Source organism: uncultured Dokdonia sp., from assembly GCF_947492815.1.
Classification (GTDB): Bacteria; Bacteroidota; Bacteroidia; order Flavobacteriales; family Flavobacteriaceae; genus Dokdonia.
In genome coordinates this window covers 1-57,671 of the sequence record NZ_CANLOB010000030.1, presented here as the reverse complement: position 1 = coordinate 57,671, position 57,671 = coordinate 1, and the positions used below count along the sequence as shown (strand labels likewise).

Annotated in this window: 52 protein-coding genes (1 of these 52 running past the window's edge); 24 read left to right on the top strand and 28 right to left on the bottom strand. The window is 33.0% G+C overall.

From position 1 onward, the window contains the following. Positions 1-2,334 carry the 5' portion of an AHH domain-containing protein gene (locus Q1A01_RS20435; protein ID WP_299684589.1) on the bottom strand. It extends 1,686 nt beyond the left edge of the window, so the window shows 2,334 of its 4,020 coding nt (coding positions 1-2,334); its start codon is at positions 2,332-2,334; the stop codon falls past the left edge of the window. Positions 2,335-2,811: 477 nt separating this feature from the next. Beyond that, on the bottom strand, positions 2,812-3,366 hold the full coding sequence (locus tag Q1A01_RS20430) for a hypothetical protein (RefSeq protein WP_299684587.1): 555 nt from the start codon (positions 3,364-3,366) through the stop codon (positions 2,812-2,814). Between the two features lie 272 nt (positions 3,367-3,638). Between Q1A01_RS20430 and Q1A01_RS20425 the strand changes: the two genes are divergently transcribed. Then, entirely contained in the window at positions 3,639-3,830 is a 192-nt protein-coding gene (locus Q1A01_RS20425; RefSeq protein WP_299684585.1) for a hypothetical protein, read from the top strand. 75 nt (positions 3,831-3,905) lie between these two features. Here the strand turns inward: Q1A01_RS20425 and Q1A01_RS20420 are convergent, their stop codons facing one another. The 6 genes from Q1A01_RS20420 to Q1A01_RS20395 all read right to left on the bottom strand — a co-directional run bounded on the left by Q1A01_RS20420 (position 3,906) and on the right by Q1A01_RS20395 (position 11,333). Next, a complete protein-coding gene (locus Q1A01_RS20420; protein ID WP_299684583.1) occupies positions 3,906-5,861 on the bottom strand; it encodes a mucoidy inhibitor MuiA family protein in 1,956 nt (651 codons plus the stop codon). Between the two features lie 155 nt (positions 5,862-6,016). Continuing rightward, positions 6,017-6,427, bottom strand: coding sequence for a thiol-disulfide oxidoreductase DCC family protein (locus Q1A01_RS20415; RefSeq protein WP_299684581.1), 411 nt, complete (start codon positions 6,425-6,427; stop codon positions 6,017-6,019). A gap of 177 nt (positions 6,428-6,604) precedes the next feature. Next, the gene (locus Q1A01_RS20410; protein ID WP_299684579.1) at positions 6,605-7,000 is read right to left on the bottom strand and encodes a hypothetical protein; all 396 of its coding nucleotides are present in this window, start codon (positions 6,998-7,000) and stop codon (positions 6,605-6,607) included. 24 nt (positions 7,001-7,024) lie between these two features. Continuing rightward, positions 7,025-9,196 (bottom strand): DNA mismatch repair protein MutS, encoded by a 2,172-nt coding sequence (locus tag Q1A01_RS20405; protein WP_299684577.1) that lies wholly within the window; start codon positions 9,194-9,196, stop codon positions 7,025-7,027. 204 nt (positions 9,197-9,400) lie between these two features. Next, positions 9,401-9,583, bottom strand: coding sequence for a class I lanthipeptide (locus Q1A01_RS20400; RefSeq protein WP_299684576.1), 183 nt, complete (start codon positions 9,581-9,583; stop codon positions 9,401-9,403). A 106-nt stretch (positions 9,584-9,689) separates the two neighbouring features. Further along, on the bottom strand, positions 9,690-11,333 hold the full coding sequence (locus Q1A01_RS20395; protein WP_299684574.1) for a helix-turn-helix transcriptional regulator: 1,644 nt from the start codon (positions 11,331-11,333) through the stop codon (positions 9,690-9,692). 480 nt (positions 11,334-11,813) lie between these two features. On the opposite strand from Q1A01_RS20395, the gene Q1A01_RS20390 reads away from it, so the two are divergent. The 4 genes from Q1A01_RS20390 to Q1A01_RS20375 all read left to right on the top strand — a co-directional run bounded on the left by Q1A01_RS20390 (position 11,814) and on the right by Q1A01_RS20375 (position 15,056). Further along, complete coding sequence (locus Q1A01_RS20390; protein WP_299684572.1) at positions 11,814-12,632, top strand: hypothetical protein; 819 nt, start codon at positions 11,814-11,816, stop codon at positions 12,630-12,632. Positions 12,633-12,714: 82 nt separating this feature from the next. Further along, positions 12,715-13,155: a hypothetical protein gene (locus Q1A01_RS20385; protein ID WP_299684570.1), complete on the top strand. Its 441-nt coding sequence runs from the start codon at positions 12,715-12,717 to the stop codon at positions 13,153-13,155. Positions 13,156-13,159: 4 nt separating this feature from the next. Continuing rightward, entirely contained in the window at positions 13,160-14,314 is a 1,155-nt protein-coding gene (locus Q1A01_RS20380) for a hypothetical protein (protein ID WP_299684568.1), read from the top strand. Positions 14,315-14,390: 76 nt separating this feature from the next. After that, positions 14,391-15,056 (top strand): uracil-DNA glycosylase, encoded by a 666-nt coding sequence (locus Q1A01_RS20375; protein WP_299684566.1) that lies wholly within the window; start codon positions 14,391-14,393, stop codon positions 15,054-15,056. Positions 15,057-15,060: 4 nt separating this feature from the next. On the opposite strand, the gene Q1A01_RS20370 is transcribed toward Q1A01_RS20375, so the two are convergent. The 8 genes from Q1A01_RS20370 to Q1A01_RS20335 all read right to left on the bottom strand — a co-directional run bounded on the left by Q1A01_RS20370 (position 15,061) and on the right by Q1A01_RS20335 (position 21,966). Beyond that, positions 15,061-15,402 (bottom strand): phosphotyrosine protein phosphatase, encoded by a 342-nt coding sequence (locus Q1A01_RS20370; RefSeq protein ID WP_299684564.1) that lies wholly within the window; start codon positions 15,400-15,402, stop codon positions 15,061-15,063. Positions 15,403-15,681: 279 nt separating this feature from the next. Next, positions 15,682-16,533 (bottom strand): substrate-binding domain-containing protein, encoded by an 852-nt coding sequence (locus tag Q1A01_RS20365; protein WP_299684562.1) that lies wholly within the window; start codon positions 16,531-16,533, stop codon positions 15,682-15,684. A gap of 38 nt (positions 16,534-16,571) precedes the next feature. Then, positions 16,572-17,444: a nucleoside phosphorylase gene (locus Q1A01_RS20360; protein WP_299684560.1), complete on the bottom strand. Its 873-nt coding sequence runs from the start codon at positions 17,442-17,444 to the stop codon at positions 16,572-16,574. 6 nt (positions 17,445-17,450) lie between these two features. Next, positions 17,451-18,383, bottom strand: coding sequence for a DUF1835 domain-containing protein (locus tag Q1A01_RS20355; protein WP_299684558.1), 933 nt, complete (start codon positions 18,381-18,383; stop codon positions 17,451-17,453). Between the two features lie 13 nt (positions 18,384-18,396). Further along, positions 18,397-18,942, bottom strand: coding sequence for a hypothetical protein (locus tag Q1A01_RS20350; RefSeq protein WP_299684556.1), 546 nt, complete (start codon positions 18,940-18,942; stop codon positions 18,397-18,399). A 24-nt stretch (positions 18,943-18,966) separates the two neighbouring features. Continuing rightward, positions 18,967-19,296, bottom strand: coding sequence for a translation initiation factor (locus Q1A01_RS20345; RefSeq protein WP_299684554.1), 330 nt, complete (start codon positions 19,294-19,296; stop codon positions 18,967-18,969). A 4-nt stretch (positions 19,297-19,300) separates the two neighbouring features. After that, positions 19,301-20,251: a 2-oxoglutarate and iron-dependent oxygenase domain-containing protein gene (locus Q1A01_RS20340; RefSeq protein WP_299684552.1), complete on the bottom strand. Its 951-nt coding sequence runs from the start codon at positions 20,249-20,251 to the stop codon at positions 19,301-19,303. A 98-nt stretch (positions 20,252-20,349) separates the two neighbouring features. After that, the gene (locus Q1A01_RS20335; RefSeq protein WP_299684550.1) at positions 20,350-21,966 is read right to left on the bottom strand and encodes a carboxypeptidase-like regulatory domain-containing protein; all 1,617 of its coding nucleotides are present in this window, start codon (positions 21,964-21,966) and stop codon (positions 20,350-20,352) included. A gap of 153 nt (positions 21,967-22,119) precedes the next feature. Here Q1A01_RS20335 and Q1A01_RS20330 point away from each other — a divergent pair, with 153 nt between their 5' ends. Continuing rightward, a complete protein-coding gene (locus tag Q1A01_RS20330) occupies positions 22,120-24,123 on the top strand; it encodes a dehydrogenase E1 component subunit alpha/beta (RefSeq protein WP_299684549.1) in 2,004 nt (667 codons plus the stop codon). Positions 24,124-24,167: 44 nt separating this feature from the next. On the opposite strand, the gene Q1A01_RS20325 is transcribed toward Q1A01_RS20330, so the two are convergent. The 5 genes from Q1A01_RS20325 to Q1A01_RS20305 all read right to left on the bottom strand — a co-directional run bounded on the left by Q1A01_RS20325 (position 24,168) and on the right by Q1A01_RS20305 (position 27,726). Next, entirely contained in the window at positions 24,168-24,356 is a 189-nt protein-coding gene (locus Q1A01_RS20325) for a hypothetical protein (RefSeq protein WP_299684547.1), read from the bottom strand. Between the two features lie 288 nt (positions 24,357-24,644). Then, the gene (locus Q1A01_RS20320; RefSeq protein ID WP_299684545.1) at positions 24,645-24,848 is read right to left on the bottom strand and encodes a hypothetical protein; all 204 of its coding nucleotides are present in this window, start codon (positions 24,846-24,848) and stop codon (positions 24,645-24,647) included. Positions 24,849-25,118: 270 nt separating this feature from the next. Further along, positions 25,119-25,304 carry a hypothetical protein gene (locus tag Q1A01_RS20315; protein ID WP_299684543.1) on the bottom strand — a complete coding sequence of 62 codons (186 nt, stop codon included), beginning with the start codon at positions 25,302-25,304 and terminating at the stop codon, positions 25,119-25,121. Positions 25,305-25,449: 145 nt separating this feature from the next. After that, positions 25,450-25,635, bottom strand: coding sequence for a hypothetical protein (locus Q1A01_RS20310; RefSeq protein WP_299684541.1), 186 nt, complete (start codon positions 25,633-25,635; stop codon positions 25,450-25,452). 468 nt (positions 25,636-26,103) lie between these two features. Next, positions 26,104-27,726, bottom strand: a complete 1,623-nt coding sequence (locus tag Q1A01_RS20305) for a vitamin K epoxide reductase family protein (protein WP_299684539.1) — start codon at positions 27,724-27,726, stop codon at positions 26,104-26,106. 315 nt (positions 27,727-28,041) lie between these two features. On the opposite strand from Q1A01_RS20305, the gene Q1A01_RS20300 reads away from it, so the two are divergent. The 8 genes from Q1A01_RS20300 (at position 28,042) to Q1A01_RS20265 (ending at position 35,438) form a co-directional block, all read left to right on the top strand. Next, positions 28,042-29,166, top strand: coding sequence for an NAD(P)/FAD-dependent oxidoreductase (locus Q1A01_RS20300; protein WP_299684537.1), 1,125 nt, complete (start codon positions 28,042-28,044; stop codon positions 29,164-29,166). Further along, on the top strand, positions 29,163-29,873 hold the full coding sequence (locus Q1A01_RS20295) for a methyltransferase domain-containing protein (RefSeq protein ID WP_299684535.1): 711 nt from the start codon (positions 29,163-29,165) through the stop codon (positions 29,871-29,873). Before Q1A01_RS20300 ends, Q1A01_RS20295 begins: the two co-directional genes overlap by 4 nt. Beyond that, positions 29,870-30,922: a type III polyketide synthase gene (locus tag Q1A01_RS20290; protein WP_299684533.1), complete on the top strand. Its 1,053-nt coding sequence runs from the start codon at positions 29,870-29,872 to the stop codon at positions 30,920-30,922. The genes Q1A01_RS20295 and Q1A01_RS20290 overlap by 4 nt, the downstream gene beginning before the upstream one ends. A 7-nt stretch (positions 30,923-30,929) precedes the next feature. After that, positions 30,930-31,724: an SDR family oxidoreductase gene (locus Q1A01_RS20285; protein WP_299684531.1), complete on the top strand. Its 795-nt coding sequence runs from the start codon at positions 30,930-30,932 to the stop codon at positions 31,722-31,724. Then, complete coding sequence (locus Q1A01_RS20280; RefSeq protein WP_299684529.1) at positions 31,721-32,155, top strand: hydroxymyristoyl-ACP dehydratase; 435 nt, start codon at positions 31,721-31,723, stop codon at positions 32,153-32,155. The genes Q1A01_RS20285 and Q1A01_RS20280 overlap by 4 nt, the downstream gene beginning before the upstream one ends. Continuing rightward, positions 32,152-33,429, top strand: a complete 1,278-nt coding sequence (locus Q1A01_RS20275) for a beta-ketoacyl-[acyl-carrier-protein] synthase family protein (RefSeq protein ID WP_299684527.1) — start codon at positions 32,152-32,154, stop codon at positions 33,427-33,429. The genes Q1A01_RS20280 and Q1A01_RS20275 overlap by 4 nt, the downstream gene beginning before the upstream one ends. An 18-nt stretch (positions 33,430-33,447) precedes the next feature. Then, positions 33,448-33,696, top strand: a complete 249-nt coding sequence (locus Q1A01_RS20270; RefSeq protein ID WP_299684525.1) for a phosphopantetheine-binding protein — start codon at positions 33,448-33,450, stop codon at positions 33,694-33,696. 299 nt (positions 33,697-33,995) lie between these two features. After that, positions 33,996-35,438, top strand: a complete 1,443-nt coding sequence (locus tag Q1A01_RS20265; RefSeq protein ID WP_299684523.1) for a helix-turn-helix domain-containing protein — start codon at positions 33,996-33,998, stop codon at positions 35,436-35,438. A 2-nt stretch (positions 35,439-35,440) separates the two neighbouring features. On the opposite strand, the gene Q1A01_RS20260 is transcribed toward Q1A01_RS20265, so the two are convergent. Beyond that, positions 35,441-36,202, bottom strand: coding sequence for a hypothetical protein (locus Q1A01_RS20260; RefSeq protein ID WP_299684521.1), 762 nt, complete (start codon positions 36,200-36,202; stop codon positions 35,441-35,443). A gap of 123 nt (positions 36,203-36,325) precedes the next feature. Between Q1A01_RS20260 and Q1A01_RS20255 the strand changes: the two genes are divergently transcribed. The 5 genes from Q1A01_RS20255 to Q1A01_RS20235 all read left to right on the top strand — a co-directional run bounded on the left by Q1A01_RS20255 (position 36,326) and on the right by Q1A01_RS20235 (position 45,785). Continuing rightward, positions 36,326-38,146, top strand: a complete 1,821-nt coding sequence (locus tag Q1A01_RS20255) for a tetratricopeptide repeat protein (protein ID WP_299684519.1) — start codon at positions 36,326-36,328, stop codon at positions 38,144-38,146. A 510-nt stretch (positions 38,147-38,656) separates the two neighbouring features. Next, the gene (locus Q1A01_RS20250; protein WP_299684517.1) at positions 38,657-40,513 is read left to right on the top strand and encodes a DNA topoisomerase IV subunit B; all 1,857 of its coding nucleotides are present in this window, start codon (positions 38,657-38,659) and stop codon (positions 40,511-40,513) included. Positions 40,514-40,572: 59 nt separating this feature from the next. Beyond that, complete coding sequence (locus Q1A01_RS20245) at positions 40,573-43,305, top strand: DNA gyrase/topoisomerase IV subunit A (RefSeq protein ID WP_299684514.1); 2,733 nt, start codon at positions 40,573-40,575, stop codon at positions 43,303-43,305. A 23-nt stretch (positions 43,306-43,328) separates the two neighbouring features. Continuing rightward, positions 43,329-43,835 carry a hypothetical protein gene (locus Q1A01_RS20240; RefSeq protein WP_299684512.1) on the top strand — a complete coding sequence of 169 codons (507 nt, stop codon included), beginning with the start codon at positions 43,329-43,331 and terminating at the stop codon, positions 43,833-43,835. Between the two features lie 210 nt (positions 43,836-44,045). Beyond that, positions 44,046-45,785 (top strand): T9SS type B sorting domain-containing protein, encoded by a 1,740-nt coding sequence (locus tag Q1A01_RS20235; RefSeq protein WP_299684510.1) that lies wholly within the window; start codon positions 44,046-44,048, stop codon positions 45,783-45,785. Between the two features lie 4 nt (positions 45,786-45,789). Here Q1A01_RS20235 and Q1A01_RS20230 read toward each other — a convergent pair whose 3' ends face one another. From Q1A01_RS20230 to Q1A01_RS20220, 3 genes are all read right to left on the bottom strand, one after another. After that, positions 45,790-45,987, bottom strand: coding sequence for a hypothetical protein (locus Q1A01_RS20230; RefSeq protein ID WP_299684508.1), 198 nt, complete (start codon positions 45,985-45,987; stop codon positions 45,790-45,792). 288 nt (positions 45,988-46,275) lie between these two features. Then, positions 46,276-46,410 (bottom strand): hypothetical protein, encoded by a 135-nt coding sequence (locus Q1A01_RS20225; protein ID WP_299684506.1) that lies wholly within the window; start codon positions 46,408-46,410, stop codon positions 46,276-46,278. 126 nt (positions 46,411-46,536) lie between these two features. Further along, complete coding sequence (locus tag Q1A01_RS20220; protein ID WP_299684504.1) at positions 46,537-46,704, bottom strand: hypothetical protein; 168 nt, start codon at positions 46,702-46,704, stop codon at positions 46,537-46,539. Positions 46,705-46,881: 177 nt separating this feature from the next. On the opposite strand from Q1A01_RS20220, the gene Q1A01_RS20215 reads away from it, so the two are divergent. From Q1A01_RS20215 to Q1A01_RS20195, 5 genes are read left to right on the top strand one after another with little or no spacing between them, the layout of a single operon-like run. Then, positions 46,882-48,009, top strand: coding sequence for a MotA/TolQ/ExbB proton channel family protein (locus Q1A01_RS20215; protein WP_299684502.1), 1,128 nt, complete (start codon positions 46,882-46,884; stop codon positions 48,007-48,009). Next, on the top strand, positions 48,009-48,656 hold the full coding sequence (locus tag Q1A01_RS20210; protein WP_299684500.1) for a hypothetical protein: 648 nt from the start codon (positions 48,009-48,011) through the stop codon (positions 48,654-48,656). Before Q1A01_RS20215 ends, Q1A01_RS20210 begins: the two co-directional genes overlap by 1 nt. Further along, on the top strand, positions 48,657-49,283 hold the full coding sequence (locus Q1A01_RS20205; protein WP_299684498.1) for a hypothetical protein: 627 nt from the start codon (positions 48,657-48,659) through the stop codon (positions 49,281-49,283). After that, on the top strand, positions 49,273-55,236 hold the full coding sequence (locus tag Q1A01_RS20200) for a hypothetical protein (protein WP_299684496.1): 5,964 nt from the start codon (positions 49,273-49,275) through the stop codon (positions 55,234-55,236). Before Q1A01_RS20205 ends, Q1A01_RS20200 begins: the two co-directional genes overlap by 11 nt. A 17-nt stretch (positions 55,237-55,253) precedes the next feature. Next, positions 55,254-55,661 (top strand): hypothetical protein, encoded by a 408-nt coding sequence (locus Q1A01_RS20195; protein WP_299684494.1) that lies wholly within the window; start codon positions 55,254-55,256, stop codon positions 55,659-55,661. 258 nt (positions 55,662-55,919) lie between these two features. On the opposite strand, the gene Q1A01_RS20190 is transcribed toward Q1A01_RS20195, so the two are convergent. From Q1A01_RS20190 to Q1A01_RS20180, 3 genes are read right to left on the bottom strand one after another with little or no spacing between them, the layout of a single operon-like run. Next, entirely contained in the window at positions 55,920-56,378 is a 459-nt protein-coding gene (locus tag Q1A01_RS20190; RefSeq protein WP_299684492.1) for a hypothetical protein, read from the bottom strand. After that, on the bottom strand, positions 56,278-56,703 hold the full coding sequence (locus tag Q1A01_RS20185; protein WP_299684490.1) for a hypothetical protein: 426 nt from the start codon (positions 56,701-56,703) through the stop codon (positions 56,278-56,280). Before Q1A01_RS20185 ends, Q1A01_RS20190 begins: the two co-directional genes overlap by 101 nt. Then, positions 56,696-57,226, bottom strand: a complete 531-nt coding sequence (locus Q1A01_RS20180; RefSeq protein ID WP_299684488.1) for an N-acetylmuramoyl-L-alanine amidase — start codon at positions 57,224-57,226, stop codon at positions 56,696-56,698. Before Q1A01_RS20180 ends, Q1A01_RS20185 begins: the two co-directional genes overlap by 8 nt. Positions 57,227-57,671 lie beyond the last annotated feature (445 nt).

Sequence of the window (57,671 nt, the reverse complement as noted above, 5' to 3'; positions counted from 1 at the left end):
TAATAAAGCATCATTTAACTGTAAATCGTCTTGTACAGGCACATCAAAATCTGATGCTACATAACTTTCTTTATCAAAGATGCTATCATCTATATCATTGGTTGTTGGAATAGTGGTTTCTATACCACCACCTTGTGCAGCAAGAAGATCATTCTTCTTCACATCATCCATTGTTAATCCAAAGACTTTTGGAATTTCATTTTCTAATGGCTCTTCTACATCTTGTCCTAATAATTCACTTGCCATTTGTGGGAAGAAATGATCTGGTGATTCTTTGGCAGCACTTCCTAACCAACCTATTTTCTGAATAAGTTTTAGAGCACCCACCGTAATGGCTTCTAGTACATCTAATACAGCATTCATTACCTTTTGATATACTGCGAGTACAGCGTCTATTACTCTTCCTACCGCATCTAATAATGCATGTACCGTTTTCTCAAGGGCATCTGCTACTTTATTGATGACCTCTATCGTTTGAGCTACTTTTTTATCAATAAAGGCATTGAATTTCTTGGCTGTTTCTGGGAACATAAAGAGAGCTGCACTTACCACAGATTTTGCAATTTCTCCAAAGGCTTTTACGGCTTTGATCGCAAAGTCTCTTACGGCATTGATAATACCAGAGGCTTTTTCTTTTGCCCAGTTGACAAGACTCTTAATAGCCGCTCGTAGCTTATCAAAAATGAAGTTGACAGCTTTTTTGATTTTATCAAATTGGTCACTTACCCAATCGATTGCGCTATCAAACCATCCTTTTTCTTCTTTTTCTACCCCTTCTTTCTCTTGTTGAGCAACCTCTTCATCTGCTTTTTTGGTTTTAGCTGCAATATCTTTATCGGCTTTTGCATAGGTATCTGCTATTTGTTTATTCCCTTCAGCTTGTTTTTTAGTGATGCTTGCTTCATTCTTAGTTTGCTCTTTAGCTAGTTGTATCGAAGCATCTTCTTTGATCTTCTGATTTTCGGCTTGCCAGTTTTCTTTTTGGTTGACAACTTCTTTTTGGCCTTTATTACGTTCTAAACGTTGTGTTGCTTTGGCTTCTTCGGTAGCAGCCATCATATCTTGATGATGCTTATTCTTTTCTGTCGCAATATTCTGGTCTTTATCAGTGCCAGCCATTTGCATATCTTGTTCAGCAGCAGCAATCTCACCTTGATAACGTGCTTGTAATTCTTGATTGATATTTGCTGTTTCTGCATCATCAAAACTTGGCATCTCTGTATGCTCTGAAAGTAAGCTTTGACGTTGCTCTGTAAGTGCTGTTTTAATGGTAATCTTCGCTTTCTTACTAGCTTTTTTAGGAAACATACCACTTTCTCCAAAGTCTTGTGTTGTGGCTTTTTGCGCGTTTCCTAATTCATTGCCTACACTTTGTTGTGCTTTAGCATTATTTGCTTGGATTTGTGCTGGATTTGACGCTTCATCAAAATTTGTAATAGGTTGTACGCCAAGATCTGATTGGGCAGCTGTATGTACATTCCCAAGGTTTTTTCTAGACTTTTGAATATCTTTTATAAAGGCACCTCTCTTGGTTGTTACTTTTCCAAGAGGTGCTTTTTTCGTTGCCTTATCAAGGCTTTTTGTTTCTTTACTAGCGGCTACTTTTTTAGCAGTAGTAGGTGTCTTAATCGTAGGTGTTTTTCCTTTTGCAACTACTTTTGGTGTTGGTTGGTTGGCTTCAGAGGTAGCATCTATGCCGGTTGGGATGGTGATTTCTTCCATTCCGTCTTGCACTTTGTTTAATTGATTTTTTTGTGCTTGTGCAGCTACGGCACTTGCTTCATTCATAGCATTAAACATCTGTAAAGGTGGTAACTTAGTTACACTTCCTATGGCAGCTTCTGGCGATGCACTCTCAATCTTTAGTTTTGGTTTATCTTGAGCTGATTTTTTCTCTTTTAGTTCTTGTGCCTTTTCTATAGCTGGAACTTCTTCTTCTTTTATTTTGTTTGCTTCGGTCGTAGCTTTTGTTTTTTCTGCTAACTTATTCTTTGGTGCATTGGTGGTATTTACCAATTGTATAAATGGATCATTATCTAATAATTGGGTAATAGGATCGTTTTCTAAGATTTGTGTAATAGGATCTTTTGCAATGAGTTGTTGGAAAGCATCTCCACCAGTTTCTGAACTAGTTGTAGTATCTTGAATTCCATTGGTAGTATCTAAATTTCCAACACTATTGATACCATCTGTTTTTTCTGGAGTTTGTATATCAGACTGAACGCTACTTTCTTTTTTCTCCTTTTCTATTTCAGCATCTGGTTTTATTTTAGATGTTGGTTTTACAGCTTTTAATTGTGGTACTACTTTAGATCTTGGCTTAAATTCGTACATAGATGATCTTTTTATTACACTTTAATGGATCATTAGATGAAAATAGACGCTTTTTAGAAAGCGCCTATTTTGCATGTAAACAACCCCAATATTTACATATACTTCGCTACAAATATGGGGTCTTATATGCTGAATTTAAAGTTTTCAGAAGGGTATAATCCGTAGTTTCAGTGGTTTGTGTTTTTTAATGAAAGGACTGTTTTTTTAATAGTTCTTTATAGGCTTCGATGTAGTCGTAAACCTGCCTGCTGGCGTTCAGGTCTCATAAATTCGCTTTACTGTTTCACTCTCCTTGCAGTCGTGAACCTGCCTGCCGACAGGCAGGTCTCACAAGTTCGATTTCGCGAAATCCCTCTCTGCCCTTTGGGCATCTCTCCCAGAGGGAGAGAAATTAGTGTCTATGTTTTAACTAAAGAGAAAAACCCCGTAAAACAAATGCTTTACGAGGTTTCCCAAAACTAACCAACCAAAAATCTATTATCTTTTACCGCTTCTAGCGCCTGCGCTGTTACGGTTTCTTTTTCTTCCATTATACGGATCATCATTATAGTAATCATTGGTACCATAATGGTCATTATAAATTACATGTCCTTCAGTGTGTGCAATTTCTCCATAACGGTTATAGAATATTCTTAAATTCCCTACACGTACCAATCTACCATTTCTATATCTTAATGTGACATTTCCAATCTGATTTACATCACAGTTACGGTTGTAATAAATATAATTACGTCCTACTTTAGTGACATTTCCATAATAATCATAAGAAACATAGCCTCTTCTACGATTGTTATAGGTTGTGCCTGGAGCGTTATATCCGCGTCTTCCGTGATGTTGAGGATTTAAAAACTTAAAATCAAACTCTCCATTTGGAAAAACAATAAACTTCACACCACGTTGTACAAATTTGATTTTTTGTGGCACATTGTAACGTATCCCTGTTGTGTTTGCGTGATCGAGATTCGTCACTTCATTTGCTTGAGCAGTCATTCCTCCTAGGAATAAAACTACTAATACGACTAACTTTTTCATATATAAAAATATTTAGGGTTATTACGTTACCGACTCTCGGCGTACGTTTCTTGGGTAGTATAAACCAAGGAACGTGCCAAAGTTTTAAGTGTTTGATAATTAATATTTTACATAATATTTTCACAAGGGCTTAAAAGTTATTCCTAATCTAAATTCAATTATTTCTTCTAAAAACATTCCTTTTACTATCAAACTACGGTTTTTCCGTAATTATTTGATAATCAGTTGTTTTTGTTATCTTAGTGTTATTATTAACCATAAAAACTTATAGTATGTTAAAGAAAATTTCAAGTTTAGGTACTTCCCTAAACAAAACGGAACAACAGCGTATAGAAGGAGGAATAAGACTTATAAGTACCTTAGTTTGCACAGCAAACACTATGGGTTGGGATTGCGGACCACCACATTGCCCTGGCGTATGTACAACAAATTATAATGGTGACCCTTATTGTCTTCCTTACTAGTATATATTGTACGTAGTAAAGTAAAAAGGAGAAGTTCTCATGGGATTTCTCCTTTTTGCTTTATAATATTCTGTTTTATAAATTAATGCGTCTTGCTTTTGGATATCGTATTTCATATGAAAATTCCTTTTCGGCGTTACTATTTGAATCAATATCGAGTATCCATTTTAAGATGCCCGTTTCTTTCTCATAAGCGGCATCACCAGTTTCGATATCATCTACTTTGATTTCTTTATGTTGTGATTTTGGAATTCTATCTACTAGTTTTAGATGGATAGGTGTGGCTTTGTTGTTTTTGATTTTAATCTCATAGGTATTGTCTACAATGCGTTGCGAACCTATAAAAGAAGTAGCTTTAAAATTGTCTACTTGTTTACGTGTGACCGCAACATTAGGATCTACACCTAATGAAACGGTAAGTTCTTCTGTAGTAGCCAATGGATCAATAAATGTTTTCCCAGAGAAGCTTCCTTCAAAGTATACATTGGCTTCTCCAGGTAATAAACTGTAACGCGCCCAATCTTTAAAACTTGCAGTTAAGAATACATTTTCATTAATGATTGGAGCGGCAAAGTATTCATAGGTTGCAGGAATTTCAAACGTATCTACTTCAATAACGGTCACATCACCATCTGAAGGAATAGAATAGTTCTTTTTAATTTCAAATCGAGTAGCGGTAAGTCCTTCTAATTTGATATCTCCCGTTGCTGTTTGATTGATAGCAACGCCAGAAGCATTGCCTGATAAATACCTTTCTATATCTTCTGATGCGACTTCACTTACAGCATATCCTAATGCTTTCGCTTCTTTTTTCACTCCTTGAGCCGTTACGATAACTTCATCCAGATTATTAGTGCCATCCAATGTTACATTCATCGTACTTGCATATATAGGAAGCTCTTGCGTTTGATAACCTACATAAGAAAATACGAGTTCTTTTCCGTTAGGAACCTCTATAGTATAACGTCCATCAAAATCAGTTTGTGTGACTATACTTGTTCCTTTTATAATGACTTCAGCCCCTGGTAGTGGACCATTTTCTTCCATGATAATACCAGTAACACGCTTTACATTAGCATTGTATTTGTAATTATGAGTTTTTGTTCTTCTATTCATATTTTTATAATAATTAGACACAAACTGTAAATACTTAGTGTTGACTTTGGGTTTGATATTATTAGTGCTTGGATCTCCTGTAGAAATAACCAGAGATACATCATCCCATGCAGCGCCTGTATTTTGATATACATGTGCTTTATAAGAAAGATCTAATGGAGTGTTTATAGTTTTTGCTTTTAGATCATAGATAGGATACCAGCCAGCATTTGCAACATTGTATGTTAGTTTTAACGATAGCGAGGTTTGTTGTTCACTGTTTATTTTTAAGGTGATTTTACCTGTGCTTTTTTGCTCTGTAATATTCAATTCATTGTATTGCTTTAAAATATCTTGTAGCTGTATATTAAGTTCTTGTCTCTTTTGTTCGGCATCTAAGATTTCATTTTTAATCGCTGTTATACGTTGTCTGTAATAGGTAGCGAGTGCTTTGATTTTTTCTAAATTGATTTCTTGTGTCGTACTTCCTAACTTTTGATTCAAATTAATAACCTCTTCTTCTTTTTGAAGTCCTAAAATCTGATTATTGATTTTTTTGATACGAACTGTGATGTCTTTTTTATCTTTTTGAAGTGCTTCTACTTCTTCCGTATTTTTTTGTTTAGTGAGGTAGTCTATTCCATAGTTTATAGAAAGAATAGAAGCTTCGCCAAGTCCAGCGACTTGAATACTGTTTTCATCTATCGTATTGGAGAGGTTTTCAAAAGTCAAAATAGTAGTTCCTTGTTTTATAAAGGTATTACTGATACGTTCTACTTCTGCGCCATTCAAGTATACCGTTACTTGAGAGACATCTGATGTGATTGATTTTTCTGAGGTTGTTTCTTCTATGCATACCAATTTGTTGGGTTGATTATACGCTTTCGCGAAAGCGTATATAAAAAGCATAAAAACTAGGAGTGTTATTTTTTGCATGGTTTCTTGATTTGATATCAAAACTAGGTACTTGATACCTTTTACAAAACCAATAATGAGGGAAGTAGCTCTTTTAGTTCGTAAAGTAGCTTATTGAGATAGGGATGAGATTTCCGTCTCTGTCTGTAGAAAGGCAGGTTAGTAGAAATACCATATTACCCTAAAAACTTAGCTTTTAATTCTGGCGTAGGAATCATACAGGATTCTTTTTTTCCATACCACTTATAGCGATTGCGAGCAATAAAATCGTACACTAGATTTCTAAGAAAAGGAGGGATGATTAAAAATACAGCAAGTAGTGGGTATCCACCAGAAAGCGAACGTGCAATATGCAATGCCGCCGAGGATTTCGTATATGCTTTGTCTTGATCTACAAGAATAATAGAGTCTGTTTTACTAGGATCAATTTGATGTTTATCCATTAATAATTTCCCTAAATCACTTTGTAAAGGCGCATATCTAAAAAGGTCATTTGGATCATGTTTGATAACAAAAGTAATAGAGCTATTGCAGAGGTTACAAACGCCATCAAATAGAATTATTTTTTTGTCTTTAGGTACTTCCATTTCATTACTGCGAAGGCGGGAATTTTATCCCAATACTTCACTTGTTATTAATTACTTTTACAAAGATACTACCCGTATCATAGAGTTATTGTAAAATCTTGTTAAGCTTCTTTGTGCGTTTACGTACTTCGACTACGCTCAGTATAAACTTCTGCGTCTCTGCGTTTCTTGAAAGTATTATTCTTTCTTTTTAAATTTTTGTCTAAAAGTAGATAGACTTATTTGTTTAGTGTCGTACTCTCTTATGATAAGCTCAGTGTTGGTTAATTTTTCAATGATATATTGTCGATTTCCTAATGTAAGAATAGAATCATTTCTTTTGTATTTAAAATTCAATCCATTAAGAGATTCTGATCCTGTAAAATCAGATCTAAGTATAAAGGTTAATCTGTCACAAGAAAATTCAAATTCTTCACCATTAAATAGGTCTGTACTTTTTGTAGTGCCATCTTCAAGTTCTTTATGATAACATTGCCATTTTCCAAAGAGATCGTGAGAATTATTTTGTGAATTCTGACAAGAGGTTACATCTGTTATTATACATAAAAGCAATACTATTACTAAGACTTTCATTTGTTTTAAATGTATAATTACTGATTACTTTTTCTTTTTGGCTTGTACTAATTCTAGTTGATCTACAGATACCTTTGTGGTAAACATTCCATAATCTACGGTCGCTTTTCCTTTTTCTATGAGGTCTATGATGCCCACAGCTTTTCCGTCATACATGCGCACACGATCGCCTACTTTTAAGATAGGTTTTGGTTTTTCTACTTTAGGGGCTTCTTTTTTGGCTTCTACTTTCTTTTTTCGAATAACGGCTACCTTTTTCTCAACCTCTTGTTTAATTTGATTTTCTTTTTGTTTCTGAGCTTTTGCTGCTTTTGCTGACTGTTTCTTACGTTTAGAATTTTCTATCTGAACAATTTTCATAAGCTCTGCAACGAGTTCGCGTTTCTTTTTATCGCGATAAAACTTCTCACTCACTGTATCTAGTTTTTGACCTAGATAAATAAGACGCTGATTGCTATCATAGAGTTCTTGATAGTTCTCTAATTTTGCCTGCACTTTTGCATTGATCTCTTGTAATTTTTGATCTTGTTGTATCGCTTTTTGTTCTTTTTCTTTAAGTGTAGAGGTTGTTTTAGCGAGTTTACTACGTTCTTTTTGAAGATTGGCAATACTCTTATCAAAACGTATTTTGCCACGCTCTACTTTCTTTTTAGAGCGGTTAATAAGCGAGTAAGGGATGCCATTCTTCTGAGCAACTTCAAAAGTAAATGAGCTTCCTGCTTCTCCTAAGTGTAATTTGAATAAAGGCTCTAATGTTCTTGCATCAAAAAGCATATTGGCATTGACGATCTCCTTGGTCTCATTGGCCATCATTTTAAGATTGGCATAATGGGTTGTAATGATACCATAGCTTTCACGCTCATGAAATACTTCTAAGAAGGTTTCGGCGAGAGCGCCTCCTAATTCAGGGTCTGATCCTGTACCAAATTCATCGATGAGGAATAGGGTATATTTATCACATTTCTTAAGAAAGTAATTCATATTCTTAAGACGATAACTATAGGTACTTAGGTGGTTTTCGATACTTTGGTTATCTCCTATGTCTGTAAGGACTCTATTAAAAAGACAAACTCTAGAATACTCATGTACGGGTATGAGCATGCCGCTTTGAAGCATAATCTGTAATAATCCTACTGTTTTGAGGGTAATACTTTTTCCTCCTGCATTGGGGCCAGAAATCACAATAATGCGACTATTTGCATCTAGCTTAATGTCTTGTGGGAAGGTTTTTTCTCCTTTGGCTGTATTGCTTAGATATAGTAGTGGGTGGTAAGCATCTTTAAGTGTGAGTTCTCTATCTTTTGTAATGGTTGGCAAAATTGCTTTTAGGGTTGAAGCATATTTTGCTTTAGCAGCAATAACATCTATAGTACTTAATAGCTCTTGGTATTCAATAAATAAAGAAATGAAAGGACGTACGGTATTGGTAAGTGCTTTTAAGATACGTTTGATTTCTTCATCTTCCTCAAAAAGCAAATTATTGAGTTCTCTCTGTGCTTGTAAGGTAGCTTCTGGTTGTATATATACAATACTTCCTGTTTTAGAGCTTCCCATAATGGCTCCTTTTACCTTACGTCTATGCATCGCTGTCACAGCGAGTACACGTACATTTTCAACTACAGATTCTCTGATATCATCTAGATATCCATACCCTTGATATTGTCCTAATGCCGATGCAAAACTAGAATTAATTCTTCCTTTTACTTGATTGATACTTCTACGGGTTGTTTGTAAAAGGGGAGATGCATCATCACGTAATTCACCATAGCGATCAAAAACCGCATTAACGGCATCTATAATAATAGTGGTATACTCTGTTGCTACTACTGTTTGATGGAGTGTAGGGTATTTTTCTTGGTATTTTTTGAAAAATTTTAGATGAATATTGACCGTTTCAGAAATACTAGAAAGTTTCTTAAAACTTCCTCTTTCTAAAACACTGTCTTCTATATCTAGAAATTTAATTTCACGATCTATAGGATCATATCCATGATTAGGAATGACTGTTTCATGAAATTTAGAGGAGACATATTCATTGGTTTGATGCAAACCAAAGAGTACTTCTTTGGAAGATGCATACGGAACAATGGCCAATGCTTTTTCTTTTCCATGATCTGTTACACAACGTTCTGAGACATGTTCGCAAACCGTATGGAATTCAAGATCTTTAAGTGTTTTTTGATGTATGTTTATCATCGTATTGATGCAGTGATGATGAGATGCTTACTCAATCATCACAGGATATTTTTTCTTTATAAATTATAGTTCATAGCCATTATAGCGCGACAAAAGTACAGAATAAATAATCTCAATACTATAATTTATTAGAAGAAGGGAGGTCTTAGATGTTTTGTTAGAAACATCTAAGACCATTTATATATTAGTATTGCTTTGAAATTGTTATCCAGAAGTGGTTAAAGACAATTCATCACATTTGAAGCCAGACCTTATTACAGTCCAAGAAACAGAATCTGAAGGTTCTTGTGATTCCCCTCCTTTTATTTTGTATAAATTAGGATTATTCAAATTTGCAATATTTGCTTTTTGAAACTGTAATTTTGAATCTTGGTTACTTTTTTTCATAATTCTAGTTTTTGGTTTAATTACACCTAAAGTTAAGAGAAATAACTTATTAATGATATTTTATGAAAGGTTTTGGTCATCTTGATTCATAAATAAAGACCTTTAATTACTTTAAAGTATTTAGTTTTTTTATAAAATAAGAAGGATAAATACCATATGCTTTATAGAAGGTTTTAGAAAAAGATTCAGCGCTTTTAAAACCACATTCTTCAGCAATTGCTTTAATCGTAAAACGGCGTAATTTAGGCTGTGTTTTTAGTTGATTAAAAGCATATTCAATACGTAATTCTTTTATATAAGAGACAAAACTTTTTTGTTTATAGTGATTAATAACTTTAGACAAATAATTGCTGTTAGTTTGCATTTTTAGTGCAAGACTATTCAGTGTGATTTTAGAATTAGTATAAGAATTTGAAGCTTCAAATTTTGATAATTTCATTAACAATGGTTCTAGTATTTCTTTAGGAATATCTGGTGGTGAAGTTTCAGAGATTTTACTTGTTATAGTCTCTTTAGGTTTATCAGTATGAATTAATTCTTCAAATCTTTTTTTATAGAATATTTTCTTTTTGTATTGGAATATTGTAACTCCAATAATTCCAGATAACATAAGGATTAAGATAGCAGATGAAGTATTTGATTTTTTCTTGTCAAGTTGTAATTGATGTATAAGTTGTTCTTTGCTGTTAATTAGATTAGGAATTGCAAATTTGTCTATGATTTCTTGGTTTACATATTTATAACGGTTATCTAAAATACTATCTACCTTAATAAGTTTTACTGTATATTTTAATTGTTGTTCTAGATTTACTTTTTTTTCATAATACTTTATGATTTGTTGATAGGCATTAGTGAATTCTGGTGCAATATTGTTGGTTTTTTGAACAATACTATCTACTTTTTTATAATTTAAAATAGATTTTTCTTCGTTTTTTAAATACGAATACGTCTTTCCTAAATAAAAATATCCCTTTGCGATAGTTGTTTGATCTTTAACTTTTTCTATATGAGGTAATGCTCTTGAGATATTAATCTCTGCTTCAACATATTGTTTGTCTTCTAATTTTAAAATACCATCTAGTAATAAAAAATGATAATAGTTTATGGATGTCTCTGATTCATTTTTATCCAATAATCCCAATCGATTATAGACTCTAGCTGAATCCAAATAATTCATTTTCCTATATGCATCTGCAAGGGAGAATAGTACATTATAATATAAAGGGGAGTTCTCATCTCTATAATTTTTCTCAATAACATACTTATAGCATTTTTTTGTGATTGTAAGGGCTTCTTGATTTTTCCCAATAGTAGACTTAAGTTGTCCTAGACTTTGATCAATTAAAAAATTTAAATGTTCTTTTCTACTTCCATGATTATATTGTGCCGCTTTTATATAATTGTTTAAGGCATTTTTATACAAATATTTTCTATGATAATAGACTCCTTTATCAAAGTATGCCGCTGCAGGAAAATTCTGTTTTTCAATTTTTTTTGATATTTCTATAATTGTATCATAAAGGTGAAAAAACTTTTCATCTTCTTTTGTAGAAATTATTTTGAAATAATATCCTCTAGCTATTTCTAAAGAATCATTTTCTTTTTTGGCTTTATTTAAATACGCTTGAATGTAAGTTTGACAAATAAGAGAGTCATTTTCTGATTTATAGATTAGCTTCTTTATGTCTTTATAATCAAGTGTAGCGAGAGAATCTAATGTTCGTTCTTGAGAAAAAAGTATTGAAGACATTAAAACAGTAAAAATAAAGATACAGGTATACTTCCTTATTTGCATTTGATGTTGGTTAAAGTCTTTTGCTAATGGCTTATAGTAAAGGATTTTAAAGATAGAACATTCATCCTTCTTTAACAAAATCACTTAAAAAATAGTTTGCATGACATGCATCGTTTATAAAATCTTCATTCTTAAATGAAGACTCTTGATTCTTAAATTACCGAGTATATCTCCTTGTTTTTTCTGACAGTTTACTAAACATTTGTATCAGAAATCAACACATATTTTTCTTGTTAGTTGTTTGATTTTTAAAATATTAAAAACGAATAATAATTAAAACCAAATGTATTTATGAATTGATTTTTTAAGAGAAAATAGAGACTTTTTCTACAAGGTAGATTGTCTTACAGAAAACACAATATGTTAGATAAAAACATTAAAAATCGCGGAAACCGAAAAGCGTATGAGTAGGTAAACTAATAATACAACCATATTATGAAAACTTTTATACATAGAATGACCATACTTTCGACAGTACTAATTTTCTTTTTAACAGTAGGCGTAAATGCCCAACCCGCACAGGTGCCAGGATCTACAGGAGGAGGTAAACCATGGTGGAAAAAAGCATTGGTAGATGCAGGAGGTGCTTTAGGAGGTGCAGGATCTGTAGGATCTTTAATTAATGTAGGTTCTATTACACCTGCTGGTTGGGTAGCTATAGGTGGAGGGGCTATATTAGGAGGCGGTAGTGCTTCTGTGGCTTACTCTAGTGAATCTTCTGCTGTAGAGCATGCAGAAGCAGCAGCGGTCGAATCAGGAAAGTCAGCCATGAATTCAGGAAATTCTAGAATGTCTAATAAATCAAGAACTTCAGATAATCAAAATGATCATATAGGGCAACTACATAATCAAATTATTGCTGATTATTTTGATAAACATTCCACCTATAATCGTAATACTTTTTATGATTTCGTAATAAGTGATGGACGTGTATACCCAAAAGGTATCACCCCAATACTTACAAAAAAAGATTATAATCAAATTGTTCAAGAGAGCATATATTTAAGAATTCCTAATGATAATGATAAAATCATCGAATTCATTTTAAAATATTTACCTGATAATGTAAATACACAAAAGTTTCGCGATTATTTGATTTTACTTTTAAATAGCAATACACAAGATTCATTTAATGCAAATCTTGATTATGCAGAAGGAAAAGTACGATCTGAAAATGATCTTTCTGACTACGACTCTTTTTTGATGGATTGTTTCTTTAGTACAGCAAGAAATTCTGCTGATTTTTGGGATTAAATAATTTAATAGGCTAGTATTTTGAACAACAAAACACTAGCCTATCTAAATAGTAATAATGTCACCCTTTAGGTTTGAAATTATGATAAAAGTAATAGTAATATTCTTGTGTATATGGTATACCAATCCTGGCATATCACAAATGGGAGCAGGTAGAAATGAAACTTCAGGCAATACAAATTTTAGTGGTAGGCATTGTAGAGGGACTAATGGATTATGTAGTATAAACAATGATAAAAATAGAGACAGTACCAATACCATTATTACATATCATACAAATACCATCACGTTTACTATAGATAGAAGCCTTATCAGTTCAATAGAAGAAACTCAAATTGTAGGAAGACCGATACTAGATTCCGATATTAAAACAATACTATTCTTTACAATGGGCGATGATTTTACATTTAGTAACACCTTAGTTAGTCATTTAAAAATACCATCACAAACTATTGTTATTAAAAAAGGATACTACCCAGTATACGTTACAAAAGAAAACTTGATAATAACCTTTAAACTCTAATATTATGAAATATGTTGCTTTTTTATTATTCGTGTTGTTTACAGGTCAGTTCTGTTATAGCATGACTACTTCTGATGCCGATGAATTAGAAGTTCTTCTTATGGATTTAATGGAAGAAACAGCATCTATCTCTCAAAAATATCGAAACCTTAATAAACCATTAGAAACTCAATTACATGTTACTAATTTAAAATTAAAAAACACAATTATATTAGAACAACAAGTTGCATTGCTTATTCAGAAAGATCAACTTCAAGATCAATTAGTGCTTAATGCACTTTCTGAAGTTTCAGATTTGAGTAAAATACGATATCTAAAAGGACTACAGATTATCAAAATACTATATGAAAAAACATTATCCTTAGATCATCATTTTACATCGGTAGCCACGTTTAATGAAATTAATAATCTGAGTAACCCTAATCAGTATCCCGAATTTAAAAAACTAAAAGATGACCTTTCTAATAATCAATATAAAAAAATGGGGTTCTCACTTCCCTCTATTTTAGGGGATAATATTTATACATCTATACTGCATTCTTTTGTTTCCCTATTTACAAGTAGTAATGGATCTAAACAAGAAAAAGAAAATGAATTGAAAGAAGTAGCATGTATTTTAGACTTCACATTACGTATGCATAATGACCTTAATACCATCTATTTTGAAACAGCTTTTCTTCAGAAAAGTAATGATAATATTATTAAAGAACTTGAAAAACTCTTTGTGGATTTTACAAAACCTATTAAGTATCAAACTGCTTTAAAAGAATGTAGAGGTAGTGATGATTGGGATGAGGTAAGAGAGCATTTATATCAGTATTTAGAGACATTGAATAGCATTATTCAAGATGAAAATCAGCGTTATCGTGCTCACAAAATGCAAATTAATTTAGAATTTCCTATAGATAGACTATTACAGTTTATCATACAATACAACTCTCACATAGACCAAGGAGGGAAGTTTTATGAGAAATTTGGAATCATGTTGAGCAGTTATGAAAATGAAGAACAATGTGCTACAAAAATTCCTGCAGAGTATACAAAGCTTAAAAATAATATTACCATTGCGATAGACAAATTTAATACAGCCTATAAACCTGTTGAAATTAATGGTAGTAAAATGAAAGAAGTATTATACGGTATTAATGAATATGATTAAAATAGATAATATTCTAGAATGTCTTGATAATTTTTAAGAAGAAGCATGTACCTTTACCATAGTAAGGTATAAGAAGATGAATGTAAATATACACGCTAGTTGGAAGGAACAACTTGTAGAAGAGTTTGAGAAAGATTATTTTAAAAATTTAATCACATTTGTAAAAGAAGAATATTCTTCACATACTTGTTTTCCTAAAGGGGATCAGATATTTAACGCTTTTGATCATTGTCCATTTGAAGATGTAAAAGTGGTTGTTTTAGGACAAGATCCCTATCATGGAGTAGGACAAGCTAACGGATTGTGTTTTTCTGTAAATGACCATATTGCGATGCCCCCATCACTGATCAATATTTTTAAAGAAATAGAAACCGATCTAGGAATTCCGTTTCCACAAACGGGTAATTTAGAACGTTGGGCTTCGCAAGGAATTTTACTGCTTAATGCCACCTTGACGGTACGAGCTCATGAAGCAGGATCTCATCAACGTAAGGGATGGGAAACATTTACGGATGCTGTCATTCATACGCTTTCGCGAAAGCGTACAAATATCATTTTCCTTCTTTGGGGCGGATATGCTAAAAAGAAAGGCGCTAAGATCGATACCTCTAAACATCACGTGCTCACCTCAGGACATCCGTCGCCATTAAGTGCAAATAGGGGGTATTGGTTCGGGAATAAACATTTTAGTAAAACAAATGAATTGCTAGAATCTTTTGGAGAGAAAGAAATAGCTTGGTAAGTGATTAGTTGGTAATTAAAGGAGTCACTTTTTGTTCTAAAATAGATATAAGTTCTTTTTGATAATAAGTAAAATCATCTGGAATTGATACTACCTGTATTTTTTCTTGATATTTAATATCACCTATTTCTATAATAATAGTTTTATGTTTTTCCTCCATTGTGATAACTACATCAGCCCAATTCATAAGTTCATGAGTTAATGGTTGTGTTCCTTCCTTTATACAGACTTTGTGATTTGTTCCAGCCGAATCAAATTGAACAGAAGGATATTTTTTTGAAAAATAATCAGCAGCAGTTTTTGATCGTTGTTTATTTGCAGAACAAACAAATAAAATTTTTCTCATTGCATTTTAAAGTAAAGACATAAAAAAATGACGCCGAAAATTTGAATTAAGCTTCAGCGCCATTTAGTATTGTGTTATATATAGAAATCTAAACTTATTCTTCGTCGGGCTCGGTTTCAATGCCTTTATTACAACTGAATTGAAGCAGTAAAAAATTTACTACTACTAAAATACCGATTACAATAAAAAATGTACTCATAGCCCCAAATTAATAATTATACTCTATAGATGCTTCAACTAGTAAAAGGTTGCGTCTAAAGTTAAAAAAAATACAAATTATTATAAATTAACGTAAAAATTATCTGTATCTAATTCTTTTTCAATCATTTGTAATTCTAATAATTTTGATTGTACTTCGCTTATTTCTTCAGAAGTGATTTGTTCTTGTGACCAAACGGTACCAGATAACCACTTTTGAATATCTTCCAGTTTTTGTTCATAGCGATGTGCAAGCATATGATCTATAGACGGAATATTTTTAAAATCATACGTTATGGTATTAATTATTTTTAATACACTTTTTATAGCATCATTTTTAGATGCGATTGCCTCAGGAGTTCCAGCAATGACAAAACAACTCCAAGGTGTAGGAAAATCACCTACTCTTCTAAAAATACCTGCATCTACGATAGGTTTTGTTGTAAAATGCTCCCACATAAAATAATCTGCTTCTCCATTAGTAAGTGCGTCAACGGCATTTTCTAAAGTATTTACAACTTCAAATGCCAATTTTGAGGTATCCCAACCCCTTTGTTTCGCCTGTACATGCGCCATTACATGTGATCCAGATCCATAACGACTTATCGCTGCTTTGGCATGTTCTAGCTCATCTATAGTTGTAAACGCGCTATCATGTGGTACATGCACTCCCCATAATAATGGAGAAGAAACATATAATTGTAAAATTTTTGAAGGGTTTCCGTTTGCAATATCTTTAATGACACCACCCGTAAGAATCACCGCTAGATCTATTTCTTTTGCTCGTAATGCTTTATTCATAGCTCCAGTACCTTCAGGAAATTCAATCCATTCTACAGATACTCCAGCTTTTTCAAATAATCCTTCTTCTAAGGCCAGATGCCATGGAAGGTTAAAATGTTCAGGAACGCCGCCTATTTTTATCTTCTTCATGTATGAGTGTAATCTAGTGTAAAATTAAGGAAATCTACTTACATAGTCGCGATACGGTCTAAGGTATATATAATGAGCTCATTTATCGTTTTACTAGGTTGCTTACTAAAAACACCTGTAGCTCGATTTGCTAAAATGGCATTTAATGATAGTGCTCTATGACCTAATAATTTACAAAGACCATAAATACCTGCTGTTTCCATTTCTAGGTTGGTAATTTTGCTTTCGCGAAAGCGGAATTCCCCCAACTTCTCATTCATACTAGGATCAGAAGTTTGTAATCGAAGAACTCTGCCTTGTGGACCATAAAAACCAATATTGGTCGCAGTAATTCCTTTTATAATTTGATCTGACATGAAATGAGTGGCAAGATCACGATCACACGTAACTACATAAGGTTCGCTTTTTTGAGGAGACCAATTCATGTGATTTACAAATGCTTTTTGCATATCATAGTGTTGTATGGCCGTACTGTCATAAAAATGTAATAAGGCGTCAAGACCTATAGCCATGTCACTCACTAAAAATGAATCTGTAGGAATGTTATCTTGAATAGCACCACTAGTCCCAATGCGTATGACATCTAATTTTGTATGTGTATCTTTTACTACTCTTGTCTCCAAATCAATGTTTACAAGGGCATCTAATTCGTTAAGAACAATATCAATATTATCGGTTCCAATCCCCGTAGAAATCACGGTAATTGCTTTCCCTTTATAGGTGCCTACGGTTGTTTTAAACTCTCTACGTTGTACCGTATGTGTAATGGTATCAAAATATGAAGTTACCGTATCTACACGGTCAGGATCACCTACGGTAATAATTGTGGGTGACATATGTTCTGGACGCAAATGTAAATGGTAGATACTACCATCTGGATTTAAGATAAGTTCAGAAGATGGGATTGCCATATAGTGTTAGACTTTAGTAATTTGATGTGAATCCTTATTGTAGGTATACGCATATTTTGAAACGCCTCCAAAATAACATGACGTATGTAGACCAGGTGCTTGTATGTACTCACCGTTTAAGGCACTCTCTCCTTTTTGATTGACTACCAAAATATCGTCCTGATTTTCATAATACGAATGTAGTCTTTTAATCATTTTGGATATCTGCATATCTCCATACCCATAATATCCTTGGTAATTAAGAACATACCCGCATAATTGATGTTCTGATGTAATTTGATGTTTTTTGATGAGTTTTAAAATATGTGACTCTAAGGTGTTTAATCCTGAATGTTCTTCTGGGAACCGTTTTTTATGAGCACTAATACAGTTTGATAAATAGATAAAATTACTATCCTTTGCAAGGTTAGGTTGTAATTGAGAATGATCGTCACTACAGTATAATCTCCAGATTTTATCAGATAGTATCTGATCATCTCCCGTTAGTGCTATTTTGTTTTTGTAATGGTTTAGTAATTGTTGTTCCGTAAGCTCAGATAATCCTTTTAATTCTTTTTCACCTGTAATACGACCGCTACAAACAAGGTATATAGGTTTCCTACAATCTATTTGTGCTAAATAACTTATACATGCCATCATATTGATATGACAAAAGAGGTCATATTCAAACCATAAAACAAGTTCATCATATGCTTGGAAATTACGAATGATTTCAAGCTGACTCATGAACTTTTCTTCATAATCATTTGTAGTAATGCTATAGTCTGTCTCTAAAAATGTTTTCCGAGCATTTATAAACTGATCATCTCCTATTTTATAGGTAGTTTTTCCTTCGCATAGCATCTCTCTCCAAACAGCAAAATCACCTTCAATTTGAAGTTTTAATAACCAGTCATTAAGACTATCTCCGTTTGTAATATGAAGTGTTTTTTGAGACATAACAATGGCGTTTTTATTTAAAGACTATATAAGCTACTGTAAAAACAATAAGTGGAGCTAATAAGATAAATTGGCTTACAATACTCCAAAATAAGAATTGTGTCCATTGCCATATGCCAAAACTTGTTTTATTTTCTTTAGTAACGAGGACTTCTAATTGTGATAGTTCCATAGTTAAAAAATCAGATTTTGATATTTCTAAATCAATGATTCCTATGTTATTGAGACCTTTTTTAAACCCCTTAAATACAGCTGTAGGATATAACCATAAACTATAAGCCATAGCAAAAAGACTTAAAAAAGAAAGAGGAAAATGTTTCCACATGCCTGTAGCAATTTCCCAACCAGAAATATAACCTTCTCCTTTCCAAGAAGTATCACAGTCATTTAAAACATGTTGGATATCATGTATATGAATAACATTTCTTCTGAATTTTGGATTAGGCAATGTCAAATTTAATCCTAACATTTTCATGGTAAAAGTTTTTTTATCAACCCCTCCATTTTCAGGAATCCCATTAGATTTATAAAAATCGTTTAATAAATGTTCTATCGTCATTTTGTGTATCAGTAATGTTAGAAATTATCCACCCACACGTTTTACTTTAAAACCTTTGTCTTTGAGGAAGTTCATAATTTTATCGCGATAATCTCCTTGTATAATGATTTGGTCATTTTTAAAACTACCACCTACACTCAGCATTTTTTTAATCTCTTTGGCTAGCATTTTAAAATCACTATCGGCGCCGGTATATCCTTCTATAATGGTGATAGGTTTTCCTTTGCGCTTTTCATATTTACAGATAAGCGGATCTTCCTGGATCCATAATGTATCTTCTTTGTCTTCTTGAACCTCAGGTTCGGAAGGTGTATGATCTGGAAAAAGATTTTTAAGTTGATCTTGTAAATCCATTGTTCTATTCTTTAATCAACCCTATCTCTACAAGGCGTTGGTGTAAAAATTCTCCAGCAGTAATGTCATCAAATGCTTTTGGATGCTCTTCAGATACACAAGCATCTAAACAGTTTAGTTTCATATCACTACGTGGATGCATAAAAAACGGAATAGAATATCTAGGTGTATCCCATTGCTCTTTTGGAGGATTTACCACTCTGTGTATGGTAGAACGTAGCTTGTTATTGGTATGACGTTCTAGCATATCGCCTACATTAATCACTAGTTCATCTTCATTAGGAATGGCATCAATCCATTCTCCATCTTTACGCAATACTTGCAATCCTCCAGCAGAAGCTCCCATAAGAAGCGTGATTAAATTGATATCACCATGTGCTCCTGCGCGTACGGCTCCTTTTGGCTCTTCGGTAATAGGAGGGTAGTGTATTGGGCGTAAAATACTATTTCCATTACTCGCCCAATGATCAAAATAATGTTCGTCTAATCCTATGTAAAGCGATAAAGCTCTTAGTACGTAGATACCTGTTTTTTCAAGCATACGATAGGCCTCCATGCCTGTTGGGTTAAAATTAGGAAGCTCATTTACAATGACATTATCTGGATATTCTTCGGCAAGATTGGCATCGGCAGATGGCTCTTGTCCAAAATGCCAGAATTCTTTTAAATCTCCTTCTTTCTTGCCTTTTGCATGTTCTTTTCCAAACGAAATATAGCCTCTTTGCCCTGCAAGTCCTTCAATTTCGTACTTTAATTTTTCATCTACAGGAAGAGCGAAAAAGTTTTTTACTTCTTTATATAAGCTATCTACCAGCGTATCGTCCAAAAAATGATTCTTTAAAGAAACAAAGCCTATTTCTTCATAAGCGGTTCCTATTTCCTGAACAAATTTTTGCTTTCTATTTGGATCGTCACTTAAGAAATCTGCGAGATCTACACTTGGGATATTATTCATTTTATAGTCTTAATAGGTGTTAGGCAAAGATACAAATTTTAGTGAGCGTGTATACGCTTTCGCGAAAGCGTACTGAAAAACATTAGCACTGCTAATTTTTAATTTTTCAAAGGAGTATTCATCCAATAATCATCTATGTTTTTAAGAATTGTTATAGGTTGATTTAGATAGATAGGTTTGTTTTTTGACATATATGTAGCACCAATGATTGGAAGACTATTCAATTTGAGTTCTTGAACAAAGAATTCTCTATACTGATAATAAGTGGACGATTCTTGTTTGTTTACTACTGAGCCAAACGTATCTTTAATATTTTTCAGTTCTATATATGCTTCGGGATTTTCTTCTTCTTTTTTATTTGTTACAAATGTGGTAAGCATATCTGATTCAAATATGGATTCTTGATTTTTAGGATATAAGAGTGCTGTTTTATCTTTTACAGCGATGCTATCAATCGTTATTTTTTGATTTTTATAGAATAATTTATAGTTATTTTTCCTTGTTGTACTTTTTATTTCGAGAGCGTTATTAAAGGTTAGTTCAAACCTTTTTTTCTGATGATTAATGACCAAATCGGTGGGTTTGAATTTTGGTGGCTGTAGTACTTTAAAAGAGTTATTGAAAGAGATATAACTAGGATACATTTTTGCACCTTCTAATTGATAGGCTACAATAATTTCATAAAGAAGATTACTAAATTTAGTGTTTTTTATTGAAGCAGTTTTCTTTTTTTTAGGAGTTCTTTTGTCAAATACGGCATATTCTAATTTATAAATCTTGAAATCATTTTTACTTACATAAACTTTCCCTTCGGCTTTATAGTTTTCTTGAGTTTTTACTATGTTGACTACATAGAGTTCAATATTATCTATAGAAGTTTCAGGGAGTAGTTTTAATCTATGATTTTTTATGAGATCTTCATCAAAACGGTTCATAAAATCATAACTATCTATATTGTAATTACGTATTGCATCATGCAACCTAAGTATTGTATATTCATTACCTCCTTGACCATCTAAGGTAGCGTTTGGAATTACTTTGTTTTTGTTTACATAATCATAAGGTTTTGAAGAAATGGTGTCTATAGGGAAATTAGTATTTCTTTTGTAGGTATGTAATTGTACTCTGGTATGCTTTTTATCTTGATATCCAAAACCAGGATCTGACACATTCATAATGGCTTCGTTGAGGTTTACATACGTTTTTTCTTTTATTTGATAATCCCTATAATAGCCTACATATGAAAACGGGTCAAATGGATAATTATCGGGTATTTGTTCTATTGCTGTTTTAATAATAGTTCGTGCGCTAAGTTTCTTACCTTCATACCTTTTATCTCTTTCATTTTTTTTAGAACCTATTATGATAACAGTACTTAGTGTCTCTACTTTTGGAATAAGTCTGATAGTATTGAGTTCATTTTTTTTGAGCCTTGACAAGAGAACTTCTTGAGATGTATATCCAATAGATGAGATTACTAATGTATCACCTAATGTCTTTAATTTTTCTGGAATTTTAAACCCTCCATCCATGTTTGAGATTAAACCTTTCGATTTGTTTTTTACTTTGATAGTAGCAAAAGGAATAGGAGTTTCATCGGTTGCATCTAGTAATTTCCCTTCTATGAAATTATTTTCTTGAGCGTATGCGATCGAAGTTAGAAACCATATAACTATGATGGCTAAAACCCGTTTTGTAAGCACAAGCAACCTCATAGATTTTTATTTATAAAGTTAATCAACTTTTTAAATTATAAATTTATTTAGTTCTTAATTTAATATTAAAAATCATGATAGATTAATTTTTAAATAAATCGTTTCTATTGTTACTTATTTTTCTACATTTGGTTTGATCTTACATATCTAAAAATGGCAACAAAAACTACAACTAAAGTTCATTTTGATTACGACCGTACATCTCTTACGGATGAAATGCTTTTACAATTATATAAAGCAATGCTTACTCCACGCTTGATAGAGGAGAAGATGCTTATTTTACTGAGACAAGGTAAAATTTCTAAATGGTTTGCTGGTATTGGTCAAGAGGCAATCTCTGTAGGGGTTACTACAGCAATGCGACCTGAAGAATATATTCTTCCTATGCATCGTAATCTTGGAGTTTTTACAACGCGTGATATTCCTTTGTATCGCTTATTTGCACAATGGCAAGGAAAAGCAAGTGGTTTTACAAAAGGACGAGATCGTAGTTTTCATTTTGGAACACAGGAATATAATATTGTAGGAATGATTTCTCATTTAGGACCACAGTTAGGGGTTGCAGATGGGATTGCACTAGCACATAAGTTACGTAATGAAAAAGCAGTAACAGCTGTTTTTACGGGAGAAGGAGGTACGAGTGAAGGTGATTTTCACGAAGCATTAAATGTAGCTTCCGTATGGCAATTGCCTGTACTATTTTGTATAGAAAATAATGGATATGGGCTTTCGACACCTACAAGTGAACAATATAACTGTGAAAACTTAGCCGATAGAGCTTTGGGATATGGTATGGAGAGTCATATCATAGATGGAAATAATATCTTAGAAGTATATACGACCGTACAAAAACTTGCAGATGATATTCGTGAAAATCCAAGACCGGTATTATTAGAATTTAAAACATTCAGAATGCGAGGTCATGAAGAGGCTAGTGGTACAAAGTATGTTCCTAAAGATTTGATGGAAACTTGGGCTCAAAAAGACCCTATAGAGAATTATAAAACGTATTTACTAGAATTAGAAGTGCTTACCGAAGCGATGCATGACGAGATGGCTTCTCAAATAAAAGAAGAAATCATTAAAAACCTTGATATAGCCTATAGTGAGGAGGCAATTGTTCCTGATTTAGAAACAGAACTTACAGATGTTTATGCGCCTTTTACATACACAGAAACCAAACCTAGTACATCGACAGAAGAACAACGTTTGATAGATGCCATTTCTCTTGGTTTGAAACAATCTATGGAGCGCAATGAGGATACTGTCATTATGGGACAAGATATTGCTGAGTATGGAGGTGTCTTTAAAATTACAGATGGATTTGTAGAGGCGTTTGGAAAGGAACGTGTACGTAATACGCCTATCTGTGAAAGTGCTATTGTAGAAGCAGCGATGGGACTTGCCATTAATGGAAAGAAAGCTATTATGGAAATGCAGTTTGCAGATTTTGCGACCTCTGGTTTTAATCCTATTGTAAATTACTTAGCAAAATCTCATTACCGTTGGTCACAAGCAGCCGATGTCGTAGTACGTATGCCTTGTGGAGCAGGAGTAGGAGCAGGACCTTATCACTCACAAACTAATGAAGCTTGGTTTACACACACACCAGGGCTTAAAGTGGTGTATCCAGCATTTCCATATGATGCAAAAGGATTATTAGCTACAGCAATAGAAGATCCAAACCCTGTATTGTTTTTTGAACATAAGGCCTTGTATAGAAGCATTCGTCAAGAAGTACCTACGGAATATTATACATTACCAATAGGAAAAGCAGCTACATTAAAAGAAGGAAATGATGTTACGATTGTTACTTATGGAGCTGGAGTACATTGGGCGTTAGAAACACTTGAACATATCTCTATTTCTGCCGATCTTATTGATTTAAGAACTTTACAGCCACTAGATACAGAGACAATTTTTGCATCGGTCAAAAAAACAGGTAAAGTTTTATTACTTACAGAAGATTCAGGCTTTGGAAGTGTGATGTCTGATATTTCGGCGATGATTTCTGAGGATTGCTTTGAATTTTTAGATGCTCCTATACGTCGCGTGACAAGTTTAGATACACCCGTGCCTTTTGCAGGCCAATTAGAAGAACAATATCTTTCGCGAAAGCGTTTAGAAACTACTTTAAAAGATTTACTAGATTATTAATAAAAGTCACGCACATTATATATAATGTGCGTGATTATTATTTCCTACCAAGGAATGCATCCATTACTATTGCATTGTCCTGGACAACTGCAATTTGGAGAAGCATAACAATTATCTCCATAACTTTTTCCAGCACATCCCATTGAGCATCCTGGCATTCTTCCACCATTTACTTCTTTTTGTGCACTAGTGCTTACTACTTGAGCACCTTTAAGGTTCATTAGTTTTTTCATAATAAAAAAATATTAAGTTAGTAATCCTGATTATTTAGAGACAGTCAGGTGTATGTCTGTATGTGTATTTCTTAAAAGAGTAAAAAAAAAAGTTTTGTTACCCATTTGCAGGTTATGATGTAAGTAGTAGTGATCTTAAAGCATTCTTTTAAGAATAATAAAAGGAAGCGACAAAATATCTAGTAAAACTGAAATGAAAGATGCTGTCTATATTAGCTTGTGTGATATAAAAAACAACATACAAGACTTATTATAATTAACTAGTCTTGTATGTTATTAGTAAATGTTCTAGTAAGGAATGCATCCTCCTTCAAAGCCATGGGAGTTAGCAGAACATTCTCCAGGACAACTGCAATGACCTTGGTAGTAGCAACGAGCTCCATCGGGTCTTCCAGCACAGTTTCCGTTACATCGTTTTGCGGCTCCATTGATTTCTTTTTGTTGGGCTTTGTCTAATGACATAACGCCTTTAAGGTTCATTAGTTTTTTCATGAGATAAAAAAATTAAGTTAGTTACTCCTGAAATATTTATAGACACTCAGGTGTATGTCTATTTTTATAATCCTTTAACCTGCTGTACCTTTCTAAGTAATCTCATTGATTTTTCCCTAATCCCTAAAAATTTCATTAGAAGATTTGAGTAATGAATATCTAAGTACAGAACGGTTTTTTATATATAAAATGATTTGAGAGTCTTATGTGTAGTCCTAAAAAAACATTCAGAACTAAGTAGTATAGTTCTGAATGTTTTTACATCTTATTCTATAGAGGGATACATCCTCCACCTAGGCATACTCCTGGGCATAAACAGTGACCTCCAGCATAACAACGTGATCCTTGTGGTCTTCCATTACAATTACTAGAACAACCTATTCTAGCTCCGTTTACTTCTTTTTGTTGTGCTTTGTTTAATTCTTGAACTCCTTTTAGGTTTTTTAAACTTTTCATGATTCTAACTTTTTTATTTGTTAATGTTTCCTATTATTTTAAGACATCTGGAATCGTAATGTCTGTCTCTTCAAGTTGAATATATCCTGAAGTAATAGATCAAAAAAATATTGATATGCCATCTTTAAAATGGCAAGAAATTAAATTACCAAAGGTTACATTCATTGCCACTACCACATTGTCCTATACAATGGCAATTAGGACCTCCATAGCATTTAGATCCGTAAGGCCTTCCTGCACAACCGCAAGATGGTCCTGCTCCTCCATTAATAGATTTTAGTGCAACAATAGTTAATACGGAAGCTCCTTTGAGATTGATTAAGTTTTTCATAATTAATAGAATATTTAGTTAATAATTCTGAACATTTAGAGATATTCAGGTATTTGTCTATTCCTCTGTCTTATAGGAATTAACAAAATAGTCTATGCGAGAATACAAGAATTGTATCCTTAAATTATATGTAAGGTTGTAATTATAAAAAGAAGATATAACGTACTTTCCTAGAACGTGTAGTTACGTCTGTTTATACTTCAGTTTGAGTCTGAAAAATGTTCTTTCTTTCTTTTTTAGTGTACATAAAGAGTGTACCCTATGATGGTTTTTTAACTTCTTCACAATAATAAAAATATTTAGTTAATAATCCTGAACATTTTAAAGACACTCAGGAACATGTCTATACGTTTGTATTATAGGGATTAACAAAATATATTTTATTCAATATCAAGTAATTATATGTTAAAATTAATAAATGATTGAACATTTGAAGACACTCAATCGTGTGTCTTTATTTATATACGCTTAAGAAGTCATTATTGGACTATCTATCACCTGGTTTTCTTGTTGTTGTAATTCTATAAGGTCTTCTATAAATAATGGTAAATCATTTCTATCATATTCTCTAGGGAATTGATTTCCTTGTATATAAAGTGCAGGAGTAAAGTTAATGTTATTCTGAGTACACCATTCTTTTTGAGCACTTAAAACATCACTATAGTCACTATCTAATGCTTGTTGCTTTTTTAACCATTGTTTTAGATCCACGTCACTTTCATATACTTCATGCATCATTTTTATGCAGGCGAGTTCTCCTTTGGTATTGTAAGCATGTAGTAAGCGAGAAGTTACTTGGAATCCTTCTCCTTCAGTATCTTCTACATTGACGTTAAAACGGACAATAACTTTAATCTCATTACTTACCTGTTTTAAGATATTCTCTATATCTGTATGCGCTTGCTTACAGTAATAACATAAAGGACTTGTTACTAGTACAACTTCTAATGATGCATCTCTATTACCTAGTACAATTTCTTTAGGAGATTTGAGATCATTAGTAATGTTATCATTTTCTTTAAGTAATGTATTGAATATGGAAAAATTTCTTTTGAACTTGTTGCTTTCTATCTTCAATTTATCTAGTGCTACTTTCTTGTGTAATAATGGTTTTATCATAAACCACAAGCTTGCTATGATAACAATGCTTACTACATATACTACAATTTCTTCTAGTGTTATTGACAAGAAAGCCGTGCTATTTCCAGTTACAATTGCAACTACAGCTTGAAGTATGATTACGGAAGCAATTCCGAGGCATAACGGACACCACTTTTTTAAGACACTTCCTTGGTAATAGATAGAATATAAAACAAAAGGAATGGCTAAAAATGATAAGGAAACCATAATTCCATTAACGGCGATTCCGCCAAGTAAAGAAAAACAATATGCAAGTGTGTAACTAGCAAACGCGATGATACTGGCATCACTTAAGGTTAGTAGACCTCCTAGTTTTGCTCCTTTAGAATTCAAAACAGCATCACAACTTGTTTTTTCAGAAAGATTACAAATACTAGCTGTACTACTAGATTCTAGCCCCAATGAATGCCCTACAATTAGTACACCCAAAATGAGTCCAATAGCACTTAAAAAATAATGAATGCTTTCAAAAATGAATGTTTTATTTATGAGAGCAATACCAACACCTAATACTATAAGTATAAATGCCCATTGCCATATTTTAGAAGTATTGGCACCTTTTTCTTCTTTGATTGTTTCATCTTTCTCTACAGCAACGATAATACCGTCCCATATTTCAAAAAAAGCATTATTTGCTATAGTTTTGATTTGTTTATGATCTGTAAAGACATTAACCGAAGTATCTTTTTTCTCAATAAGTGCTAAGTGCATTCCTTTATCACCATTTACATTTGCAATAAAAGAAGAAGGTAATTGATCAAAAGTATCTTGATCAGTAGGCACTTGTAAAGCAAGATTAGGAACTCCAAAATGTTTCAGCACACCAGTTAGAGCATGTAAACTTGGATATGATGGATGACTCAGTAACTGAAGCTTTAATTCTTCCTTATTGAGTTTTATCTTATTTGTAACTAATAGCTTGTCAAGAATATTAAATAACTGATCCTGCATGTATGGTTAATTGTATGTTTAATCTTAATAATGAATCTCTAATTTACATTTTATTTTGTAAAAAAAAGTCGATTTTTTTATTTTATGTATTAAAAAGCTTCATTTTAAAGTGTTATTTATCATATAATTAACAAAAACACCTTAAAATTAGGAATCAACTATTTAGTATTGATTGCTAAATAGTTATACTTTTTTAGAATTTTGTTGTTTTCTAAAAGATGTATGGATAACATCTTAAAAAGAGTAGTTGTATTTCATTTTTGTTGTAATTCATTAGTATATTAACGACTATTAGTATGCTGTATAATAGCGTGTATGAATCATAAACAAATTACGGTTTTAATTGTTGGTGGAGGCCTTGCAGGTCTTACGAGTGCTATTCATATGGCAAAAGAAAATATCAAGGTTATTTTAATAGAGAAAAACACCTACCCAAAACATAAAGTATGTGGCGAATATGTCTCTAATGAAGTCCTTTTTTATTTAGAATCATTAGGAATCTATCCCTACAAGTATCAAGCAAGAAAGATTGAGAAGTTCCAATTTTCAAGTCTCTCTGGTAATACACTTGATATTACATTGCCTTTAGGAGGATTTGGTATAAGCAGATTTGCCTTAGATGCTTTAATGATGCAAAGAGCTTTAGAACTAGGCGTCGAGGTAGTGCAAGCAACCGTTACAGCTATCCAGTTTGAAAGTAATCTATTTCAAGTCAGAACAAACAAACAGCAAGAATATATCGTAGATTATGTACTCGGAGCACACGGAAAACGTAGTAATTTGGATAATACGCTTTCGCGAAAATTTATAAAGAAAAAATCTGCTTGGCTAGGTGTAAAAGCACATTATAAATCAGATTTTCCAGACGATGTAGTAGCACTTCATAACTTTAATGGCGGATACTGTGGTTTGTCAAAAGTGGAGACAGGTGATGTGAATGCATGCTATTTAGCCGACTATGCATCTTTTAAAAAATATAAGAATATCACACAATACCAAGAAACCGTACTTTATAAAAATAAAGCATTAAAAACCTTCTTTGAAAATAGCCAAATGACCTTTGAAGCACCTATTGCTATAAGTCAAATCTCATTTGATAAAAAAGAACCCGTTTATAACCATATATTTATGGTAGGAGATAGCGCAGGCTTAATTCATCCATTATGTGGTAATGGAATGGCCATGGCAATTCATAGTGCTAAGATTATTGCTAGTTTACTTACAGCACAAAAAACTAGTACCTATGATAGATTAGAATTAGAACAACAATATACTTTACAGTGGAATCGCGCTTTTCAAAAACGACTTAGAGTAGGAAGATTTATACAAAATACACTTCAAAATAAAAAGATCACTCGTATGGGTGTTTCCATTGTAAGTACCTCACCTTACCTTTTAAAAACAATCATTAAAGCTACACACGGTACATCACTAGTATGAGAGACTTGACTTATAGAGCTACTGAAAGAGAACTCATGGACGATCCTGAGATAGCTCCATTAGATTTAAAAGAAGCACTTTTTGATATTTCTAAAACAAATAGAATGCTTGGCGGTAATACAATTACCCTTAAAGCCCTAAAACATCTATTTAAAGAAAACCCATCCAAAAAACAATGGACAATTGTAGATGTGGGATGTGGAGACGGTGAGATACTTCGTCTCATAGCAGATTATTTTACATCTCAAAGTATAGAAATAAACCTTGTCGGAATAGATGTAAGCACGCATAGTATCGCAATGGCAAAAGAAATGTCTCAACCCTATAAAAACATACGTTTTATAGAGAAAGATATATTAACCATTGATCGAGAGTCTTTTACTTGTGATGTCATTATATGTACACTCACATTACATCATTTTAAAGATTCAGAGATTCTTATTTTTATGAAACAATTTGTCATACTAGCGCAAGTTGCTGTTGTCATAAACGACTTACAAAGAAGTAAAATCGCTTATAAGTTATTTATATTATTTAGTCGTATTTTTATCAAGAGCCACGTGGCTAAAAATGATGGACTTGTATCGATAGCAAGTGGATTTAAAAAGCATGAACTAAAAAAAGTTGCACAACAATTGAAATTAAAACATTCTGAGATTACTTGGAAGTGGGCATTTCGATACCTGTGGTTAATCAAAACCCTATGAATGTAAAAATTACGACTGTAGCAAAACAACTTCCGAAATACCATAGAACTACCGATGAAATAATTCCCTTTCTTGATGTGTGGTTACACGATCAAGATGATCGTTTTAAACGAAAAGTAAAAAAGATTTTTGGAAATGCTGCTGTCGATAAACGCTATAGTATTATGGCTCCAGAAGAAGTGTTTACAGCAACAAGCTTTGAAGAAAAAAATGATATTTATACCCGTGAAGTTGTTACACTAGGAGAACAAGTATTAAAAAAAGCGCTTAGCAAAGCACAATGGGATCCACAAACATTAGACTATATTATTACCGTAAGTTGTACGGGTATTATGATTCCATCGCTAGATGCCTATTTAATTAATAAGTTACAACTAAGACAAGATATTGTACGTTTACCAGTTACAGAAATGGGCTGTGCAGCAGGTGTCTCTGGAGTAGTATACGCCAATGAGTTTTTAAGAGCAAATCCAGGAAAACGAGCTGCTGTAATCGCCATAGAAAGCCCTACAGCTACATTTCAGCATACAGATTTTTCTATGGTAAATGTCGTAAGCGCAGCTATTTTTGGAGATGGTGCCGCCTGTGTTTTATTATCTTCAAAAGAAGAAGACACTGGCCCAGAAATCGTAGACACAGAAATGTATCACTTTTATGATGCACAACACATGATGGGGTTTAAGCTTGTCAATACAGGATTGCAAATGATTTTAGATCAACAAGTGCCAGATACGATAGCAGCACAATTTCCTGATATTATTCACCCATTTTTAGAAAAAAATAACCTAGACATACAAGCAGTACAACATTTAATTTTTCATCCCGGCGGACGAAAAATTGTAGAGACTGTAGAAGATCTTTTTGGTAAATTAGGGAAGAATATAGATGATACAAAAGAAGTCTTACGTCTATACGGAAATATGAGTAGCGCTACAGTATTATATGTTCTAGAACGATTTTTAGATAAGAATTTACCTGAAAATGATATCGGAATTATGCTAAGTTTTGGACCAGGATTTTCTGCACAACGTGTTTTATTAAAATGGTAAACAATACATGACCACACAACAAGACTATATCGGTAAATGGGCGATCATTTTAGGGGGTAGTAGCGGTTTAGGACTTGCTACTGCTCAAAAACTCGCACGAGAAGGAATGCATATTTGTATTGTACATCGGAGTAGGAGAAGCGTACTTGCTACTTTTGAGGAAGCAGTTCAAGAGATGAAGTCTTTGGATGTACAAGTCATCACTTTTAATACCGATGCTTTAAATGCTGAAAAACGTACACAGGTAGTTTCAGAACTTTTAGAAACGATAGGCGATTCCCAAGTAAAAGCACTCATACATAGTGTGGCAAGAGGAAACCTAAAACCTTTATACGATTCAGAAGGAACGGTATTGAGTAATGACGATTTTATGCGTACTGTAGATGCGATGGCGATCAGTTTGTATGATTGGGTATCCGCTTTCGCGAAAGCGAACCTATTCACATTAGATGCTAGAGTCATAGCATTTACTAGCGAAGGAAGTCGTAAAGCGTGGAAACAATACGGCGCCGTTGCGGTGGCAAAAGCAGCTTTAGAAAGCATTACACGAAGTATCGCGTTAGAATTTGCACCCATACATATCAAAGCAAATTGTATCCAAGCAGGAGTGACAGACACAGAAAGTTTACGATTAATACCAGGAAGTGATGTCATGAAAGAAAAATCAATAGAACGAAACCCTTACGGTAGGCTCACACTTCCAGAAGATGTCGCAAATGCAGTATACCTGTTATGTAGAGATGAAGCATCTTGGATTAATGGAGCTATAGTTCCTGTAGATGGAGGAGATCATATACGATGAATACAGAAGAAATCATAGCGTTGCTGCCCTACATAGAGCCTTTTTTGTTCGTAAACGACATAGAAGAGGTGACGGAACAATATATTAAAGGATCGTACACATTTAAAGAAGAGGCTTTTTTTTATAAAGGACATTTTAAAGACCATCCAGTAACCCCTGGTGTGATTTTAACTGAGTGTATGGCACAAATAGGACTTGTGTCTTTGGGAATTTATTTACTGAAGGATAAAGCTTCTTTGCATACCATGCAAATTGCTTTTACAAGTGCCGATGTTTCTTTTTTAAAACCGGTGCTTCCCAATGAAAGAGTAACCGTTACTTCAGAAGTAGATTACTTCCGATTTAATAAATTAAAATGTAACGTAAAATTATATAATCAAGCTAGTGAATTAGTCTGTCAAGGCAAATTAGCAGGCATTTTTAAAGTATGAGTAAGCAAAGAGTAGTGATTACCGGATTGGGAGTTTGTGCGCCAAATGGTGTAGGGATTTCTGCGTTTACAGAAGCTATTAAAAAAGGTATTTCTGGTATACGATTTCAACAAGAACTCGCCAATTTGAATTTCGGATGCCAAATTGCTGGACAACCGGAGATTCCTGATGGATTATTAGAAAAGTATTTTACACCCTTACAATTAAGAGATTTAGAAGCGACAGGAATTACCTATGGAATGATTGCTGGTGTCGATGCATGGAACGATGCAGGGCTTTCAGTAACTGATAAGGAAACCGTAGATTATGATAGTGGGATCATTTTTGGAACTTCCCTTCTTGGTGTAGAAAAATTTAGAAAAGCCATTTATCTTACAGATGAAGGTAAAGTAAAACGATTAGGGAGTACGACAGTGATTCAAACCATGGCAAGTGGTATAAGTGCCTATTTAGGAGGGTATTTAGGATGTGGAAACCAAGTAACCACTAATTCTAGTGCCTGTACTACTGGTACTGAAAGTATCTTAATGGGATATGATCGTATTGTAAATGGCTATGCAAAACGTATGCTTGTAGGCGGATGCAATGATGCAGGACCTTATATATGGGGAGGGTTTGATGCCATGCGGGTATTAAATAAAAAGCATAATGATCAACCAGAACAGGGAAGTAGACCTATGCAAAGTGATGCGAGTGGTTTTGTACCTGGAAGTGGGGCAGGAGCTTTAGTCTTAGAAAGCCTAGAAAGTGCGCTTGAAAGAAATGCTACCATTTATGCAGAAGTATTAGGAGGTGCCGTAAATAGTGGTGGACAACGCCAATCGGGTAGTATGACTGCACCCAATAGTAACGCAGTACAATGTTGTATCAAAGATGCATTACAAGATACAACTGTAAATCCAAATGATATAGACACTATAAATGGCCACCTTACCGCAACAGGAATGTGTCCTACCGAAATAAAAAATTGGAGCGAAGCATTAGGAAGATCAGGAGATAACTTCCCCTATATTAATTCGCTTAAAAGTATGACTGGTCATTGCCTTGCAGCAGCAGGAAGTATAGAAACAGTTGCTACCATTTTAGAGTTACAATATGGAATGGTTTTTGGAAACAGTAATTGTAATGATATTCATCCAGACATCACAGCGATTGTAGCAGAAAATAAAATACCAAATAAAACCATTTTTAGAGATATACAAATAGCAGCAAAAGCAAGTTTTGGTTTTGGAGATGTAAATTGCTGTATGTTGTTTAAAAAATTTAATTCTTAAACCAAAAACTAGATGACTATGAATACAGATAACTATGACGCATTAAAAACGATTATTAAAATTTATTTACCTGAAGATGTTTCTGTAGATGATATCACCCCTAATAGTCATTTAATAAACGAACTAAATATAAATTCAGCAAACTTAGTTGACGTAGTTCTTGATGTAGAAGATCATTTTGATATTACAATAGAAGATGATGAAATCGAAAAAATGGATACCGTAGCTAGTGCACTAGAAATTATTAGTCAAAAAGTTGCTAAATAACACATTGGAAAACACGGATTTTTATCAATTTTTATATAAAAAAACATGTTTGATTGAAACTATTGCAATTTTAACACTTATTTAAACCGATCATAATTTACTTTAAATATTTCCGTATCCGACAAAAGTTTACTTTTTAAATTGCTGTTTATTAGTTGATTGCAAAAAATAAAAAACAAAAGGTAAACTTTGGGATTCATGAATTTTAATGTAAACTTTTATCGGGTTATACTGCATTTCTTGGTTATGTACGACATTTTTGTACCTTTAAGTTGTTCATATACATAATACCATCCAATATGCAAGTCCTTAAAAATACATTTAGAACAGTCTTTATACTGACTTTATTCTTTAGTCTATCCAGTTTTGGAATCTTCTCTTCAGATGATTCTAATAGTGATAATCCACAAATTACACTTCAAACAGAAGAAGAAAAACTAGCAGCACTTGCCTATAAAAATAAATCACTAGAATACTTAGAAGATGGTAATGAAGGTTTAGCTATAGAAAACCTTGAAAAGTACATTTTAGCAACAGGTGATTTTACAGTATTAAAGAATGGGGCGTATGATTATATTTATGACAATCCAGATTTTATTGCATTAAAGGATAAATACGAAGTAAAATTTGGTGTTACTTCATTTATATACTTATATGTAGGACTCATTGGCTTTTTTATTGCATTTGTATTGAACCTTAGAAGGAAAACAGATAGAGTAGCTAATGGACTCATTGGATTATTTGTGTTAATGCATTCGTTCTTCTTAATTCATACAACACTTTACGTAAGTAATTTTACATATACACTTCCACATACACAAAACATGTCAACATTCTTGTCTTTTATGTATGGTCCGGTGTTATATTTCTATTTTAAAAGAATTACAGAAAATTATAAATTCAAAAAAACAGATTTAATACATTTATTACCAACACTTGGATTTATCATTGTATTTATACCGATTTATAGCCTATCTGCAGAAGAGAAATTAAAAGTAATGATGGGAGTAGGGCAATATGAACCACATCCATATATATGGTATATAACGGCTATAAAAATTATATCTCTTTTTGTATATGGTTATTTTACATTTATGTTGTACCGTAAAAATGCTAAGAAATCAGCTAAGATTACTCCTAAGAAAGTAAGACTTCAGCGTACTATTATGATTATTCATTCTGTATATGCAGTTTCTTATGTATTGTATGCGTTTATTTTTATTCAAGAGAATAATTTTAAAGATGCAGCTTCAAGTCTTCAATTTGTGGCGATGTCATTTTTAGTACTGTATATAGGTTATATTGCATATGCAAACCCTCAAGTACTTGTTGGGACTGTACAAACTCTCAAAAAGAAAGTTGTTAAATATAAAAATTCTGGATTAACACCTAGTTTCTCTAGCGAACTCAAGGAAGAGTTAGTACGTTTACTCGAAGTAGAAAAAGTATATCGCCAAAACTCTATCAAACTTGAAACGATAGCCGAAAGATTAGGAACAACACGTCATAATGCATCTCAAGTGATTAATGAGCACTTTGATCTTAATTTCTTTGAGTTGATAAATAAATATAGAGTAGAGGAAGCTATGGATTTATTAAGATCTAATAAAGAGAATCTTAATATTATTGATATTGCCTACGAAGTAGGATATAATAATAAAGTTACTTTTAATAAATCATTCAAGCGTTTTAGTAATCTTACGCCTTCCCAATTTATGAAATTAGAACGAGGTGTCGCTTAATATTACTTTTCTATTTGATATGCTTTGTATTCATAAGTTGCTCTTAAATATGTAGGGTTTTGTGATGCATCGGTTCTGTAACTTTTACGCTTTCGCGAAAGCGTAAACCCGTCTACTTCTATCATTTCTTCATTAATGATAAGACTGTAATGATCTGATGTGTGTACCCAATAGCCTATCCAAGACAGTGTTTTTTCTTCATAATAATGTCTCCATATATCTTTAGAGCCCTCAAAGGTGATTTTTAAGACGTGACATGATTTCTTTTGAAATTCTGTAATTCCTTCATAGGTGAGTGTTGCTGAAGAATCATCAAGAGTATAGGGAAGTCCCACTACAAAAGTAGCCGCATCGAGTTTTGATTGTAATTGAGTAGCTGTAACGGTAGTATCTACAATTCCGTTTTTTAATTGGTAAATAGCAGTAGCCGTTTTACGTAATGAATAACTAGTGTCATTTTCAGACCAGTTTATCTCTCTAGCTGTTCCTTGTGAGAAATCATACATATGTGTTTCTTTACGGTCTATTTCGGTAGATCCGTCTTCATTATATAGTTTGAAGTTTTTCTTATAAGACATCTTTTCTATAGCATTCCATGCTTCTTTTCCTCCATTTCTGTCCATCACAGCTTCTAATAAAGAAGTTCCTGTGTAATTAGGCTCTTGATCAGGTAAGATATAGCCAATAATCTTAAATGATATAAAACCTATAATCGCAATTCCTATGATATAAACTGTAAAGTCTGATTTGTTCTTTTCTGCCATAATTCCTTTTTGTCTAAAGCGGGTTAAATATACTATAATTGCTTTTCCTATCTGTTTTTTATAAATTGTATAACATATATGCTATCTATACACTAGATATAGCTATATAATACCCAACTAAAAATGTCAAAAATCATCACATTATTGTGTTGTCTTTTTGCGCTGCCTAATTTTGCGCAAGAATCAACTTATGACAGTTTGCAACAGGTTATAGCGATAAGCAAAGATCCAAGTGAACTTGTCAATGCGCACTATGAAATAAGCACCACCTTTTCATCAGAAAAAATAGATACTACACTTTTTCATCTTAAAAAAAGTTACCAAATAGCTTCTGATCAAGCGATGGATAATATGCAGCTTCGAGCTGCAGTAAGCTTGGCAAAAAAATATTATCATATAAAATCAAATAAAGATTCAGCATCTTATTATTTGTCAATAGGGTATGATATCAATAAACAACTCGCTGATCAAAATAACCTTTATAGTCTTAATAGCCTTAAAGCATACATGCTTTCAGATGATGGTAAATTTACAGATGCTATAGCACTTCATTTAGAAAACATACCGACGGCAAATACGCTAAAAGACAATAAGAAAAAAGCATATGCTTTTTCTGGAATCGCCGATATATATAGACTACAAGGTAATGGTAAGAAGGCGGTTGAATATATGGAGTTTGCATCGCTTGCGGCAAACGAACTTGATGATAGTTTTATAAATACAAAGTTAGCAATGTCATTAAATTTGGCATTAGCTTATGATGTAAATGATCAGCGTGAAGATGCAGTAGCACTTCTTGAATCTACTATTCCCATGGCTATTAAAGACAAGCCATTTAGTGAGGCACTTATCTATCATAATCTGGGTAGGTCCTATATTATAAATGGAAGGTATGAAAAGGCAGAAATATATTTAAATAAAGCTATGCGTATAGAAGATTGGGCTTCTATTCCTAGACGAAAAGTGGCATCTCTTAAAGAGTTAACAACACTCTATACAGCTATACATCGTTATGAAGAAGCTATTCAATTTGGAAAGCAAACCTATGAACTTGCATGTCAAATAGGTTTACAATATCACCTTGAAGATGCCACTCGGAATTTAGCAGAAGCTTATGAACTCAATGGTGATTTAGAAAATAGCATCCGATTGAAAAATGAATATATAGCTATTATCAAAGATATTTTTGATGAAGATAAGAATAGTATCATGCTTGAGCTAGATGCAAAATATCAAACCAGTCAAAAGGAACAAGAGATTCAACAGCTTATATCACAAAATAGTATACATAGGAGGAATACTATTATATGGATATTGGTAAGTCTTTTGGTGATATTGTATTTTTACTATAATAGATTTTATAATAGAAAGAAGAATACATTTTTATTAAAACAGAAAGAATTAGAAATTACTTCAGAAAAAGATCGTAATGCGCTTATTGAACTCCGTCTTAAGAATGAGAAAATATTTTCTAAACAACAACAACAAGAGAAGGAAATAATTGCACTTGAATTAAAGTTAAAAGAAAAAGAACTCACTACAAATGCAATGTCGTTATTACAACAAAAAAAGCATTACGAGTCACTTGTAGAAAAGTTGAATGATATTCGTCACACGAGCGAAGATAAAGATGCAAGTTCTAAGATTACAGCAATTATAAATGAAACTAAAGCCTCATTGGCAAGTTATAATTGGGAAGAATTTCAGCATGTTTTTGAAAAAGTTCACGTAAATTTCTACCATAACTTATTAAAAAAGTTTCCTACAATTACATCTAATGAAAAAAAGATAAGCGCTTTTTTAAGGTTGGGATTATCTACAAAAGACATCTCTGCTATTACAAATCAAACGCCTCATAGTATTCTGATTGCTAGATCACGACTACGTAAAAAGCTAGGATTATCTAAAGAGCAAAGTCTCACAAAGTACATTGGTACATTTTAAGAATTGTATATAGATTGTATAGGTACTTTTTTTAGTCTTGTATATACATTGTATATATCGTTTTTTCAATAGATACTTAATTGATCATTACATTTATATCATCATAACTATAGGGGTTTTTAGTAGTATGATAATTCCTCAAGAATTCATGTAAACTTATATAATCGTTATATGGTTGTTTAATTACAAGTAGGACCATAAAAGATTTGGGGAAGTTTATTAAAAGTGGAACACTTGAATTTGGGGTTTAAGTGTGTTAATGATTTGTAACTAACTAACTTCTTGGGGAATTTATATGATGTGATTATCATAAAATCAAGCTACAGTATTGTGATTTATTTATCCCGCTTTAGAGCGGGATTTTTATGTGAAAATCAAACCTGTAAAATCAATATTTATAATACATTAAAAACAATCAACAGTTATGAGCATAAAATTGTTGATTACTTCTCTTTTGTCAGGTTTTATAAGCGCTTATGATGTCTTATATTAGCCATTCTACCTATAATTATGACGAAAGAAACACAATATAACGAGGATAATATACGATCGCTTGACTGGAAGGAGCATATTCGTATGCGACCAGGAATGTATATTGGAAAACTTGGTGACGGTTCTAGCGCAGATGACGGTATTTATATTCTAGTAAAAGAAGTACTAGATAACTGTATCGATGAGTTTGTAATGGGCGCTGGAAAAACCATCGAAATTTCCATTCAAGGTGATAAAGTAATCGTACGTGATTACGGAAGGGGAATTCCTCTTGGAAAAGTAGTAGATGTGGTCTCTAAAATGAATACGGGAGGTAAATATGATTCTCGTGCATTTAAGAAATCTGTTGGATTGAATGGAGTTGGTACCAAAGCAGTAAATGCATTATCCAATTATTTTAGGGTAGAATCTACACGTGATGGTAAGTCGGCTTCAGCAGAATTTGAACGTGGTGAATTGACTAATCAGGAAAATCTTGATGAGACTTCACGCAGAAGAGGAACAAAAGTTTCTTTCATTCCAGATGAGAGTATCTTTAAAAACTATAAATTTCGTAGTGAGTATGTAGAACGTCTTATTAAAAACTATGTGTATCTGAATCCTGGATTAACAATTGTTTTTAATGGGGAAAAGTATTTTTCTGAAAATGGATTAAAAGATCTTCTCTCAGAAAGTATTGCAGAAGGAGATCGTTTATACCCTATTATTCATTTGAAAGGAGATGATATTGAAGTAGCGATTACACATAGTCGCTCACAATATTCAGAAGAGTACCACTCTTTTGTAAACGGTCAAAATACTACACAAGGAGGAACACACCAGGCAGCTTTTCGCGAAAGCATTGTAAGAACCATACGCGAATTTTATAATAAAACATATGACGCTTCAGATATACGTAAATCTATTGTATCTGCAATAAGTATCAAGGTGATGGAACCTGTATTTGAATCCCAAACAAAAACAAAATTGGGAAGTACGGATATGGGAGGAGATTTGCCTACTGTACGAACATATATCAATGACTTTTTAAAACGATCATTAGATAACTTTCTTCATAAAAATACAGAAGTTGCTGATGCTTTACAACGAAAAATTCTACAAGCAGAACGCGAGCGTAAAGACCTTTCTGGTATACGTAAACTTGCTAAAGAACGTGCTAAAAAAGCAAATCTACATAATAAGAAATTACGAGATTGCCGTATTCATCTTACCGATAGTAAGAAAGAACGTAATCTGGAAACAACACTGTTTATTACAGAGGGAGACTCGGCAAGTGGATCGATTACTAAGTCACGTGATGTAAACACACAAGCTGTTTTTAGTTTAAAAGGGAAACCCTTAAACAGTTATGGGTTAACCAAGAAGATTGTGTATGAAAATGAAGAGTTTAATCTTCTGCAAGCAGCACTTAATATAGAAGAATCAATAGAAGATTTACGTTATAATAATATTGTAATTGCTACAGATGCCGATGTCGACGGAATGCATATTAGATTATTATTAATAACCTTCTTTTTACAGTTTTTTCCTGAGCTTATCAAAGAAGGGCACTTGTATATTTTAGAAACCCCCTTGTTTAGAGTTCGTAATAAGAAAGAAACGATTTACTGTTATAGTGAGCAAGAACGTCAAGATGCGATGGCTAAACTAGGAGCAAAACCTGAGATAACACGATTTAAGGGACTTGGAGAAATCTCTCCAGATGAATTTCAATTCTTTATAGGAGAAGATATACGTCTTGCTCCTGTAATGTTAGATAAAGCCCTAATGATTGAAGAGTTGCTTTCGTTCTATATGGGGAAAAATACACCAGATCGTCAGAAATTTATTATTGAAAATCTAAAAGTAGAATTAGATAGAGTAGATGAACTCTAACAAATATAGATATACTTATTTGCCTAATATTATAATTAACTAATGCACTTTATTGCCCAATGAGTGAAGAAATAAACGAGCATAACGACGAAGAGTTAAACGAAGACATGCAATCTGAAGACATGCAGCCTGTAGAAGGTATGGAGTCTAGCGGAGAAACGATTACTCGAGTTTCAGGAATGTTTCAAGATTGGTTTCTAGATTATGCATCTTATGTAATTCTAGAACGTGCAGTTCCAGCTATAGAAGATGGGTTTAAGCCTGTACAGCGTCGTATCATGCATGCGCTTAAAGAGCTAGATGATGGTCGCTATAATAAAGTGGCAAATGTAGTAGGGCATACGATGCAATATCATCCTCATGGAGATGCAAGTATTGGTGATGCGATGGTAGGGATTGGTCAAAAAGATCTACTTATAGATACACAAGGAAACTGGGGGAATATCCTCACAGGTGATCGTGCTGCAGCTTCCAGGTATATAGAAGCGAGACTTTCTAAGTTTGCACTTGATGTAGTGTATAACCCAAAGATTACAGAATGGCAAGCATCTTACGATGGCCGTAAAAAAGAACCGATTAATTTACCAGTGATGTTTCCATTATTGCTGGCACAAGGAGCTGAAGGAATTGCAGTAGGATTAAGTACCAAAGTATTACCACACAACTTTATTGAGCTGATAGATGCTTCTATAAAACATTTAAAAGAAAAACGATTTACAATACTTCCAGATTTTGCAACGGCAGGTATTGCTGATTTTACAAACTATAATGATGGCTTGCGTGGAGGAAAAGTACGTGTTAGAGCTCGTATTTCTCAGCAAGACAAGAATACACTTGTGATTACAGAAGTCCCTTTTGGACAAACCACAGGATCACTGATAGATTCTATCTTAAAGGCAAATGATAAAGGAAAAATAAAAATTAAAAAAATAGAAGATAATACCTCTGCAAATGTAGAGATATTAGTACATCTGCCTTCAGGAATCTCACCAGATAGAACTATAGATGCCTTATATGCATTTACAAACTGTGAGACCTCTATCTCTCCTTTAGGATGTGTGATTGAGGATAATAGCCCATTGTTTGTGGGAGTTACAGAAATGCTGAAACGCAGTACAGATCGTACCAAAGAATTACTTCGTCAAGAATTAGAAATACAACGTAATGAATTTGAAAATCAATGGCATTATGCTTCTTTAGAACGTATTTTTATTGAAAATAGAATCTATCGTGATATTGAAGAAGAAGAAACTTGGGAAGGCGTTATCAAAGCAATTGATAAAGGATTAAAACCACATATTGGACACTTAAAACGTCCAGTGACAGAAGAAGATATTACACGTCTTACAGAAATACGAATTAAACGTATCTCAAAATTTGATATTGATAAAGCACAGCAAAAAATTGATGCCTTAGAAGAGCAAATAGCACAAGTAAACCATCATCTTGAGTTTCTTACAGAATATGCTATAGACTACTTTACGCGTTTAAAGAAAGACTATGGAAAAGGCAAAGAGCGTAAAACAGAGATTAGAATCTTTGATGATATTCAAGCAACAAAAGTAGTACTTCGTAATACAAAACTGTACGTAAACAGAGCCGAAGGTTTTATTGGAACCTCACTTAAACGTGATGAATATGTAACAGATTGTTCTGATATAGATGATATCATTGTCTTTACCAAAGAAGGTAAAATGATGGTCACACGCGTAGGAACTAAAACCTTTATAGGAAAAGATATTATTCATGTAGCGGTCTTTAAGAAAAAGGATAAGCGTACTACTTATAATATGATTTATAAAGATGGCACAGGTGGTGCTACCTATGTAAAACGTTTTAATGTTACTTCGATTACACGTGATAAAGAGTATGACCTTACTAATGGAAAGAAAGGCTCTATCATGTATTATTTTACAGCAAATCCAAATGGAGAAGCAGAACTACTAACCGTATACTTAAGAGCGGTGGCAAGTGTCAAAAAACTTCGATTGGAAATTGATCTAGCAGATATCTTAATTAAAGGGCGTGCCTCTAGAGGAAATATTGTAACCAAACACATTGTTAAGTCTGTTGAGCTTAAGGAAAAAGGGTTGTCTACACTTAAACCTCGTAAAATATGGTTTGATGAAACCGTACAACGTCTCAATGTAGATGAAAGAGGAGAACTTCTCGGAGAGTTTAGATCTGAAGATCGATTATTGATTATCAATCAGCACGGAAATGCACGTACCATTGTTCCAGAGGTAACCGCACATTTTGATAGTGATATGATTGTTCTTGAAAAATGGGAACCAGAAAAACCCATCACAGCGATTTACTGGGATGGTGAGAAAGAACGTTATTATGGAAAACGTTTTTTAATAGAAAATCCAGAAAAGCCAGAAACGTTTATATCTGATCATGATAATAGTCAGTTGGAATTGGTTTCAACAGATCATAGACCTGTTGCCGAGTTAGTATTTTACAAAGAACGAGGTAAAGATCAAAAGGAGAATGAATCTGTGAGTATGGAAGATTTTATTGCTGTAAAAGGGATTAACGCTCTTGGAAATCAATTGTATCCTCAAAAATTAAAACAACTTAATTGGTTAGAATCATTACCGTATGAAGCTCCTGTAGTAACTCCTAAAGAAGAGCTGGAAGTCGTAGGAGAAGAAACGGTTGCTGCTACCCCTTCAGAAACAACTCCAACACCTCAAAAAGAGGCTTCGACATCAGAAAATAAGACTTCTAAAAATGAAAATGGAGAAGATCTAGACGATGATGATGAAGGGCAAATAGCATTGTTTTAATATAAATAGCTATGTGATAGTGTATGACAGACTCAAAAAGAAAAATAGTAGAAATTATCATTGGAAGCCTTCTTGTCATATTCGGTTGTGTTATTTTTTATGAAGCATCTATTGGTTTTTTGTTTGTCTATAATAAAGTTGGTGTATCTTGGGAAGAGATCTCTTTATTAAAAGTACTCTATAATTATAACTTTATCGCTTCAATAGTGCTTTTTGTATCAGGAATTCTTCTTATGATGCGCAAAAAAATTGGATGGATTGGAAGCATTATCATGTCATTTTTTAGCGCAATATTACTACTCATAAATTTATTTGGGCGATTTGTCAAAGGTTATGAATATGTAAGTACTGATAGTTCATACCTGATTTTTTATGGTGTATTGATTATTCTTTTTCTTGCGATAGGGGGTATGTTATTACATAAATCATTTATCAAAAAGTATCAGCCGACTAAAGGTATTTGGATTCTTATGTTGCTGTTTATTATTGTGTTAATTGTTAATGAGGCTTTTGTAAAACCCATCACCTAGTATTAAAACTACATAGCTATTCTTTTTTTTTCTGATAGAAATAAGAAAAATTGATAAATACATGAATAATTTTCTGTAGCTATTTTTACTATTGTAATAGCAGTTTTTTATAAGATTATGTGAAGACACGTTTTTAAAATGGCTGTTAAAGTTATAGTGTTTATGGTAGTTTTGAATTATATTTAACTAAAAATTGCAGGTATTTCTACGTTGAGCTACATACTAAAAAAAACAGGATTGTTTATTGGGTTGCTTGTTGTTTCCGCTTTCGCGAAAGCGCAAGATTGTGCCATACTGACAAGTCCTAACGTGTTACCTGTAGAAGATCCTGTAACCTGGACAGATGAAGGCGTAGCTGGGGGATATGTTCTTACCCTTATAGATGCTGATGGAATCTCATCTACAATACAAAGAACCCCTTCTCAAACGTCTTATATACCTGCTATGGGGTGGCCAGAAAATGAGAGCTATACCATTGAAATAGCACTAAGGGAAGATCCCGCCGATCCAGATCCTACTACTATTTGTAATTCACAAACATTTACGACTGCTACTATTACAACCTTGCCAGGTTGTAATACCATTACAAGTCCGCTAGATGGAACAGTAGATGTGTCCTTAACACCGCTTATTACATGGAGTTATGCTCCTAGAGCTACAGAATATATTTTAAATTTGGGTACTACATTAGGAGGTAATGATGTCATAGCAAATCAGTTAATTCCAAATGGAGGACTCTCTTTTCAAGTAGTTACACCACTAGCAGATGGAACGCTACATTATGTAAGTATAACCCCTCGCAATGCTATAGGAGAGGCTATGGGGTGTGCTAATGATAGTTCGTTTACCACCTTAATTACTGCTTCTGAAGTACCAGATTGTACGACGCTTAGTTCCCCATCTAATGGAGAAGATAATGTGGCATTAACGCCCTTACTTACGTGGTTTCCTGTTGCAAATGCAGATGGATATAGGCTCACCATTGGAAGTAGTCCTAACAGCTCTGATGTTGTTGATGATATAGATTTTGGAAATGTAACATCTACCTTTGTGGTAGACTTTGAAGAAGGTATCAAATATTATGTTACGATCACACCCTATAATACTGCAGGAGATGCTATAGATTGTTTACAAACATGTTTCACAACTACTTTAGGATGTGGACCCTATTTTGATCCCATTACAGGAGAAACTGTTGATTTAAATCCTCAAATTAATTTAGAAGAGAGTTATAGTTTCTGTACCAATGAAGGACCACTCACATTAAATTATAATGGTATAGGTCAAGAATTTTCTTGGATTCAATTTGTAAATGATACGGAATTAGAAATTTCTTCTACACGTGATGTTACCATTACAGAAACGGGAACCTATCGACTGGATGTGATTTCAGAAGTACCTATAGAAGAAGGAGTTATTATATGTGATAGTTCGCATACATTCACTGTTGATTTTTCAGAAGCCCCTGTGATACTATCTTTAAATCCTACACTACAGAATTTAAATGTAAGTATTAATGTGGAAGTAAGTGGTATAGGTAATTATGAATACTCTGTAGTCTCGGCAGAAGGACCGTATCAGGATAGTCCCGTATTTACCAATTTAGGTACCTCTGATGTGGAGGTGTTTGTACGAGATAGAAATGGTTGTGGTATCGACATTGAACGTCTTGATGTTGATATTGATTTAGGGTTTCCAAAATACTTTACTCCTAATGGCGATGGTATTAATGACTACTGGCAAGTACGCGGTACCATTGTAAATGGCGAGACTATTACATTTATAGAAATATATGATCGTTATGGCAAACGTATTACAAGCTTTAATCCTCGCAGTATTGGCTGGGACGGAACTTTTAACGGCAGACGTCTATTAGATGCTGGGTTTTGGTATAAAGCGTCTACATTGAGTAATACTGTCTTGGTAGGACATTTTGCTTTACGTAGATAATCATTTATTCTTCTTGATAATAAATGGCTGATAACTGTATTTCTCCTACTTGTTCTCCTGCATAAAAATAACATGAATTTCTATGTGTTGGTAAATTATATTCATCAAACTCATAGTCATTAAACCATTCGTCTGGTGGTCCTCCAGAATCGTTTATCTGAATTCGGTTATTCTCAGAAAAGAAGATATAAAAACGGTTCATATCTTGCCTCAATTCAGGGATGAAGGCAACAATGTCTTTAAGGTTTGTAGCTCAAAACAACGGATTTCTTTGATCATCACGAATATATAGATAATAATGAGGAAATACAGATGCAAGATTTGCATTGTAAAAACCTGTAGTCTAACCTAAATCTTCATGACAATATTCATTAAAAACATCACCTTCTACTTCTGTGATAGTATGACAATATTGAAGCATTGGATTCCCTTCTATATAATAATACTTCAAATAATATACATCCTCTTCAGTATTTAAGAGCACCCCGTCTTACATATACTCACTATCTTCATAATAGCTGTTTTCTTCTGTGTTGTAAAAAAATGTCCTATCATTGATCTGAGATATCTTACCATTAGGATCATATGTAATATTTTGTAATACTTCTATAGTATTTCCAACCATATCTTTTTTTGTAATGGTTGTTATCTTTAAATCCTCGTCTAATTCAAAATTAGTTTCAAAGTCATCTGCTACATCACGGTATTTGGATAAATTACCATCAGTATTAAAATAATACGCACGTACGGTTTAATTATCAGAAATGATATGACATTCCGAGATAATAGTGGGATCTGCTTCTGCTGGAGGTGTTATTTCTGTAATAGCATCTTCTTGTGGAATGAATTCATCTTGTTCAGATTCACAAGAAGAAAAGGTAATTAGAAAGATTAGAAAATATAGAATACTATTTTTCATAGGGGGTTGTATAGATTTGGGAATCAAAATATAATGAAAAAGGGTCAGACTTGTTACGAAAACTAAAATACCTAGTAAGGGGTATTACAAGAAGTTGCAGTTCATTTTAAATTTATAACTTATTCATTAATTTTTATATTGAATGAATATTAAGATGAAAATAACACAGACGTACACATGAAAAAACTAGGCAGACCCATTGTTCTCATAATTACAGGAACTGTAATAGGTATATTAACGTATTTTGCTATTCTTGAAATAGTCTATTCGTCTATTCAGACTAGAATGCTTGAAAGTAATTTTTTATCTCAGACATTCGAAAAAGATCCTTCATTAAGTGGTGCCATTCAATCTGAGGAGCGATTATCTAAAATGAAAGAAGGGCAAAATCCAGTTCTAACTTGGCGTATATTAAGTGCTGCTAATGTGATAGATGATGATTTATCTACGGTAGATGTTAGTAAGCGTATAAGTGACCATTTTAATAAAACAATATCAAATTCAAATGATATTAGAAATAGTAACTCTCTCGATGTTTTAATAGAATTATTACAATCTATTGGTAAAAGCTCCAATGGAACAGATTCTATTGCTAAACGTCAGATAAAACAATATATAGTAGCCGTTTTGTCTGAAAAGAAAAATGCGTTGAAAGCATATGATGATTATCTACGTAGTGCTCCAGGAGGTGAGACGTACAACGAGATAAGTAATTCTTCTGTTGGAGTAAATCATGCCGTCTTAAATAGATTATTCTATCATTATGGTGCAGAGAAAGTATTTTCAGAAGTTCCTAATGCTATTTCAAATTCAACTCTTGAACCTCAAGAAGAATATAATCAAATTAAGGATTTATGTTTTCAAATTCTCTTATCAGTTTCAGACGATCTAGAAGTGAAAAGTGCGGTTCAGATAAAAGAATGGATAAAAGGGATTGAGCAAGTAGTGATGATTTGCCTATTTTTTGTTGCAATTATTATTCTCATAATTAAAAGCAAATTTGCAAACAAACTAAACTTAGATGAAAAGACTACCAGAAGTTATTACAACTATTACAATTGGATTTTTTCATCTTTAACAGCTATTGGCTTTATTGGAACTATTCGGGGATTAAGTAATGCGCTGTCTGATGCTGATATCATTTTTAGGTCAGGTTCTGGATTAGATCAGGCCATTTCAATTTCTAGTATTACAGGGGTATTAGGAGTCGCTTTTTCAACAACTTTAATTGCTCTTGTATTGACATTACTACTTAGCTTGGCAAAACTAGCTATTGATCCAACAAATCAATTAAAACTAGACTAATGGGAAAGAATACGTTTAATCTTAGTAGTGTAGATATGTTGGCATGTGCCTTAGGTGCTTGTATTGTATTGATGTTAGTATTTGTAGTAAATATTGGCGGTGAAGAAGGGAATGGAGGTACTTCAGGTGGACAAGGTAAATTAAACGGTGCTGCAATGTCGATGTTGTCTAATGAAATCCTTCCAGGAAAGATGGTTTTTGTGAGACAGGTCTCATTAAAATGTCACTCCAAACAAGATTATAACCTTATTTCTAAAAAACTTGATTTAGGATTATGGGAGTACGATCTTACTTTACAAAATACAAAACATGTTCAAGAACAAGTATATCTAGTGCCTGAAAAGAAGACAATTGTCTATTCTTTTCTCTCAGACACGATTATAAAAAAATCAATTCAATTTTTATTAAATAAAGACCTTCTTGCTAAAGATAGGACACTAGCATCTCGTGGAGTTGATGTAGATGTAAAATTCTTAGAAGGTGCTTCTCAACTAGAATCTGAAGAGATATTTTCAGACTTTTACCAACATCCTACTCAAGTATTTGGAGATCATCTAGGGTTTAGAAATCTTTCTGTAGAATTTAAAAGAAGACCTGCTCAAGATATTACTAGAATAAGCCAACTCATTGAAATTAAAAATAATTAGATGTTTAAATCAGCTAGATCACTTATAAGTTTTATTGATTTATTAGCTTGTGCTTTAGGGGCATCAATTCTGCTCATGTTGGTTTTTGCTAAATCTAAGGAACTTAATAACCAAGCAGAAGGTTTTGGTTCTCCAAAAGACTTTATCTATTGTGAAATCGAATTAAATGATGCAAATGCATATTTGTTATTACAGATTCGTCCAAAGGGAGGAGAATGGAGAAAGTTCCGCCTGAATGCTGAAGGCAAATTTATATATGAGAATGACTTTATTCTCCTGTCTAATAATCAATTAGAAAAACCAACAAGCTTTTATGCTTGGGGTCCTTATTATAAGAAAAACAATAACACGTATAATACAGATTCGCAGTTTTTAGGGATTTATGGTGTGGATGGAAAAGATCAAAAAGATTGGGAATTTAGCGCAAGTTATATTTCTAGTGGTTCTTTAAACTGGAAAGAAGATACAGATCCCAACAAAATAAATAAAGTGAAAGGTCTTCCGCCTATTGAATTGGTTTATAAAATCCGCAATAAGAATAGTGTCTCTTATACTGAGAGAAAAATAACATTAGGTTTTGGAGAGACGAAGGTGTTTAATATTAGTATAGAAGAAGATGAAATATAATATCTCTAGAATAGCGTTGTTGTTCGTAGTCTTTTTTATCATGACTGCATTAGTAAATGAAGACAATCTTTCTGATAGCTTAACAGAAACAGAAGTAGCTTTGTTAAAAAAGCTTGAATCTAATCAAATTTTAAGCATGACTCAACAATTTGATCAGTTACGTCTTTATGAAGATATAGATATGGTATTGGCACAAAATGAAAATTTTGGAGGTGTCTTCTCTAAAGAAAATCGTAAGAATTATGAAAATATAGCACTATTAAATGCTATAGAGAAACGATTGAAAGAATTAAGGAATTCTAATGTGAATAATGTGTTAGCTAGAGTAGCTCAAGAAGGTGCACGTGCATTACTTTCTGAAGAGGAGCAAGTAGAAATTGAAGAAATTCAAACACAGATAAAGAATACAAGAGAACAAATTGAGATTGCTTCAACAGCTTATCAAAAAGTACTTGTGTTTAATAAATTATTACCATCTATAAGTAAGCTCCTAGAAGATCGTGACCCGATTACTTCCAAACGAATTTTAGAATTGTATTATCAAGTTGAAATATTAGAAGTTCAGGTATCCATAATCGATACATTTCTTAAAAGTACCCCTAATGTACTGTTAGAATCTATATTCACAAACGATGAAATTAGTAAGATTCAAGAAGAAATTAAAAAATATCGTTCTCTTGAAAAATTTTCTTCAGATACATATAAAATGTTTGCGAGTAAACAAATTTCTCAGGAAGACATGAAGAAACGTTTAGAAGCTTATTCTCAACTACGTCGTGATTATTTTATAAATCAATTTCCAAATCTTGAATCAGAAGTTAAGAACGTAACTACAAAACTGAGATCTTTTGAACGAAAAATTATAGATCATTTTGGGAGTCTTCAGAAGTTTGTTGCGCAAATTACAGTAAATGCAGTAATTGAAACTGAAGAAATATTAAAAACACATACTTCAACAGATTATATAGACGTATTCCCTAAAGGAAAGTCTATAGATAATAGTATGTATTGGTTAAGGATACAATTACCTGCGGGTTCGCTAGCTTTATTAAGAGAAGGACATGATTTAGATAATATGACAGGTGCTTTATCTTTGGTATACAAGCCAGAATTTACTGAAAATAATATCCAGTTAGAAGGGAATACCTTTTTGCCAGATGTAACATTTACAGATGATCAAAAAGAGTTATTATACAATTCTCTTACTAAAGTGGTGGCAGATGTGCCACTTGGAATTCAAGTATCTGGTTTAAGGTTGTTGTTAGATTCAGACACAAATTTACCTGTAGTTTTTCAGGGGCACGACAGTGATGATAGACCTCTCAATAACTTATCTGTAACCTTGCCTAAAGAGAGTCCTTGGACCAATTTTAAAAATAATTTAGAAATACAGAGGGAATTATTTAATAACCTTCAAGTTGGTAGACAGTTAGGCCTTAGAATTGAAAAAATAACAGTAGATCCTATTGATTTTGATCTAAAGTTGACGTTCAGAACAGAAACTGAGAGTATCATTCGTAATTTATTGAGCTTAGAGTCGAATGCTAATACATTTGAGATCTCTTTAAAAGAGATTGAAAATACCAATGGGATACTCACAGATAATCTAAGAACTATAATAGGAAAACAAATTGCAAAACGTCTTGATACTATCATTAAAGATGAAGAACATACGGATGTTTTGAAAAATATATTGATAGCTGAACGTATAGAAGCGGCTGAGGTACTACATATGGAAGATCAAATTGTAGGTCGTATTCGTTTTTTACCTAAAGGGTTTAGTACCCTAGAAGAAACCTTTCAAGTAAATACTTCTGCTGAATTACTATTTAAAACAGAAATTAAAAATGGTAGATCTTCTGTTCATCTCTCTAATGTATTTCTTCCTTTTGAAGTGCCAGTTAGACAATATCTTACATCATTTTTAGAACAAAAAGAGAAAGAACTCAAGAAAAGCATTACAGAAGAGATTACTGATACAGAGTTTGGTAAGGTACTGTTTAATCTAGCTGAAGAAGTTCAATTTTCAAAATTTCAATTGAGCGTTGATCAGAGGGAAATACGTGGAGTAATGACCCTTCCTAATCTATTTTCAGGTTCTTTAAATGTAATTATTTCAGATAATCGAATAGTTATAGAAGATTTAGAGGATACCTTAAAGAAAATCGTTAATGATCAAATAGAAAACTTAATCAAGTCACAATTTACAGAGCCTTTAGAGCAAAATTGCAAAGACTTACTTCAAAATAAAAAGATAACCTTATATACCTTTGATTTTGAAGTGACAGATGTAAACTGCGATCTTAGTCAATCTAATGTTACAGCTAAGGCAGTGTATGTAGAAGCTCCAGATAATTATGCAACTTTACGTTTAAAAACAGATGGCACATTTAACATAGAATCCTTTAAAGCACCAATTATAAAGGAAAAAATTCTAGAAAAAATCACTTCAGAGTTAGCAGCATTTTCTAATTTTAAGTATTTAGAAATTAAAGATCCTAGATTTGAAAAAGGAATATTGGTTATTGATGCCTATATAAAATTAGAGTTACTTGATGTATATGAAAAGGTTGGACAATTTGAAATTTCACCCGATAACAAGAATATTTTAGAGGCTACTTTCTCAGGGGTTAATATTCAAACAGCTTTTGAATCAAAAATCAATGATTATGTCAAGCAATCTTTTGAACAATTAATAAAAAAAGATTTGCTTAAACTAGAGTTTTCTAAAGAAGCAAATGGGTTATATGTTACAGATATAGAGAAAGTACAACTTTTTCAAGATGCTAAAGAGATTATCTTTTGGGGTGAAGCAAAATTAAAAGGGATCACCGTACCTGAATTTAAGATTACTATCAATTTGTCTGCTAATGATCTTTTGAAAGCTATAAAAATTGAGTTACCAGAAGATGCTGTGATAAATGCCTTATTACAGAATGCTACAAAAATGACCAACTTAGGAGGCGAAATTGTTCCTGGACTCTCTGTTAAGATATTAGAATTATATCCTCAAATAGGACCCTTACGATTGGAAGGTAGTGTAGAACTCAAACTTAATAGGTTAACTTTTCCAGCAATGAAGTTTACTGTCACTGAGAAAGAGATTCGATTTTATCCTACACTTTCCTTTCCATTACCTGGTGAATATGCTATTTCTGTATCGCCACCATTAACAATTTTCGGTAGTAGTGTATCCTTAGATTTAGATGAGAAAAAGATCATTTTAGGAACAAACGTCACTGTGGGAGCTCCTGGAGTAGCAGAAGCAAATAGTAAACTCATTAATTTAGAAGGAAATCTAAGTGCTTACTATACAGAAGGAAATTTTGGAAGCATGGATCTAGAAGCAAACTTATTTCTGATTACTGTGTTGAAGGTTATGGAAGGTAAAGGACAAATAGATACCTCTAAAGGATGTTTTAGTATGTCTTCAAGAACTGTGGGACCCTTAAGAGAAGTTTTAAAGTATGATAATGGAGTAGCTATTAATTGTAATAAAGAACTCCTTAGGAGTGAAACTGAAATGGCTGTTTTAGGGGTTTCATTAGAAACTGTTGTCACTGCTATTAAAAATGGAGATGTGATTGGACTGAATGGAGAAGGACGTTTTAATTTTATCGATATAGGTAAAATGCATATAAAAGTAGGGACTACCTTGGAAATAGGAGACCCAAATAGTGTCATGAAGAATGCTTTTGTCTATCTAGATGGACGTATAGATGTTGGAGACTTTAACATTGCCAGAGCTACAGTAGATGCTGATTACTATCGTGCTTTATTAAGTTTTGAAGTACTAGGAATTCCTATAGCTATTGATGCTCCAAGTATTAATGATTTTTCTGAAGGTATGATTCTAGAAGAGATTTTACAGCTTTTAGAATTTGATCCAGAAGCATTATTAGAAATACTTAAAGACCCAACTAAAATCTCTTTTAAAATGGCACCAATGGGACCTAGTGGTCCAGACGGAGGTGGTAATGATAGAAATGATAACCCGAATAACTCTAGCGATAGTACATCCAGAAATTCAGCTCCTCCTGGTTCTGGAGTCGAAGATGGAAATGGTGAAGATAACGCTGGTAGTGCTCAAAGTAGTTCTGTGCCAATAACTGGAGGTAAGGTGAAGACGAGTTCACAAGGTTTGTATAAAGAAGGATATACCTTAAAGGTTTTGAATCGTCAGGACATTAAACGTTGGGGGTTTGAATTTGAAAATCTTAATAATACTTGGCCTTCCAATGTTCAAAAGGCAATTGTGTTGGAAGATAGGAATGGAAATCATTTTGATGTGCGATATATAAATGACAATGTTTCAAGACACTTTAATTCAAATTTTAGGTTTTGGAAAACTGATTTTAATAATGTAAAATATAAACAAGATGAAGAAGGTATTGACTACTACTATATCAACAAAGAGCGATTTTCAATAAATCTGGGTGCTTTAAGTTGGCGAATTGCGTTAGCTCCTACAGGTGAAGGATATGTATTTTTAGAACATAATAATTTAAATCTTTATCAATACGAGTTTCAAGAGTTTAAGGAATTTAAAATCAACGAGCTTCAGGGAAGTTGGGATCATGTAAGTTTATTTTTAAGAAATTATCAAATCTATAAATTAAATGGAAAGAATTTTAACCCTAGACGTTTTAATCCATATGCAGTAGGTAGAAATAATGGCGCATATTATCAAACATATGCTAAACCTGAGCAGATTTATGTGAAAAATGGAAATAAATTTCAAAATATAATAGGAGAAGATTTTGAAGATCTTGATGGGGTGAAAGATAAATTTTTTAAACGAATCGAAAAACATGGTGTTGATCTCCAAAATATTAGTGCTTTAGTGTTTCTTGATTCTCATATTTTAGTAGTTGAAAAAGATGATTTCATAAAAGCTCAAGTTCTTAAGAATCGTCCTAGTAACGAAGTAAAGACAGAATTAGAAACATTTTCAGCTGCAGTTGGGAGTGTTTATGTCAAACTGCCAAAATCAGAACTCAACGCTATATTTAATGGCGAACCTTGGTATAATCCAGTAAATAATTTTAAAGATAATATCTCGAGATTAGCAAGTAACTACCAAGGAGAAATAGGGTCTGTAGCATTTAAGAAGTTTTTAGTTCTCATAGAAGGACTTATTGAAGACCCAACACAGATACCTTCCATTAGAACATTTAACCATGCAGGACGACAATTTTTAGTTTCTAAGTCTTTGGAGGGTATTCAAAAGACACTCATGGATTTAAGTCCAGATTCCAATACTTGGATGTATATAGATAGGCAAGATTTGTTTGATGATCTAGGAGTTGTTTCGATGGATCACAATCAATTAGCAGATCGTTTTAAAAATACACCATTAATCGCCAATACATTCATTCATATTATGGACAGAAAAATTCCTTTTAATATGACGTATTTGGGTAAGGAAGGAAATCAACTATTTTTTTATGATGATGGAGGTAGATTACTAATCCAGTCCCATAACGAAGTTATCAACACAACATCTATAATGTATTTGAATACGAGTAATAATGTTGAGGCTAAGAAAAAAGGAAATCTATATACGAAGGCTTCATATGTAAAGATGAATGTTAAGTTTTTTGAAGAGATTTTAAAGAATATCGATACTGAAAAAGAAGTGCAAGTTCTAGTGGAAGATACAGAAGGATATCCTGTAGCATATATGTTAGATCAAGATCAATTTACGATAGTATGGGAAAATAAAATAGGCAGTATCGATACGTTAGTATATAATAGGAAAGATATTGATGCCGCATTACTTAAATCAACGATTCCTAAAGCCAAATTAAAACTGATTACCACCATAGATAGTACTGAACTTAAGTATGACTTAGAAGAGTTGGTGCAGTTCTTAAAACTTGGCTATGGAGATACTAAGAGTTGGTTTGGACCTAATAAAGATCAAGTACACCCTTTATCAATTTTAAAATAATTTAAAGTAGAAATACCATGAAGAAATTTGTATTCGTATTCATGTGCAGTCTTTTGGGAGGAATCACTTCTCACGCACAAATAAGTAATAAAAATGAAGCTAAAGAAGTCTATGACTTTGTTTTTGGAGCAGGCTCAGGTACTAAACTAGGAACAATAACCTCTGAAGATATAGCCAATGCCAATTTGTTTGTAAAAGAGTTAACTGAAAAATCCTGTCAAATGGGTTGGATAGAATCTATAGGAAAATCTTCATTGAAACCAAATGCAACGGTAAAAGGTATTCTTCTAAAATTTATTACTTCAAACGTCAGTGACTGTAGCGATGAGATTAAAGAGGGGAAGGTGTATGAATCAGTAAAAAATGTACTAAGCGCTAATTGGAAGGGAGCTTTTGAAGTTCGTGTTCAGACTGGTTCTTGGTGATTTTAATCTATGTTTACCAGATTCAATTTCAATAGTAGAGGAGTCATCTTCGTTTCCTATTTTCTTGAATTTTGTTTGTTGTTCTGTTTATTGTTCTGTTTTCATGACTCTGTCTGAATAAAATTAATAGTTAAACTAATCCCGTTTTTTAAAGCGGGATTAGTTTAACACCTTGATCCTTGTGTCGATTTCTCTTATCGAGTTCAGCGCTTGTTTTTTGGTTTAATACCCTTTTTATCCTTAGAATCAAAAAATACCTTAAAACCGAATCAAACTATAATGAAGAGATAATCCTACAAATATACTTTGGCCATCATTTGCAAATCCATAACCTACAGAGGGACCTATTCCTAATCTCTTGCGTCGTATCGCTTTCATTTTATTGTTAAGTAAATCCTGTTTTAATCCAAAGTTTTCAGTCATGGATTTTACCTGAATCTCTTTTTCGCGAAAAGCGAATTTTAAATTTGAATAAGCTTTACTTAAGGTATCAGCCTCAGACCTATATCCTTTTGATTCTAAACGTAGAGAATCTATTAATCGTTGTTGATCTCGATTAATATTTAGTAAACTATCTCTTTGCTTTATGAGGTTACCTACTGCAATAGTTGCTTTTCTATCGTAACGTGTCTCTTGATGTATAGAATCTATGAACACCGTCTGAGATACGACGAGCGTTTGACATAAAATCAGTATCAATAATAAATACTTTCTCATTTCTTTTTCTTAATTCATTATATAAATTATCATTCCTTAAATACAATTGATCATTCTCCTCTCTTAGTTGATCTGTGTAGTTTATTTGTAGTTGCGCTAGTTGAATCAAACTATCCTCTTTCTTCAAACTTGATTGGATAATACTATCGTTTTTCTGGACCTGTTTCTTTATTGCTGCTTTGTAGGCTTTTCTATAATGATTACCAGTAAAACCTCCAGAAATTAATATGATGAGTAGGATGGCACCAAAAACAATCAAAAGTCTTTTTCTTCGTTTCTTAAACGCTAGTTCAAGTGCTTCTTTTCTTTTCTCTATTTCATCCATAAGACTCTATAAATTCATTAATAATAGCTGCAACTCTTTCAACACCCCTTATCTTTCTACAATCTGTTGAATTACTCCCAAAAAATGGTTCGATTAGTATCGTTGGCGCTTTAGGATAATACACCATAGAAAACCCTCGATCGCGTTTTTGGGTAAGTGCTTTTAATCCACCATTGCGAACTTTAATTCCTGTTCTTTTTTGTACTAACTCTGAAAATGCGCTCGCGTAATCACGGGCTTTTTTACTGTTGAAATAATACAAGGTTTCGCATCCATTTGCTCGAGGATCTTCCGATGCATTAAAATGTAAGGAGATCACTAAATCATACTCTTTTTGATTTAATTTGCCCACTGTTGTTCTTATTCTCGTGGAATATCCTCTTATTCGAGCGTCATGTCTATATACATCTGCATTAATACATTTTACAACTTCATTGTAGAAGTCAAACTCGCTCATTCCTAAATAAGGGCTATAAGCACCTTTTTTTCTCTCATTATGTCCTATTACTAAAGCTACATTCATACCATCTATTTTTATTCATGTTTAGGTGGCGTGTAGGTTTCAATTTCTTTTGAATTACACGTTTTACTACTGTCATTTTAAGTGCTTATGACAGAAATATCCACTGGTTTTTATAGTCCAAATCATATGCCATAAAGTAAGTTGAGGTGTGATTAAATACTTGTTAATGAAGCTACTGCAGTAGAAAAATGAAATATGTGATTTTTTGAGCTTATATTGATTTTTCCTCATCTAAAATAAAAGCACAATGCCCAATTGACAGTTACACAAATTGTCATTGAAATGACTGCACATAGTATTTGTTTTAGCTCGTTTGGAATGAGATTATATGGTCCTTTTAATGGTAGGTGTACTAGGAGGCTATAATGTGGATCATTCCTAAAAGTTGTGTGTGAATTAAAATAGAAGTTGGATTTTTGTAAAAAAAAATGGAACTGTCCTTAGA

Excerpts from the sequence above, each read along its gene's own strand:
- Q1A01_RS20430 (WP_299684587.1), bottom strand. The coding sequence starts at position 3,366 with ATGAAAAAGTTAGTCGTATTAGTAGTTTTATTCCTAGGAGGAATGACT.
- Q1A01_RS20425 (WP_299684585.1), top strand. The coding sequence starts at position 3,639 with ATGTTAAAGAAAATTTCAAGTTTAGGTACTTCCCTAAACAAAACGGAA.
- Q1A01_RS20420 (WP_299684583.1), bottom strand. The coding sequence starts at position 5,861 with ATGCAAAAAATAACACTCCTAGTTTTTATGCTTTTTATATACGCTTTC.
- Q1A01_RS20415 (WP_299684581.1), bottom strand. The coding sequence starts at position 6,427 with ATGGAAGTACCTAAAGACAAAAAAATAATTCTATTTGATGGCGTTTGT.
- Q1A01_RS20410 (WP_299684579.1), bottom strand. The coding sequence starts at position 7,000 with ATGAAAGTCTTAGTAATAGTATTGCTTTTATGTATAATAACAGATGTA.
- Q1A01_RS20405 (WP_299684577.1), bottom strand. The coding sequence starts at position 9,196 with ATGATAAACATACATCAAAAAACACTTAAAGATCTTGAATTCCATACG.
- Q1A01_RS20400 (WP_299684576.1), bottom strand. The coding sequence starts at position 9,583 with ATGAAAAAAAGTAACCAAGATTCAAAATTACAGTTTCAAAAAGCAAAT.
- Q1A01_RS20395 (WP_299684574.1), bottom strand. The coding sequence starts at position 11,333 with ATGTCTTCAATACTTTTTTCTCAAGAACGAACATTAGATTCTCTCGCT.
- Q1A01_RS20390 (WP_299684572.1), top strand. The coding sequence starts at position 11,814 with ATGAAAACTTTTATACATAGAATGACCATACTTTCGACAGTACTAATT.
- Q1A01_RS20385 (WP_299684570.1), top strand. The coding sequence starts at position 12,715 with ATGATAAAAGTAATAGTAATATTCTTGTGTATATGGTATACCAATCCT.
- Q1A01_RS20380 (WP_299684568.1), top strand. The coding sequence starts at position 13,160 with ATGAAATATGTTGCTTTTTTATTATTCGTGTTGTTTACAGGTCAGTTC.
- Q1A01_RS20375 (WP_299684566.1), top strand. The coding sequence starts at position 14,391 with ATGAATGTAAATATACACGCTAGTTGGAAGGAACAACTTGTAGAAGAG.
- Q1A01_RS20370 (WP_299684564.1), bottom strand. The coding sequence starts at position 15,402 with ATGAGAAAAATTTTATTTGTTTGTTCTGCAAATAAACAACGATCAAAA.
- Q1A01_RS20365 (WP_299684562.1), bottom strand. The coding sequence starts at position 16,533 with ATGAAGAAGATAAAAATAGGCGGCGTTCCTGAACATTTTAACCTTCCA.
- Q1A01_RS20360 (WP_299684560.1), bottom strand. The coding sequence starts at position 17,444 with ATGGCAATCCCATCTTCTGAACTTATCTTAAATCCAGATGGTAGTATC.
- Q1A01_RS20355 (WP_299684558.1), bottom strand. The coding sequence starts at position 18,383 with ATGTCTCAAAAAACACTTCATATTACAAACGGAGATAGTCTTAATGAC.
- Q1A01_RS20350 (WP_299684556.1), bottom strand. The coding sequence starts at position 18,942 with ATGACGATAGAACATTTATTAAACGATTTTTATAAATCTAATGGGATT.
- Q1A01_RS20345 (WP_299684554.1), bottom strand. The coding sequence starts at position 19,296 with ATGGATTTACAAGATCAACTTAAAAATCTTTTTCCAGATCATACACCT.
- Q1A01_RS20340 (WP_299684552.1), bottom strand. The coding sequence starts at position 20,251 with ATGAATAATATCCCAAGTGTAGATCTCGCAGATTTCTTAAGTGACGAT.
- Q1A01_RS20335 (WP_299684550.1), bottom strand. The coding sequence starts at position 21,966 with ATGAGGTTGCTTGTGCTTACAAAACGGGTTTTAGCCATCATAGTTATA.
- Q1A01_RS20330 (WP_299684549.1), top strand. The coding sequence starts at position 22,120 with ATGGCAACAAAAACTACAACTAAAGTTCATTTTGATTACGACCGTACA.
- Q1A01_RS20325 (WP_299684547.1), bottom strand. The coding sequence starts at position 24,356 with ATGAAAAAACTAATGAACCTTAAAGGTGCTCAAGTAGTAAGCACTAGT.
- Q1A01_RS20320 (WP_299684545.1), bottom strand. The coding sequence starts at position 24,848 with ATGAAAAAACTAATGAACCTTAAAGGCGTTATGTCATTAGACAAAGCC.
- Q1A01_RS20315 (WP_299684543.1), bottom strand. The coding sequence starts at position 25,304 with ATGAAAAGTTTAAAAAACCTAAAAGGAGTTCAAGAATTAAACAAAGCA.
- Q1A01_RS20310 (WP_299684541.1), bottom strand. The coding sequence starts at position 25,635 with ATGAAAAACTTAATCAATCTCAAAGGAGCTTCCGTATTAACTATTGTT.
- Q1A01_RS20305 (WP_299684539.1), bottom strand. The coding sequence starts at position 27,726 with ATGCAGGATCAGTTATTTAATATTCTTGACAAGCTATTAGTTACAAAT.
- Q1A01_RS20300 (WP_299684537.1), top strand. The coding sequence starts at position 28,042 with ATGAATCATAAACAAATTACGGTTTTAATTGTTGGTGGAGGCCTTGCA.
- Q1A01_RS20295 (WP_299684535.1), top strand. The coding sequence starts at position 29,163 with ATGAGAGACTTGACTTATAGAGCTACTGAAAGAGAACTCATGGACGAT.
- Q1A01_RS20290 (WP_299684533.1), top strand. The coding sequence starts at position 29,870 with ATGAATGTAAAAATTACGACTGTAGCAAAACAACTTCCGAAATACCAT.
- Q1A01_RS20285 (WP_299684531.1), top strand. The coding sequence starts at position 30,930 with ATGACCACACAACAAGACTATATCGGTAAATGGGCGATCATTTTAGGG.
- Q1A01_RS20280 (WP_299684529.1), top strand. The coding sequence starts at position 31,721 with ATGAATACAGAAGAAATCATAGCGTTGCTGCCCTACATAGAGCCTTTT.
- Q1A01_RS20275 (WP_299684527.1), top strand. The coding sequence starts at position 32,152 with ATGAGTAAGCAAAGAGTAGTGATTACCGGATTGGGAGTTTGTGCGCCA.
- Q1A01_RS20270 (WP_299684525.1), top strand. The coding sequence starts at position 33,448 with ATGAATACAGATAACTATGACGCATTAAAAACGATTATTAAAATTTAT.
- Q1A01_RS20265 (WP_299684523.1), top strand. The coding sequence starts at position 33,996 with ATGCAAGTCCTTAAAAATACATTTAGAACAGTCTTTATACTGACTTTA.
- Q1A01_RS20260 (WP_299684521.1), bottom strand. The coding sequence starts at position 36,202 with ATGGCAGAAAAGAACAAATCAGACTTTACAGTTTATATCATAGGAATT.
- Q1A01_RS20255 (WP_299684519.1), top strand. The coding sequence starts at position 36,326 with ATGTCAAAAATCATCACATTATTGTGTTGTCTTTTTGCGCTGCCTAAT.
- Q1A01_RS20250 (WP_299684517.1), top strand. The coding sequence starts at position 38,657 with ATGACGAAAGAAACACAATATAACGAGGATAATATACGATCGCTTGAC.
- Q1A01_RS20245 (WP_299684514.1), top strand. The coding sequence starts at position 40,573 with ATGAGTGAAGAAATAAACGAGCATAACGACGAAGAGTTAAACGAAGAC.
- Q1A01_RS20240 (WP_299684512.1), top strand. The coding sequence starts at position 43,329 with ATGACAGACTCAAAAAGAAAAATAGTAGAAATTATCATTGGAAGCCTT.
- Q1A01_RS20230 (WP_299684508.1), bottom strand. The coding sequence starts at position 45,987 with ATGAACCGTTTTTATATCTTCTTTTCTGAGAATAACCGAATTCAGATA.
- Q1A01_RS20225 (WP_299684506.1), bottom strand. The coding sequence starts at position 46,410 with ATGGTTGGAAATACTATAGAAGTATTACAAAATATTACATATGATCCT.
- Q1A01_RS20220 (WP_299684504.1), bottom strand. The coding sequence starts at position 46,704 with ATGAAAAATAGTATTCTATATTTTCTAATCTTTCTAATTACCTTTTCT.
- Q1A01_RS20215 (WP_299684502.1), top strand. The coding sequence starts at position 46,882 with ATGAAAAAACTAGGCAGACCCATTGTTCTCATAATTACAGGAACTGTA.
- Q1A01_RS20210 (WP_299684500.1), top strand. The coding sequence starts at position 48,009 with ATGGGAAAGAATACGTTTAATCTTAGTAGTGTAGATATGTTGGCATGT.
- Q1A01_RS20205 (WP_299684498.1), top strand. The coding sequence starts at position 48,657 with ATGTTTAAATCAGCTAGATCACTTATAAGTTTTATTGATTTATTAGCT.
- Q1A01_RS20200 (WP_299684496.1), top strand. The coding sequence starts at position 49,273 with ATGAAATATAATATCTCTAGAATAGCGTTGTTGTTCGTAGTCTTTTTT.
- Q1A01_RS20195 (WP_299684494.1), top strand. The coding sequence starts at position 55,254 with ATGAAGAAATTTGTATTCGTATTCATGTGCAGTCTTTTGGGAGGAATC.
- Q1A01_RS20190 (WP_299684492.1), bottom strand. The coding sequence starts at position 56,378 with ATGAGAAAGTATTTATTATTGATACTGATTTTATGTCAAACGCTCGTC.
- Q1A01_RS20185 (WP_299684490.1), bottom strand. The coding sequence starts at position 56,703 with ATGGATGAAATAGAGAAAAGAAAAGAAGCACTTGAACTAGCGTTTAAG.
- Q1A01_RS20180 (WP_299684488.1), bottom strand. The coding sequence starts at position 57,226 with ATGAATGTAGCTTTAGTAATAGGACATAATGAGAGAAAAAAAGGTGCT.